Raw genomic sequence first — 57,671 nt, 5'->3', positions numbered from 1 at the left:
AATATGATAAACATTATGTTTTCTTAGGAATCAAGGTGTATTTTTCGATCAGAATAAAAGTTGCTATACCTATAAAATAAACTAGGATTGTGTAGAACAGATTCCACCCATCTTGAAAAACCAGGATGTTCAACTTCACAAGTATGCTTTGGCCAACAAAAGCAATAATGAATGGCACTAGCTTCCAAAACCATTTCTTCAGGTAGCATACGAAAAATACCAAAAACAAAGCTTCAACTAACTGATAAGCAAAAATAAACATGGTGCTAGATAAGTACATATCTTGAACCCAATTCACATTATAGTATTGTTTCCCTAAAAGAAGAATTATTGGAATGGGATAGTGAAGAATGACAAACCCAACGAAGTAGAATGTACTAATGCGCAGCCATGATCTAGGCTGTAATTCATTCATTTTCTTAAACCATATTTTGGAGAAAACTTGATAAATAAGAATACAAAGGCCTGTCATATAATATTTCCACCAATGATGTTCGTATATTCCTAATTTCATAAACAAATATTCAACTAGTAAATAGATTACGGTAATTAAGGAAATCCATCCATATCCTAATGAGTACGCTGCAACCAAGATCGCTGTGCCAGGATAAAAAGTCGAGTTAAGTATAAGATGACCTAATAGGTTTTGGGCCCAAGGGCTTGTAAATATACCAGTTTTATAAGCATAACTATTAAATAAACCAAGTACAGTAAATTCGCCTATCCATGTAACACATGTAGAAAATAGAAAAAATACAAAAAAAGTCGAGAGTTTAGCAATGTCTCTTTTCTTATATATAGTAAACGCCGCGATTCCCAATCCAATAATAGCTATAAGACAATACCAGTATATGTTTGCCATAAAACCTCCTAGATGCTTGTGTTATCCATGTTGTGGATTAAAGGCCAATTAAATATCAAAGGAACTATAAACAAATATATAGTTCCTTTAATATCAAAATAATATACAAAAGAAAAACTGTCTCAAATAGAAATGCAATTTCTATTTGAGACAGTTCCTTATGGAGAACATTGATTAATACTTATGCTTCGGGCACGGTGGGGAGCACGATAGAAATTCTTGTGCCGATATCCTGCCTGCTCAAAACCTCCATATGTCCGCCGTGTCGCTCCGTGATCCACTTGGCAATGGATAAGCCCAGCCCCGTTCCGCCCGTGGCTCGGGCGCGGGATTCGTCGGCGCGGAAAAACCGGTCAAAAATCCGAGGAACCGCATCGGGCGCGATACCAATGCCTTCATCTTGTACGATCAGCCGGGCATAGCCGTCTACACCGGAAACAGAAATGGTGATCCCTTTACCAGGGGGCGTGTATTTCATGGCATTGTCAATCAGTATCCGTGTCGCCTGTTTGATAAGGTTTTTATCCGCGTTAATGAAAACGGGCGTAACATTCGAATCGTATTCGTGCCCACCGTCTATCATCTGGGTTTCCCGGAGCACTTCTACGGCAAGGACGGACAGTTCAAAACGCTCTATCTGCAGAGCCATGGTGTTGTTGTCGCCCCGTGCCAGAAATAAAAGCTGTTCCACCAAGCCCTTCATATTCGCTGTCTCATCCTTGATGGCATCGATGGATTCCTGCAACGTCTTTTCATCCTTTTTCCCCCACCGATCCAGCAGATTGGCATACCCCTGAATGACGGAAATCGGCGTCCTTAGCTCATGGGACGCATCCGATACAAAGCGCGCCTGGGAACGATAAGATTCGTTGATTCGGTCCAACATCCCGTTAATAGCCGAGGCGAGGGTTTTCAATTCGCTCTGCGTATCGTCCACTGGAATTCTCGTATCCAGCCTTGTGGCGTTGATGTCGTCCAATTTACCTGCCAGAACTTCCAGCTGCTCCGGTGTAAAAACGCCGCCGATATTCAGGTTTTGCGCCGTTTTAGCCAATTCTTCAATGGGTCGGAGGGTTTTCCGTATCGTTCTCGCACCTGAGGGAATGCTCCCGAGCAGCATTGAAAATTCCAGAATCAAAACTATGGTAAACATCCCTACAAATATCCGTAGGGTCTCCTGAAGACGGATGGATATAAGATAAGAACGTCCGCTATCATCGAGCGTCACATTGTAGGTAACACCCTCTAATTGTCCCCATAAATTCAAGCCTTTGGAATTCGGCAGGTTGATACTCCTTACACCAGATGCAGTCTGTCTGGCAAGGTGGGTCTGTAGGACTTTGGGAATTTGAAACCCTTTTGGTTCTCCTGTTTGCAGCGAAACACGGCATCCAGTAAGCTCAAGCCAGTTTTCTACTTCAGAGGTAGGTAGTCCCGTTTGATTCAGCATGTGGGCCGTCGCCGCCACGGTCTGTTCAGCGCGTGCTATCAGTCCTGCCGCGGACACCAGACACAGAATCACATTAAGGGTCAAAAAAATCCCTAGCAAACGAAAAAACAGTTTGATGTTGAGCCTCAATACAAGAGAAAACCGTATTTTATGGCCGATACGGTTAGTTGAATTGTTTAACGGCTCACGTTTCATCCTTAATCACATACCCCACTCCTCTTACGGTATGAATCAGTTTAATATCGAACACCTCGTCGATTTTTCCACGCAGAAAACGCACATAGACATCGACGGCGTTGGATTCACCCGCAAAATCAAAGCCCCATACATTTTCGAGCAGTGATTCCCGGGAAACGACCAAACCTTTATTTTTGAGCAAATAGTGTAGAAGGTCAAATTCGCGTTTTGTCAGTTCTATAGGCTTACCCCTCACGGTAACCGTATGGCGGTTCGTGTCCAAAAGTAGACCGGAGGAGGACAACACCACATCTTCATGCGTGGTTTTTCTAAGGGCGGTGCGGATCCGGGCCAGAAGCTCATCAATGGCAAAGGGTTTGGTTATGTAGTCGCTCGCCCCGCTGTCAAGTCCCGAAACCTTATCCATGACGCTGTCCCTCGCCGTCAGCATAATAATGGGAACGGAGGAGGTTCGGCGAAGTCTGCGCAGCACTTCCATGCCGCTCAACTGAGGCAGCATAACATCCAGCAAAACGAGGTCGAACTCGCCGGTTTCGGCGAGTTCAAGCCCTGTTCTACCATCAAAGGCCTTTGTTGTAGTATAACCCTCATAGCCAAGCTCAAGCTCGACAAATCGGGCAATCTTTTCCTCATCCTCAATAATTAATATTTTCGAACTCATTGAAAACCCTGCCGTTTCAAATAGATTTTCTTAGATATTTATAGACTTCTTGAGATTTTCGGCGGCGTCCGCTGCGCTATTCATAGCGTCATTGACAGTTGTGCAGCTAACATCAGGTCCGTTGAAGCGATAGCGCAAACCAAAGAATACCCCGATTATGATCAGTGGAATGGTAACCCAGAATGCGAATATAAGCAGTAATGCAAGGACAGTGACAGGAAAAGAGGCTTTGCGCTCCTCGCCCTTCAGCACTTCAAAGGAATTTGTATTGCCCTTGCGAATCATTTTCAAGCAAAATTCTCCTATTTTCTTTAGGACAGAAATAAAGCTTTTCCCTTTGTGGTGGTTATAATGCTGCTTTTCCCAGCAAGTTTCTTTGTAGGCCCCTGCGCTTGAATCGATGGTTTTTTCGCTGCTGTAATAACCGCCTCCGGTCGGTGCTTTTACCTTTCCCTGTTTCTCCAGATAGATAATGGCTTCCAGCAAATCCCCGTTTGCCGCATCTAGGGCAGCCTTGGCCTCTTCGAAGCTTATATTTGCCATTACACATAGTTTTTCCACTTGTTCTAAGGTTGTCATTAAAAATTCCTCCTTGTTTTTGTGCCCGCAACTGAGTATGTTTGTATTCTAACTCAAAAAACTTCAAGGAGAATTTGACTAAAATTAAAATTCGATTAAAAAAAGTCTATCTCATAACCACTTATTTTTCAATACACAGAGCTTTTAGCGCTCTATCATCGTAGAAAAGCGAGGAGAGGGCAGTAGTTGGTGGATTTGTTTGCAAATGAAACTGATATGGAACAATTATACATGTTGTAATATAATCATCTTAAAACGTTCAGTATAAGGAGATCTATGGCACACAGTAGTATAAAATCTGGATTCCATCAATTGAGCGAACGACTTAATCAATTTCCTCAAGGGGCTCCGCCTTCTGAATATCTATTTAAGATACTTAGTGTCTTAATGAATGAAAAGGAAGCGAGGGTTATGTCGGCGTTACCAATAAAACCCTTCTCAATTCAGACAGCCAGTGCAGCTTTAAGAATGAGTGAAGAAGATACTGAAAAGATCCTTATCGAACTTGCTTCCCGAGCCTTATTGATGGATATTGAGAGTCCTGATGGTAGCAGAACCTTTGTTTTACCACCGCCTATGGCAGGTTTCTTTGAATTTTCCCTGATGCGTCTAAGAAGCGACATTGATCAGAAGTTACTTTCTGAACTTTTTTACCAATACTTAAATGTTGAAGAGGATTTCGTCCGAGATTTATTTGTGTCAGAAACAAAGCTTGGAAGAATTTTTGTGAATGAACAAACTTTAAGCACCGTGAATGATTTACATATCCTAGATTACGAACGAACGAGCGAAATCATCAAGAAAGCCTCTAACATTGGAATCGGTATGTGCTATTGTAGGCACAAAATGAACCATCTTGGTAAAGCTTGTGATGCCCCCTTAGAGATATGCATGACCTTTGGGACTACCGCTTCAAGCCTTATAAAATATGGCCATGCCAGGGAAGTTCGCGTTTCGGAGTGCATGAGCTTACTTGAAAAGGCTTACGACCATAACCTGGTTCAAATTGGGGAGAACGAACAAGAGGGGTTACCCTTTATTTGTAATTGTTGTGGCTGCTGCTGCGAAGCTCTTCAGGCCATCAAGAAATTTGGAACTTTAAATGCAATTAATACCACAAATTTTCTGCCTGAGATCAAGGAAGCTAATTGTAACGGCTGTGGAAGGTGTGTTTTGGCCTGTCCAGTAGGAGCTTTAAAGGTAGTATCAGAAAACGCCACGAATGCCAAAGTCCTAAAGAAAGCAAGGCTGGATGAGGAGGTTTGCTTAGGCTGCGGTGTTTGCGTCAGAGCCTGTAACTGTGGAACGATAAAACTTAAGCACAGGGAAAAACGGGTGATTACTCCGGTAAATTCCGTTCATCGAATCGTGTTATTGAGTATCGAAAGAGGGAAACTCCAAAATCTCATTTTTGATAACCAGGCTCTTTATAGTCACAGGGCTATGGCCGCGATACTGGGGGCTATATTGAAAATGCCTCCTATCAAACAAATCATGGCTAGTGAACAGATGAAGTCAAAGTATCTTGCGGCTTTAGTTAGAAATTATAAGTGATAAATAAAGCTTCGATTTCTTACAGCTATAAGAAATCACAATCAACGGGTTATCGATGAAAAGTAGTTAAGCCCTTATTTTCATACTCTTATACTTTGTTCTTATAGTGGTTATCATACGTGATGGTTGGAACTTCGAAGGAGGAAACTTTTATGAATAACCAACAATCCTTGGAGAATTTAATGGAAGTATTTGCCGAGAATCACAGGCTAATGGCAAATATATGGCTTATTCAAAAAAAGTCGAGGAATGCTTTGTATCAACTGAAATGGTTACAAATATCTTTGTAATGGCAGGATAATTGTGGATTGAAGAAGAAATATTATATTAGGACGTGTCAACTATGGGAGGTATTAAATGAAAAAAGTACTTTTAGTGTTAATTACGCTGCTAATGGTATCAATTGCGGGTTGTGCATCAAAGGCACCTATAGCATCCCAACCCTCTGAATCTAGCCAAACACAAGGCCAGCAGAACCAGTCGGTTCAACCAACCCAGCCAAATCAACCGGCACAACCAGCAGTTCAGCCCAAGACCTGGAGTTCGCCGCCACCTATGCAAATTGACCAGAAAAAACCTTATCATGCTGTGATCCACACCAACCTCGGCGATATTAGTATTAAATTATTTTCAGGGGATACACCTAATACAGTTAATAACTTTGTATTCTTGGCTCGCAATCACTTTTACGACGGATTAAAATTTCACCGAGTGATGAAAACCTTTATGATTCAAACGGGTGATCCAAACGGGAACGGCACGGGTGGCCCAGGTTATAAATTTGCTGATGAGTTATCGTCTAAACATACTTACGCGCCTGGAGTAGTAGCAATGGCTAATGCCGGCGCAAATACGAATGGCAGTCAATTCTTTATCGGTTCGGGATCAGACGTTGCAAGTTTAAACCAAAACCCTGACTATACTATTTTCGGTCAGGTAGACGGTGGTATGGATGTAGTTGAGAAGATTGCTAGCGTCAGAGTTGGCCCCAGCACCTCAGGCGAAGTAAGTACGCCTCTTGAACCAGTTACTATGAAGACAGTAGAGATATTAGAAAAGTAGTGTTAATTGTAAATCGATGATCGCTTTGTCCACCTTACTGACGCTAATAACGTATTACCGGCCAAGGAGGATAAATTAATGTTAACTACTTTCGGTTTTCTTGATGTTCCTGAACTGAGTATCATTTTGGTTATTGCTTTAATCATTTTTGGCCCAGGTAAGCTTCCAGACATCGGAAAGTCTTTAGGCAAAGGGATCGCAGAGTTCAAAAAGGCTACTGACGGAAAATCTTCTGAAACGAAAGACGAACGGATCGAAAAGTAATCGTGACAAACAATAACAAGGCCGCCTGTTCAAAGTCAGGCGGCTTTATTGAATAGCACTTAAAGAAAAAATGCTCAGGCATATATTAGATTCTACGATGATCTGATGAATAGGGTTTATTATAAAATTTGTCGGACGGTTTTTTAGCGTTTTACAGGAAATTGGATCAATAAAATTGCCAAATATATTGCTTATATTGAGAATAACGACGAGGAGGCCTTCTAATTGTGAACGTTACCCTGGAGTGTATTCCTTGCTATATAAAGCAAACGATCAATACTTTAGCACAAACTGAAATCCATGAGGAGAAAGCGAGAGAAATCATCCATCAAACGCTGCCCCTCCTTCCTCGATTAGACCCGCAAGGAACTCCCGCTGAGAACTCGACCATTATTCTCAGAAAGGTCAATGAGCTGTTGGGAATCGAGGATCCATTTCATAGGGCTAAGAAGGAGTCCAATGAATTGGCTCTTAAACTCCTGCCCCAGTTAAAAGAGAGGATTCACCAAAGTACGGATCCACTCTTTATGTCTTTGCAAATCGCCGTTGCCGGGAATATTATCGATATGGGCATTCTGAAAGAGTTTGATGTTGAGGGGAGTATTCAGGAGGCCATGGAGAAGAGTTTTGCCCGGGATGACTACGCATCTTTCCTGCAAAGACTAAAAGAAGCCCGGGAGATATTAATTCTCGGAGATAACAGCGGGGAAATTGCTTTCGATAGGCTATTAGCAGAGCAACTATCCGAATTCGGGATCGAGGTAACATATGCAGTTAAGGACCGACCGATTTTGAATGATGCCACGATGGAAGATGCGACGTATGTAGGTATGACAGAGCATATACGCGTAATTTCTAATGGCAGCGGCTTTTTAGGGACAATTCTCAAAGACTGTTCGGAAGAATTTAAACAGGCCTATAAAAAGGCTGACATAGTGATCAGTAAAGGACAGGCTAATTATGAATCTTTAGAAGCGCTTGGCAAGGAGGATAGAAGGCTGTATTTCTTGCTGCGAGCTAAGTGTGAGATTGTAGCGGGAAATTTAGGGGTTGAACTTGGCGAAATGGTGTTTTGCTGCAGTTAACAGGCTTCATTTTTCAGTTGACGAAAACAAACAGGAGAAGTGAACAAACAATTGGATCTTTTATCATTTTAATAAGGTCTAGCGGTTAGAACTTTTCTTAACCGCTAGACCTTATTAAAATGGATGGTAGTTGAAACCAATCTTAATGGCTTCGATCGGCTTTTTTATGGCCTGCTCTCCTTCATTTCTTGGATTAGTTTCTGGATCGCTTTTTTTTCTATCCTTGAAACATACGAACGTGATATTCTAAGTGTATCGGCTACTTCTTGTTGTGAACGCTCCGGGCTGTTCGTCAAACCATATCTCATTTGAAGGACTTGGCGGCAAAGGGGCGGGAGTTTATCAACGCTTTCTAGCAAAATTCGGTGATCTTCCTCATTTATGATCTGATCAGGAATTGGTTTGAGATCGGCTTCCAGGCTGTCAATAATAGTTAGTTCGTTCCCACTATCATCTTCCCCGAGGGGCTTATAAAGGGACGTTTCAGATTTCCCTCTATCTTTACGATAGTTCATAAAAATCTCGTTCGTGATGCAGCGTGTCGCATAAGAACTTAGTTTGACTCCTATAGCAGGTTTGAAGGTATCGATCGCTTTGATTAGGCCAATCATTCCTATCGAGAACAGATCCTCGTTTTTTTCTTCCGTATCTCCAAATTTTTTAACAATATAGGCCACTAGACGCATGTTGTGTTCGATCAGCATGGTTCGGGCCTGTTCGACGTTAATGATTTCGTCTATCACGTCTAGATTTGAGTCTGAATCTGAATCTGAGTCAGTATGACCGCGCTGTAAGATTTGAAAGTAGCGTGTTTCATCTTCTTTACTCAGAGGGTGTGGAAATGAGTTATTGTTAATATATGAAACGAGTAGGGTCATCCCTTTGAGGACTGAGAGGGCAAAACTAGTCAGGAAAACTTCCATTAACATCAGTTTCACTCCTTTCGCATTGTGGTATAGTATGCGAAAGGAAAGAGGTTGGTGTTTGTCCAATTGAACGGTTCTTAATCGAAATAATAGAAACGAATGAATAAAGGGGGGGACGTTCAATGAGGGCCGTGTGTATAGATTTCGAAACAGCGAACGGTTTTATTGGAAGTGCATGCTCAGTGGGAATTGCAGTGATCGATGAGGGAAAGATAATCGATACCAAGTATTGGCTTATAAAACCACATATCGAGTATAGTTATTTTGATCCTTTTAATGTTATGATCCATGGAATCAAAGAGAAGGACGTCAAAGATGCTCCAGAATTTGATGTGATTTACGCCGAACTTAAGCCGTTCTTTGAAAATGCTTATGTTATTGCTCACAATGCCTCCTTTGACATGTCGGTATTGCGTCACGTTTTGGATTTGTACGACATCCCTTATCCTGAAGTAGAATATTTATGTACCTATAAAACGGCGCTCAAGACGTGGAGCGGTTTAGACAACTATAAACTTGATACAGTTTGTAAATTTATTAAGCACGAGTTTGTGCATCATAACGCCTTAGAAGATGCTACTGCTTGTGGCAATGTTTTATTGTCAGCTTTATCTGAAGGGGGAGTGTCATCTATAAAGGAGCTCGCTTCGCTTGTAGGAATGCGGCTTGGGAAATTATACGCTGGGGGATATAAACCCTGTAGTATATCGAAGAAAAAAGTAAAAGGCCTTATATCAAAGGATACTACGATCGCTGGATGATTGGCGGGGCTCAATATGGAATACATAAGCGGGGTTGTCGAGAGAATTACCTACGAAAATGAAGAGAATGGCTTTAGTGTCATTAAAATAAAGGCCAAGGGTTTTACAGACCTCGTAACGGTCGTGGGAAGTCTGGCGGCAGTGAATGTTGGCTCCATCATTCGACTTAAAGGTGAATGGAAGATGGACAGCAAGTTCGGGAAGTAGTTTACGGCGCAGGATTATCGTGAAACCCTTCCAGCAACGGTTGCAGGTATTCAAAAATACTTGGGAAGCGGACTTGTCAAGGGTATCGGGCCGGCTTACGCCAAGAGAATTGTTCAACATTTCCAAGAAGACACCTTGAGGGTCTTGGAGGAGGAAGCGGACTATTTAGTTAAAGTTGAGGGCATCGGACAAAAGCGAGTGGAGATGATCAAAAAAGCCTGGCAAGAGCAAAAGGAAATCAAAAATGTCATGCTTTTTTTTCAAAGCAAGGGTGTCTCCACGGCCTTTGCCGTAAAAATATATAAGACCTACGGAAATGAGAGCATCGAAATTGTCAAAACCAACCCCTATAGACTGGCGGATGACATCTGGGGCATCGGCTTTAAAACGGCGGATAAAATTGCTTTGCAGATGGGATTTGAGAAAAACTCCTTCGAACGTTGCCGTTCAGGGATTGTGTATGTCCTGAACGAACTTTCCAATGACGGACACTGCTATGGTACAAGGGAACAGCTGCTGGAAGAGGCGGAGAAAATCCTCGAGATTGAGAAATCACGGGTTAATTTAATGCTTGATCGGATGATCGAGGAAAAGGCCGTCATGCTCGATGAAGGGGAGGCTATCTTTTTACTGCCCTTTTATCACAGCGAACTGGGAATCGCGAACAGAATGAAGGCTATACTTTCGGTTGACACTCTCTACCCCTCTGCAAATGTGGAGGATATAGTTGAGCGGATCCAAAAGCAGTATGACATTAGGTACGACGAGGTGCAAAAGGATGCGGTAAAGACTGCAGCGGCTTCAAAATTCATGGTGCTTACGGGTGGTCCAGGAACAGGTAAAACAACAACTACTCTTGCGATTATCAAGGTGTTTGAATTACTGGGTGCTCGAGTATTACTGGCTGCCCCCACGGGCAGAGCCGCAAAAAGAATGTCAGAGACTACGGGGCTAGAGGCAAAAACCATTCACCGTTTACTAGAGTACAAGCCACCAGAGGGTTACAAAAAGAATGCCGAATATCCCCTGGAATGTGATGTGCTGATTATCGATGAGACGTCGATGGTCGATACCATCCTGATGTACAACCTTTTAAAAGCAGTAGCCAATGAAACCGTGGTCATCCTAGTGGGTGATGTTGATCAGCTGCCCTCGGTAGGCGCTGGCAATGTGCTAAACGATATTATCGACTCAGGTGTCGTCAACGTCGTTAAGCTCACAAGAATCTTTCGGCAGGCCCAGGGCAGTGCCATTATCACCAACGCCCATAAAATTAATCACGGGGACTTTCCAGACTTGAAGGGTCCACGGACGAGTGATTTCTTTTTCATTGAAGAAGATGAGCCAACCAAAGTAGTCCAAACGATTAAGGAGCTTTGTACAAGGAGGCTTCCTTCCTTTTACAAAGTGGATCCAATCAACGACATCCATGTGCTTTGCCCAATGCAACGGGGAGAAACAGGAGCGGTGAACCTCAATGTGGTTTTACAGGCGGCCCTCAATTCCTCCAGCATTTCTATAAAATATGGTGGCATGGTCTACAGACTAGGCGACAAGATCATGCAGATTAAAAACAATTACGATAAGAACGTTTTTAACGGAGATATTGGCAGCATCACCAACATCGACACTGAAGAACGTACTCTTGTCTTGAATTTTGATGGAACTTTCGTCGATTACGATGCTACAGAGCTTGACGAAGTCGTTTTGGCTTATGCCACCACAATTCATAAGAGCCAGGGCAGTGAATATAAGATCGTCGTTGCACCTTTAACGATGCAGCACTATGTGATGCTACAGAGAAATCTTCTCTACACTTGTGTCACTAGGGCGAAGAAGGTTTTTGTTCTAGTAGGTACCAAGAAGGCAGTTAGTATGTCAGTCCGCAATAATAAGACGTCGAAGAGGAATACCCGTTTGAGTGAGAGATTAGCCAACGCCAATCCTTAACGGGGCGGTTACATTGGGTTCAAGGGGGGGGCACGGATCCCAATATTTTTACGAACCTCTTGACGAAACCCATCATTCGGCATACACTTAATTTTGTACTGACTGGTCAGATTAATCGTAAGAAGGGTCGAGAGATGTTGGCTGATAAAGAAAAGGCGATATTTCAGGCTGCCATGCAAATTTTTGCTGCGGAAGGCTTTGAACGTGCGACAATGGATCACATTGCCCAACAGGCTAAGGTTGCAAAGGGCACACTGTTTTACCGCTATAAAAGTAAAGAGGACCTGTTTGTAAGTATGATTCAAAGTGCCGTTAACCAATTTCTTGATACCGCACGAGCAGCGATCACAGAAATTAAGGAACCGATTGCCAGACTCAAGAAAACGATCGAAATTCAGACGCAACTGTCCTTCGAATATCCGGAATTTGCTAAGCTTTTACTGAGCGAAGTCTGGGGAAAACAGGATCGCCAGCGAGAATTTCGGGCTGTTTTGCAAACATACCTAACCTTTCTGGAGGAGATTATCCATACGGGAATCGACGCGGGTGAAATCAGGCCGACGGATCCGACGTTACTTGCCAGCTCAATTTTTGGAATGACGGCGGCAGCAAGTTTGCATATCTTGCTTTCTGAAAAACCCGTTGATCTCACACAGACGGTCGCTGAAATACAGGACTATTGGCTGAAGGGAATCTCCATGCCATAACCTGTGTTTTAATTGGGTTCTTATTTAAATGAATAGTCTCGTCGACTGCTTAAAGAGAAGCAGTTATTTTTTCAAAATCAATTTGACTGACCGGTCAAACTAAATGTAGTGACCTATTATAAAGTGTCAGATACTAAGTAAGAAATGGAGGATCACGAGATGTCGGTTACTTGTCAGAATGTCACGTTGAAGCACAAAAAACAGACCATGATTGAAAACTTTACGCTTGAGCTGAAGGGTGGAAAGCTTACCGCGTTCTATGGTCCGACTGGAAGCGGCAAAACCGCCTTATTGCTTATGCTAGCAGGGCTGATGAAACCAACTTCTGGAGAGATCATCGTCGATGGGATCCATGTGACTAAAAGTCCGCGCAAAGCACGTCAATCGGTGGGGCTCGGTGTCATTCCCCAGTTTAGCCCACTATTATCGAAACTGAATCTGGAAGAGAATCTTCTCTTGCAGGCCAAGACATTAAAGGTTAGTAAGCCGAAAGACCGGGTTAAGGATGTACTCCATGAGTTGGGACTGGAGCGTTATGCAAGGGTTCTGACAGACGACCTCCCAGCTTTGGTCAGTGCCCAAGCGAGCCTGGCACTGGCCCTACTGAATGAATCGCCGACTCTTCTACTCGATGAGCCGGAATACCGGTTGACAACCGAAGAGACAGAGACTCTCTGGAGCCATTTTCTGGACCTCAGAAACCAAGACAAAACCATCATAATATCAACCCGCTCTCAAGAGGTTGCAGCCAAATGTGATCAGGTCATTCTAATTCCTCAGGGAAAGGAGGTGGAGCAGCATGCGACCGAGCCAACTCGTTGGTCTGGAGCTGAAACGGCTCTCGCGTAATCGCTTTGCGGCCTTAGCTGCCGTTGTCATTATGCTGATTCCGCTGCTGTATAGTTCGCTCTATCTTTACGCTTTTTGGGATCCTTATGAACATCTAGAACGTATGCACGTGGCGATTGTCAATCAGGATGTTCCTGCTGCCCGCCAGGAGCAAACGGTGAAGGCTGGACAGGAACTCGTCGCTAAACTTAAGGACGATTCGTCAGTCGGCTGGAAATTTACGACTCAGGAGGATGCTTTTGCAGGGTTAAACACCTCCAAGTACGATCTAGCTGTCGTTATTCCCAAAGATTTTTCGCAATCGATTCTTAACACGACTAAAGATTCCGCAACGGGTCAAGCGGCACCGAAAGCTAAACTCTTATACTATTCTAATCCGAGTAAGAATTATTTGGCCGAACAGATTGGTAACAAAGTCATCGCTAAGTTACAAGAGGATCTTAATGGACAAATCGCTGGTAACTTTTTAGAGAATGTGTTCGGTAACCTCGATGACATGAAGATTAATTTGCAAGTAGCAACGGATGGGTCGAAGGAGTTATCTCAAGGGATTGACAAAGCCTATGGTGGGAGCGGCCAAATTACTCAGCATCTTCAGGAGGCGGCTTCTGGTAGTCAAACGCTCAATGATGGAGTGAAGGCCTTGAAAGATGGGAGCCAGAAAGTCGCTCAAGGCAACGCTGACCTCGAGGAAGGATCCGTTCAACTTCATGCTGGGTCCGTCACGGTCCAGGATGGGGTCAATCAGGCCTATAATGGCTCTGTGAAATTAGCTGACGGCTCAGATGAATTGGTCAAAGGCCTCAATCAAGCGAATACTTCCTTGCAGGATGCAGCCGTGGGATCTGCTAAACTCTACGATGGCCTAAAGTCAGGTTACGAGGGATCAATTGACCTTAAGGCAGGGCTTAGCAAGGCCTATAATGGATCATTGCAAGTAGAAGACGGAAGCACACAAATTAACGGTGGTTTAGTGCAAATGCAAAGTCAGCTCAATCATCCGACTCAAGGGGTTCCTGCCTTGATCGCTGGGACTGACCAAGCGGTGAAGGCAACGGGTGAACAGGGTTCCTTGCTCCTAGGCGTGCTCAAGCTTCACGCGACTTTGAGTCAGCAACTGACGCCGGGGGTGCAAAGTGCCCGTGGTGGATTAGCTCAAATTAATCCAGTGCTTCAAGCGACACAGGGTAATCTGTCCACGGCTTTAGCCAGTTTGGAAGCGTTGAACAGTACAGATCCAGCTGTTTTGGAGGCGATCGATCAGATCCAAAAGGCTCAAGCCAATGTCGCTCCGCAGAGTGGTATGATCGCGCAAATCACCAGTCAGGTTGATTCAGGTTTAGCCCTGGTATCCGGTGGCATCGCGGCCGTGGACGCTGGTCTCTATAATCCCCAGGATGATCTTCAAAAACCTCAAACGATCTGGGGTGGAGTTAAGGCCCTTAATGTTGGGTTAACGACTCTGGACCAAGGGTTACAGCAACTGCTAAAAGGCAGCAACGATGCGCTGGATCAGCTCGTCCCAGGATCGGCTCGCTTGAAATCGGGGTCAACGGATCTGACAAGTGGACTTGCAGCGGCATATTCAGGTTCCTCCACCTTAACGGAGGGACTTCATGATTTGACGACTGGAGGTTCGGAACTTTCCTCTGGACTTGTCAATGGAGCGTCCGCTTTCCCAGGCCTTGTAGAGGGTGGTCAATCCCTCCAAAAGGGGCTTAACCAGTTGAAGTCGGGGTTTAAGGACTTAAGCGATGGCATGAATACTTTTGTCGGTAAACTCGGTGACTTGGTGAGCGGTGCGAAAACCTTGGCTGATGGTTCGAAGTCCTTAGAAGATGGGATGAACCAGACAGCTGTTGGTTCCGAGTCCTTACTCCAGGGGATTGTCGCTTTGCATGACGGAAGTGCATCCCTAACAGACGGCCTTAGTCAAGCACGGACGGGAAGCCTCGACCTCCACAACGGGCTTCAGGATGGCGTCGCTCAACTTCAGAAGGACTTGCCAAACCACCCTGACACGGTATCAAAGGCCATGGGGCAACCGGTTCAGGTAGATGAGACGCAAATCCATCCTGTAAAAAATTATGGCACGGGTTTTGCCCCCTACTTTGTACCGCTATCCCTTTGGGTAGGCGCCTTGATGCTCTTTTTCCTCGTAGGTCTTAAGGAAAATAGCCTGCGAGCATCCGGTGTCTCGAAGATTAGAATTCTGTTTGGGAAGTATCTTACTGTAGCCCTGTTCGGCTCCGCCCAAGCGATCATTTCTTCCTTTGTTCTCATTACGATCTTAGGACTTCAGCCACAAAACATTCTCGCGTTTTACGGATTTAACATCTTGCAGTCGCTCGCATACTCAGCCATTATCTTCATGCTGGTCGAGCTGTTTGACATGGCCGGTCGGTTCGTAGCGATTGTACTATTGATGCTCCAATTGACCTCTGGTGGGGGAACGTATCCTGTCTTTTTAGTTCCGAAGTTCTTCCAAGCAATTCACCCCTATCTTCCGATGACCTATGGTATTGCAGCACTGCGTCAGATCATTTCTGGCAGCGCGGAGATCCCGCTTCATACATCGGTGCTGATGTTGATCGGCTTTGGTGTTGGAGCCTTGCTTATCGCGATTCTGTTAACTCCGAAATGGCTAGGGATTAAGGATTTGCATCCGCAACCGCAACTTGGAGCTTAAGGAATGCGTAGAGCACAGTAGGTGATATAAAAAGAAATAGCCAATGACTCCCGAAGCATCGGGAGTCATTGGCTATTTACCTTGTTAATGGCGTGGGTTATTATTGCTTTATTCCAAATTAAGCCGTTTACTCAAAATGAAATTCGTTATGGCGAAGTAAGCTGCACATAGAAGTCCGACAAAAAGGATTCCTAAACCAATCGCCAGCTGAATTACTGATTGACTACTAACGAAACCCATGGTAGAGAGATGGATATTGGCAAAATGAGCCGATCTAAAGCTTGAGCTTATCAGTCCAAAATAGATTTGGGAAAGAGCATTGAGGCCAACAAAGGCACCGAAAGATGCCAACATTTTATGCCGGTTGAAGAGATGTCCGAGGGCAACCGAAGCATAAATGATCAAAATGCCTGAAGCCAGAAATAAAAGAACTACCAGAATCATCTCAAACGTCAAAGGGTATGCCCAAGCGCCCAATTGTTCAATAACTTTATTATGAGCAGTTGCCAATCCTTTGACGATCTCAGTGACTGCCCCTTTTTTGTAAGCGATTATCAGAATGGAAATCATGGCGATGATGACACTGGTAACCATCCAGAGCATGGACACTAGAAGTTTACTAACAATGTGTTTCCAGGGCTTTACGGGTAGTGTATGCATTAAATAGCCCTCATCGGAAAGCAGATTCTTATGAAAGCGTTGAATCATCATAATAAAGGTCATAACGAACATTCCCACCATAATAACGGTATAGATGGCCTTGCTAATCATTGCGATAGTATCAAATTTCTCTGGACCTAAAGGAGAAATTAATCTTGTGATTCCTGCGAACAACAGCAAAGCGAGGAATAACGGTAGAAAGATTCGTCCGGTAGCTTTTAGTTCATACTTTAAAAGCTTGTTTAACATTTAAACACCTCCCTGAATAAAGCATCGACAGATTTTCCCTTTTCGCCTCGGATATCATCCACAGAAGAGGTCAAAACTACTTGGCCTTGATTGATAAAAATCACATAATCCAAAATATTTTCTATATCTGAAATGAGGTGGGTCGAGATAATCACAGTTGCATTTTCATTGTAATTATTAAGAATAGTTTTCAAAATATAATCTCTTGCTGCCGGATCTACTCCGCCTATAGGCTCATCCAAGAGATAAAGTTCTGCTTCACGGCTCATGACAAGAATTAACTGCACCTTTTCCTTCGTTCCCTTGGACATGGTTTTCAGTCGGTCATTAGCATTGATATTGAGGCTTTTAAGCATGTCGAAGGCCTTCTCTGGTTTAAAATCATCATAGAAATCGGAGAAGAAATCAATAATTTGGTGTACGCGCATCCAATCATTCAAATAAGTTCTTTCTGGGAGGTAGGATACAATACTCTTCGTCTCGATGCCGGGTTTCTTACCTCCAATGAGAATAGTTCCACAGGTGGGAGTCAAGAGTTTGTTCGCAAGCTTGATGAGGGTGCTTTTTCCGCTGCCATTAGGCCCCAGAAGCCCTACGATTTGCCCGCGCGCTATCTTTAGATCAACGGAAGATACGGCTACTTTGCTTCCAAACTTTTTTGTAAGGCCGTTGCATTCTAAAATAGTGCTCATTCCTTCATCTCCTTTACCATGTTATTAATAATGGTTAAGATATCCTTTTGCTCAAAGCCTAGCATTTGCATTTTTTCCAGGAATTCCGAGATTTGCTCCTGAGCCAATTTGGTTTTTGCCCCTTCAATCATACGTGTATCCTCCGTAATCGATCGACCGCTTGTGCGGTGTGTAATGATGAGACCATCTTCCTCCAATTTCACCAGAGCCTTCTGCATGGTATTGGGATTTACTGCGGCCTCTTGAGCCATATCCCGTACCGAAGGCAGTTTGGACCCCGGGGGATAGACACCGGAGACTATCATCAGCTCAATTTGTTCAATCAGCTGAGTGTAAATAGGTCTGTCAGATTTTAATTTCCATGGCATTTGATTCACCTCTTGTATTATTGTATTAACAACTTAACACAATAATACATCGTTCATAGTCATTGTCAAGTACATTAACAGTAATCTAACGCGAAATTATCGCACAAAGGTAGCTGGACGAGGTAAGGAAGCTAATGATCAAATTACAATGCCCAACCTTACTGAATAATGGCTTTGGTGACCTAGAATTGAAAGTATTGGAGATAAACATATACCTGGGTTCATAATGTTAAAAATACCCAAGCTGTCATTGCCATAGGATGACAATGACAGCTTGGGTATTTTACGACTTTGCAATGAACCGGACTCTGCAGAAATGTATCATTGATCATAACCTCATGTAACTACACTTGGATTGAACAAAGAGTATAAGCTGGATGATCCGAATGCCCAATGGTACGATTATGACGAATACTAGGGTAGGTTGCATCAGATGGGACCAGAACTAGATAAACTGATCGAGTAGTTTAATGAGAAACTGGTTTACCAAAATAAGTAATTGGCCGCTCAAAGAGGATAGCCTAAAGGGGAACGGGGTAAAATTTACCCGTTCCCCTTTTTAGACTATCCTTTAATTGAACAATCATAGTCTCCTTCATTAGACAAATTCCATAATTCTTTCATAAGAACTTTTAGTATCCTCATATCCTTGGTCAAGCAGTTTGCGAAGCTTTTGAGGATCTTTTTCCAATCGACCGACCTCCAATTCTTTTGTAGGTCTTATGACAATCGCCTTACCTTCGCTTTCAAGTTCTTCAATATAATCCAGGGTTTTATTATAATTCTTATAGCGGTTTAGCATGGTTTCAATTAATAGGGGGTAATTTCTATAGTTTAGTTTTAGTAAAACATTAAATTTCCCGGGACGCTTTCTATAGCCTTTGTTTCTCGTTAAAACAATTACATTCTTGGTATTTCCATCTTGAATGGATTTTCTAATGGGTATGGAATCGGAAAGTCCACCATCTAATAGTTCATAACCTCTATAATTCACAATTGGCGAGATCATTGGCAGAGAAGCGGACGCCCTTAAAGCTTGGAACTGCTCACCTAAATCGTCCTTATTCAGATAAATCGGCTTACCCGATCGACAATCAGTTGCTCCGACCAAAAAAACACCGGGAGACTTATAAAAGGTCTCAAAATCAAATGAAACATGCTTGTTGGGAATTTCATCAAAAATGAAATCCATACCAAAGTATGATTTGCCCAAGATTAAATTTCTTAAACTCATATACCGCCAGTCCTTAACGAACCCGATAATGACCTTTTCATTTCGCCTCTGTTGCCTCGAAATATACGAAGCAGCATTACATGCTCCGGCAGATACTCCTATTACATAATTGAAATATAAATCTTTTTCCATAAAGTACTCCAAGACACCGCAGGTATATAGCCCCCTCATACCTCCGCCTTCGAGTACAAGCCCTACATTTTCCACATGAACACCCCATTATTTTTATCCTCTCCTAAAAGAGAAGTAGGCAATAATATGAAGCCATCTTTCATTTAAAACTATATCATGGCAACTTTTAACATACAACCATAGGTAGGACTAGTATTCAGTGGAGATTCCAGCTGTCATTTCTGAAACATTGGACTGTTAAACTCGTTGAGTTCTGACAGTTTTTGATTTTTAAGCATTATGAAGGAATTCGAGGGCCCTAACACTTTGTCCTTGTAGTGTGGTTTCAATTCCCATTGACCCTATTACCTTGGGGGGGTATAATAGTGTGTGTTATGTAGAAAGGCTTGTGGCGACCGGAAATCACACTAGCTTAAAATTATACACTAATACTATTTTAGCATTTTTGGAGGAATATTTACGATGAAAAAGGTACTCATTGTTGGTGGAGTAGCAGGGGGCGCCTCCGCTGCTACACGACTCAGAAGACTTGATGAAAAAGCTCAGATAATAATGTTTGAAAGAGATGAATATATTTCTTTTGCCAACTGCGGCCTTCCGTATTACATTGGTGAAACCATAAAAGACAGAGACAAACTTCTCGTACAGACTCCTGAGGCAATGAAAGAAAGGTTTAACATCGATGTGAGGGTTAATAGTGAAGTTGTTGGTATCGACATAGAAAAGAAAAAGGTTACTGTCAGAAGTAGAGATAAAGGCGTTTATGATGAAACCTATGATTCATTAATTTTGGCACCAGGAGCCAAAGCACTTCGCCCAAATATCCCGGGGATAGGCAATTCTAAGATATTTACATTGAGAAGTATTCCGGACACAGATAGTGTAAAATCCTACATTGATCAAAAGGGCATCAATAGCGCCATAGTTATTGGTGGAGGTTTCGTAGGGGTCGAAATGGCAGAGAACCTTATAGAAAGAGGTCTGAAAGTAACTTTAGTCGAAGCTGCGCCTCATGTCCTAGCTCCTTTTGATTCAGACATGGTGGTTATAGCCGAAAAGGAATTAGTGGAAAATGGCGTAGATATCATATTAGGAGATGGTGTAAAAGCTTTTAATGAGGTCGGAAGCCAAATCGAAGTCGCGTTGAGTAGTGGAAAGACGGTTGCCGCCGATCTAGTCATCCTTGCAATCGGGGTAGCGCCTGAAACCTCCTTCCTAAAAGACTCGGGATTAGTGTTAGGGACTAAAGGTCATATAGTCGTTGACGAACGAATGCAGACCAATGCAAAAGGTATTTATGCTGTAGGAGATGCAATAGAAGTAGTCGACTTTATTACTCAACAAAAAACCGCTATCCCTCTGGCGGGACCAGCAAATAAGCAAGGAAGAATAGCTGCTGATAACATTGCAGGCTTGAATTCGATTTATAAGGGCACTCAAGGAACATCAATCATTAAAGTCTTCAGTTTAACGGCGGCAAGTACAGGGGCAAATGAAAGAACCCTGCAAAAAGCAAATATCCCTTATCAGATAGTATACGTTCACCCTGTGGCTCATGCGTCCTATTACCCTGCAGCCTTACAGATGTCATTAAAACTAATTTTTGATGATGGAGGCCGAGTGCTAGGAGCCCAGGGAATAGGTTACGATGGCGTCGACAAACGAATTGATGTTATTGCTACAGTGATTAGACTAAAAGGCACTGTGGACGACTTAGCTGAATTAGAACTAGCCTATGCTCCTCCTTTCTCATCAGCAAAAGACCCTGTTAATATGGCCGGTTTTTCGGCTCAAAACGTACTAGCAGGAAGAACTCATGTGGTGGCGTGGAAAGACATCGAGTGGACCAAAGTTGAGGATTCAATTCTTCTGGATGTACGAACTGAGGAGGAATTTAACAATGGACACTTACAGGGTTCAATCAACATTCCTTTGGATAGCTTAAGGGATAGAATGGGCGAGTTAGATAGGAATAAAAAAATAGTAGAGTACTGCCAAGTAGGCTTAAGGGGATATATAGCGGATAGGATACTGAGTCAAAATGGCTACAGCGTACTCAATGTTACTGGAGGCTATAAAACTGCCTCGATTCTAGGATTCGATCCTCGAAAGTCTAGCGACGTGAATCTGCAATTCAATTTAGGACCAGGTGGGGTGGGGGATTTTGATAAAAACATTGATGCCTGCGGGCTGTGCTGTCCGGGGCCATTAATGCAAGTTAAGGCTGCTATCGACGATTTGGAGCAGGGCCAAATACTCAAAATTTCGGCATCGGATCCGGGCTTTTATGAGGATATTAAAGCTTGGTGTAAAAGAACCAATAATCAACTCATAGACGTTTCGAAGGACGGAGGTATTATCACAGCTTTCATTAGAAAAGATGCTAAAAAGGATTCAGTGAAGCAAGAGTCGGGAGAAGCTACATTAAAAGATAATAAGACAATTGTTGTCTTTAGCGGAGATTTAGACAAAGCCATTGCCTCTTTCATAATCGCAAATGGAGCTGCGTCAATGGGCAGGAAAGTTACCATGTTTTTCACCTTCTGGGGATTAAATATTTTGCGTAAGCACGAAAAACTCAGCGTTAAAAAAGGTTTTATCGATAAAATGTTTGGCATGATGATGCCAAGGGGAAGCAGGCGGCTTAAAATGTCTAACATGAATATGTTGGGTATGGGAGGGAAACTGATTAGAAAAGTCATGAAGGACAAGAATGTTTCTTCTCTCGAAGAGCTAATTCATGCTGCCATGAGCAATGGAGTAGAGGTAGTGGCCTGCCAAATGTCAATGGATGTAATGGGTCTAAAACAGGAGGAGTTACTTGACGGCATTAAAATTGGAGGAGTTGGCTATTACTTGGGAGAAGCCGAGGATTCCAATGTTAATTTGTTCATTTAGATTTCTCGGGGAAAATGGTTTGCCGTTAAAACAGCATTTTTTTAGCACTTCCTTAGCAAAATAAATAATTGTATATTATCTCTGATAATGTGCTAAAATTTTGCTATTTCCTATGCTGAAAAAATGCTAAAATTTTGCTGAACAGTGGAACATTTTTATGGACTAGGGCCAAGAAGCAGGATGTATATGAACCAATTTTTGTAATTTAATGATATAATAAGATAACGTCTATGGGCGATTTCATTGTAGGATACGAACTATTACTGGATAGGTTTTCAAGGCCGCCCTAACGTAAATGCTCTCAATGTATTTTATAACTGCCTTTTGATATTCCCTCCATTGTGGTTGGTACAATTATTCCATTATTAGTAATTGTAATTTCTGCTTTGAGACAAAATCAAAATGAATATCTTTGACAAACAACAGTGGCGAAAATAATGAGGGTAAAGCCCCCCTCAATCAGAGGTTGGACGGCATTTGTAGGATTGCCCATATTTTTCAAGAGGTTATTAAACAATGCAGATTTCGTTTATACATGTTGCCATTGTGACGCATTGGTAGAAAAATGTGGCTTATGAATCATTTATAAAATACCCGATAAATCGGGGGTTTTTAGGAGGATATATATGAGAACAGATGAATTTTTCATGAAGAAAGCAATAGAATTGGCTGTATCAGCGGTAGAACATGGCAATGAACCTTTTGGGGCGGTTCTTGTAAAAGATAACGAAATAGTTTATACAAATGAAAATCAGATATATACTGCAACTGACCCGACATTTCACGCTGAAGCTGGATTAATTCGGAATTTTTGCAATGAAACACATATTGTGGATTTGCATGAATATACGTTGTATTCAAGCTGTGAGCCATGTTTCATGTGCTGTGGTGCAATGGTTTGGACAAAGCTTGGCAGACTTGTTTATGGGGTCAGTGATATTGACTTATGTAATTTATTAGGAGAAAATGGCAGTCATTGCTGCCAAATTGTATTTGAAAACTCGTCATTTAAGCCAGAGGTGACAGCGGGAATATTGCGGGATGAAAGTCTTCAAGTATTGGCTAGCTATTTTTCTCATAATATAAAAGGTTAACTCCATCCCCTTGGACAATAGAGCAAAAGCGAGATTTTAAAAATCGTGCGAATGTAGCATATCTAAAATTGTCATCAGAATTAGGTAGTGATTCGCCATTGATAATACAGTTCGCAAAATGGTTCAACAGAAAGAAAATCCTTTAGGGGTAGGATTTTTCTTCTCGCTTGGACACTCGACAGTCGTTTTCGTGATGGCGTTACTAACTGCTTTATCAATGGGATGGGCTGAAAAAAATATACCGCAGTTGAAAGAAATCGGGAGTGTAATTGGAACAAGTGTATCAGGTGGCTTTCTTGTTCTTATAGGATTATTTAATCTTTATATTTGGTTTGAGATTTACCAGGTGTTTTCTAAGTTAAGGCGAGGTGAATGTGGGGCTGAAGACTTAGATAAATACCTGATAAACGGTGGTTTTTTATCTCGCTTTTTTGGTCCGATCTATCGCCTTATTAATAAGAGTTGGCATGTATATCCTCTCGGTTTTCTATTTGGTTTAGGGTTTGATACCGCTTCGGAGGTGGCTTTATTAGCAATCGCGGCTAACGCCGTAACGCAATCAATACCTTTTACTGTAATCCTTTGTTTACCTATTCTGTTTGCGGCTGGTATGAGCCTAATGGATACCGCCGATAGAATATTTATGACCACAGCGTATAATTGGGCATTTACCACGCCTTTAAGAAAGATTTATTATAATTTATCGGTTACAGGTTTATCGGTGGTAGCTGCACTATTTATCGGATTTATTGAATTGGCCCAAATACTCAGTGCTAAATTAGGTCTGAACAGTGAATTTTGGCACTGGGTTCAAAGCCTAAACTTTGGAAATATGGGTTATATTCTAGTGATGCTTTTCGTTTTGACTTGGGGGTTATCTCTGGCATTCTGGAAAGTGTTACGTCTTGACAATGTTTAACAAAATACTGTACAACTTAAAATTAATTAATTGCCCAAAACCAAAAAGGTAGGACGTTTATTTCTCGTTTGAATTTCATTCTTCCAACTTATAAGGAAGCGTATTTTCATACTCTAAAGTCCATTGATGATAGCGAGAGATGAAGGAAAAATATAATACTGATGCGAACTATAACCCCAAATACTTCCAGAATAGAACAACTATTCTCAGAACGTTTTATAAGTTATGCTGGGCTAGCACGGTTAATAGAAAACGCTTAACGCCTGCCAACGTTTTGAGTTACCGAGAAACAATTTAATATTTAAAGATATTAATCTATTTTTGTTGATTGAAAAACGCTAGTGTTCAAGGGTGCATTCCCAATTTCAGGGTAATCGTTACACAAAGTGGTTATAATTACCTAGATGTAAAGCCGTGGAAGGTGGATAAATGCGAAAGAAATGGTTGGTCCTAATATTGCTTGTAATAGGGTTAGGGATTACAAGTGCTTTTATCTTACATAGCTACAAGAATTTCAAAGTACAACAGGGTTTCGTACCCTTACCGTTGTCCTTCGATCCCTACACGTCTGTTTCCACATATGACTGGGATGGTAATATGGTTAGCATCGAGGGCGGGTTTGTAAAAGGGAAAATCGTCGATAACTCTAACCAAGAAAGTTTACTGCTTCGGTCTCTTTCGCCAAGCCCTATCGTTTCATTTAAGAGTGGAATGAAAAAGTCATATGGCATCAGATTAGAAAACGTGAACCCTGCTATGATAAAGACCAGTGATCAAATCGGAAATCTTAAGACTATTGACCCGCACACTATTTCATTTACGGTAGACCTTCAGGCGAACCAGTCAAAAACCATCACATTTGAACTTAGTGCTCAAGAGAATCCTGAAGTGATCATGCTAGGGGATAATAGAAACGGCTATGGTACGTTCTCTAACATCATCGACCAAGTAAACGCAATTAAACCTGCCTTTGTTGTAGACAACGGCGATCTCGTCTACGGAGGAGAACCGAATAGGTATAGGCTTTTTTACGAAACTGTTTCCAAGCTTCAAGTTCCACTCTATACAACTTTAGGAAATCACGATATCCGTGAGAACGGTCTGCCAATATATACAGAGCTTTTTGGCCCTACTTACTATTCCTTTGACTATTTGAAGAATCACTTTATCTTTTTGGACAGTTCAAGAGGGTGGGCAGAAAAAACGGCCATCTCTCCAGAACAATATCGTTGGCTTGAAGCAGACCTTCAAAAAGCGCAGGGTAAACGCATTTTCGTAGTTTCCCATATTCCTCCCACTGACCCCCGAGCCAATGTTACGCCGAATACATATCCCGGATCACAAAAAACTGGCGTATTGCAAAAATTGATGAACAAGTTAAGTGGTACAAGTGATATAGACCATGCATTCAACGACAAAGCCGAAGCCAAAAAGTTTGAAGACTTAATGACTAGGTATAAGGTTGATACTGTTTTCTTGTCGCACATTCATAGCTTTTTCAGTTTTGTAAGAGGAAACGTTAGGTACATCATTACTGGAGGTGCTGGGGCTGAACTCCTAAGTCAAGGCAGTGAATACCATTATATCCGTGTTCATATAACAGATGATGAGAATTATTTAGAGATAGTTGAATTGCCGTCTCCGCCTAATCAAATAATCGATAGATATTGGGCTGCGGCACAGTTATTCCTTAGTTCAACCTATAAGGAATATTCTTCGCTTGTATTAGCTATTGGCCTATTTCTAGTCTTGATTATAGGCTGGATACTTTGGGTATTGCGCAATAAATGGTGGCCGTTCCTTAAAAAGTTAGGTCGCTGGATTTATGAGGTAGCAAAACTTTCTATTCTAAAGTACAAAGAAATTGTTCGGAATAAATAAGTAATAGTTCGACTTAATGAGAGAAAGACCCCTGATAATTCGGTGAATTGGTCAGGGGTCTTTCCGGATGCCGTGTTAGCGTGTTATTCTGCCTCTTTAGCATATTTTGCATAATGGAAAATCCTTAGTCCAAGGTTTGTTACTGGTCTTAAATAATGATTCATAAGCCACATGATCTTAGCGCTCACAATACCAATCACAACACTCGCAAGGACATCGGTAGGCCAATGCACTCCTGTATATACTCGTGCAATAGGAACAATAATTGCTAAGATCGTAAAAGTCCATCTTATCCATATGGTTGCTTCTCTCCACGATCCAGCAGCAAAGCCAAAACTCCCTGAAGTATGATCACTAGGAAATGAAGTATCTAGGGAGTGGGGAATTAGTTGGGCAAAAGTTCCTTTTTGTAGTGTTACAAAGGGGCGAGGTCTAAAGAAAAACTGACCGATAATCGCATTAAAAGCCAAAGCCAATACGCCGGAAAAACCTGCGACAACTAGGGCGTGCCGCTTATTTGAATCTGACTTAGGCAAAGTAAACCATGAAAGCAAAAATAACACTGCATAAAGCTCTAAAGCATATTGGGCAAAGAAAGCCATCAGTTTATCCAACACTGGATGATGGCCTGCCCACTGATTGATTAAATGGTAGCCAAAAAGATCGAATGAATTCATTGAGTTGTTTTCCTCCTGTCATTGTCATAATAAAAACTGTCTACATTGATAGGACGAGGGAATGCCGAAAAAAGTGCACGCCATAAAAAATTTCGTTGTTAATTCCATGAACTTTTCCCTTAGAAGTCGTCTTTATAATTAGAGAGTTTATTCATAAGGGTTTACGGAGAAAATATCATGGATTTCATAAGTGTTGGTCGATCTCTTTTTACACTTAGACAAGAATTTAGGCGTGGTCATTCAAAGTATGGCCTGTGGACGTATTTGATACTCTTCGCCCTAGTTTTTGTTAAAACGGGGTTGGTTGTTACACCATTTCTCCCTGGAGATTCGTTGCTTTTTGTTGTAGGTGCCTTTGCTGCTAGTGGTTCTTTTAACATTGTCTTACTTTTATAATTCTTGGCTCCGCAGCAATCTTGGGAGATACCGTCAATTATCAAATTGGTCATTGGGTTCTCTAAATAATCATAGCCTGAGTGAGCGGGGCATTTCTATTAAGCCTTATAACTGTGGTTATGAAAAGTAGTAGCTCTACGGGAGAGTTACTACTACAACGTGTATACTATTTAGAATTACTGGCGTGGGGCCCATAACATTATGGAGACACCAACCAAACAAATGGATGCTCCTATCCAATCGTATGTATCGGGAATTTTCTTATCAACTCCCCACCCCCACAAAACGGCTAATATTATGAAAACTTCTCCATAAGCCGCATAAGTCCTACCAAAACTTGGAAAATTTTGCAAGGTTGGTATTATACCGTAAAGAACCAGGATTAGTCCCCCTATAAATCCATACCAAAGGGGTCGCGCTTCCCTAAGCCAAAGCCATACTAAATAACCTCCTCCTATTTCGGCTAAACCAGCGAGGATAAATAGGAAAATTGCATTAACCAGTAAAACTCCCCTCCTCTTGACGAACTCTAAATGCGATTGATATTGATATCCATATTCATAATACATTAAAAAGAACCCTATAACTAATTTAGAGTCTTTCAGGACAATAGAACTACTACCTTTTTGTAACTTTTAACGTTGCATTATAGACATTCTTGTCTGTTCCTTAAACTCCCATTATTCTTAATTAGTCCTTCCTTAGAAGAGGGCTAATTGTAAGAATTAGCAATTTCGTCAATATAACTAGAATGAAGTTACGTAGATTAATTTATACTATCTTCAAATGTAGCCATTTATCATAAGGAGGTTTAATGTTAATGCAGGTTTTAACAGAGCTAATAATCAGAGGTGTATTAGTTATTGCTATAAATGATGGCATTATACTTTACGTGCTTAAAAAGCGTTCTACTCCAATAACTATCCCATTAATTTTAGGAATAATTTTAGTAACAAGTGTCGCATTTGTGATTAACACTTGGTATTGTCTTAAGAAGAATGGAATAATTTAATAGATAAAGCATTTAGAAATCATGGTAAGACTCTCTCATTCTGATATAGCGTCTCAACTCAGGTTCCACTAATTCTTGTTCGTGACCTCATGGAAGTTTAACAATTAAAATTGTAAAACTACTTATCCAAACTAATCAATGTTACAATCCGGATAGGTCTGTAGGAGGCTGTTTTTGCCTTTAGGAGCTTACGTTTTCATCATAGCTGACAAAAAGATAGCAGGTCTCGCATTTTTACGAGACCTGATCTTGATGAATTGATTTAATTACACCGCTGGGGTAACGTCCGCTCCAGAGCCATTAGCTCCATGAGATTAAATCATCCCACCCTCACTTTAATTGTTGAAGTAGTGACCCTGTTCGAGATCAGCGATTAGCCCGGGGTGTATAGGCCGCCACCCCAATAGTTCCTGAGTCAGTACACTTGACCTTGGGATGTCGAGCGCCGCAATAGCGCCAAGAAAGCCGAAGTGGGCCTCTGCCTCTTCGTGTGAAATACTGACCACCGGCAGATTCAGGTGGCGGCCGATGACACCAGCGATGTCACGGAATGGTATTCCTTCGTCACCGACTCCGTCTAGTCGTGACCCCGCCGGGGCGGCTTCCAGCGCCAAGCGGAACAAACGAGCCGCATCGAGGCGTTGTACAGCTGGCCAGCGATTGGACCCGTCGCCGATGTAAGCAGAGACGCCCTTGTCGCGGGCGATGTTAATCAATTTTGGCACAAAGCCTTTGTCGTTCTCGCCGTGCACGGACGGCGCAAGCGACACAATCGATGTCCGCACTCCACGCTTTGCCAGCCCGATCGCCGCGTTATCCGATGCCGACCCGTTTGCGTGAGCAGTGGTCACGAACGGCTTGCCGGAGCCTTCAAGCGCCGAACCTATCGTCTCTACGGCGAGTAGATCGGTTGCGAGCGAGCCAGCGAAGTCCGAGAAGTCGTGCTTAAACGCTAGGTGGATAACGCCGTCCGCAGTGGCGGCACCGCTACGAAGGCTGTTGAGGTCGTCAAGATCACCACGATGCACCTCGACCCCAGCTTCCTTAAGTATTGTCGCGCCATTGTCTGAGCGGGTAAGTCCGACGACTTTATGATCGGCATCGATGAGTTCGCGGACGATGGCAGAACCGACGTAGCCTGTTGCTCCTGTTACGAAAATACGCATCATGATATCCTCCTTAACTCGTTGAGTTGTATTATTCCTTGAACAATTTCATTTTAAACTATAGAGTTAACTCTAAGGCAAGTCATACCGAGGAGAAATATACATGAAAATTAAAGAATTAGCTGAAAAGACAGGTTTAACAGCTTACACGATTCGTTTTTATGAAAAGGAAGGCTTGTTGGACAGTCGGCATGTCCGAAGAGAGGAAAATGACTATCGTAACTATTCAGACGAGGCTCTTGAACGTCTGAAACTGGTAAAGAAGTTTCAAGGGGTGGGTTGTTCGCTAGCCGAACTGAAAGAAATCTTGCGGGATCATGATACAAATACGCGTACCCATCTACAAGTCATTGAATGGATTCGACAAAAGATCAGTGAGATCGAACATAAGAAGGACGAATTGGATCAGATTCTTGGAACTCTTAACCGGATGTTGGAATACAGAGTTGCAATGATGAATGCCCCAGAAGAGGCCAATGCTTTGTTAAAGCAACGACATTCTGATTGAGTCGAACATTGGTTTCGTACTATTACATTTCGTCTGAAAGGTACTATTGAACTCTCCTGCCCATATTTGAAAAGAAGTAAATTAATCCTTCAAGCATATATTGAGGGTCCAGGAGTTGAATAGAGAATTTATGTTCTATTAGTTTAGTTATTATTGACCGTGTTATAATTTTTTTAAAATGAAATGGATAAATCAATGGAGGGGTGAGCTTTAATGGACCTTAACATTTTTGACGAGTTAAAGAAGTTGCAAACAATTGCCGGAGCTTACAGAAAATGGAGTAGTTATAGATATAAATTGACAGAATATATTATCAATAATACTACAGACTTTGAAAGTATAGCAATATTTGGTGCAGGTAAATGTAATGATATTGATTTGAATATTCTTGAATCTAAATTTAAAAAAGTAATTTTAATTGATATAGATATGTCTTCTATGAAAGAGGGCATAAACCAGTATTCATTAGTAAATAGCAACAAAATCGAATTGATAGCTTGTGACTTTTTGGGTATCGAGGATCGCGAATATAGAGATTATGAATATTTAGTAAAGAAATATTTTTTTACTAACACGAATAATTTGTCTAGTCGACATAAAATATTAAGTCTTCTCGATGATCTAACTGTCAAAATTGACAAATATCCATTAGTTTTCGGAAAAGATGCATATAAAAATAGTATATTAATAGGAGTCCATAGTCAGATAAATGTTTATTTACACCAGATTTGGTCAATATGTCTTCAAATAACTGGGAAGGGAGATAATCTGGTTATCGACAAGATAAAAAAGATGAATGATATTGTGGCAAAAAAGCTTAATGCTGCAGTCATAGAGAGCACCGAAGATAAATTATTTCTTGGATATGAGATGGGGATAGAAGGACAGTACGGTCAAATTGAAGGGGCTATTCAAGCTGAACATGACGTAGAATTAAGATTAGAAAGTGGTTTGATAAATTTTAGTTCGGAGTTCAAGTTATTATGGCCTTTTAAGTCTGACTGTAAATATGATATGAGATTTATATGTATTAGTAAAATATAAAGTATTGGAAAATGAGGGATTTCCAAATGTCCACTAAACCGGACCCGGCGATGCTGATGATCACCACTTGTAGTTGGTACTAATAATGCCTTCTTCATCCCGTTAACTGCTAATTCTTAAACCCTTCAGTATAAATGATGCCGCCCAACCTCGGTGTTGGGCGGCATTCGTAGATAACTGAGTGTTCGCCAAATAAGAAAATTCCAAGGTTAACAAGAATGATGCGTAATATTTATCTCTAAATAAAGGTTTTTAATAGTTGCTTTTCAGTTAACTCTGATAGGTTCATATTGGTAGCAATTTCCCTTGTGTAGCGTTAAATTTCTCCAATTAATTCCATGTGCATTTTTTGTGCTACTCTCTTAATCCAAAGAGAAACGACTTGAAATTCATCTCTATCAGGAAAGCCTGTACGTTTAATTTAGAAATGGGCATTTTATGCTACATTCCGATGTATTTCACATATTCAGGTATAGACATAAGCTCTTTTTGGAGCCCCGCTTCTGTTTCTTTTGAAATGCTATTTTGTGTTGCCATTTCATAACCTGCTTGCTCAACTGCTCTCAAATAATCATCAACAACACTTTTAATTTTTTCGTCCTTGCTTTTCAGTAACTTGCCACAGTTTCTATAAATCTCCAAAACAGGATTACAAGACGCAACAACAACTTTCATCGTTTCAAAGTTGTTGTTCCCCGGAAAACCACAATTTGAAATAACCATAAACTGCTGTGTTTTGGAAACAGAATCAGCGAGGTCAAAATTGTCATTTCTATTTACTATCAAGGGGCTTTTCAGAGGGGCAAGACGGTCAACAAAATTCTTTAAAGCCGCAGTGATGTTCCAAGTGTAGACCGGAGAAGCAAAGCACACAACGTCGGCAGAGTTATACTTTTCAAGTAATTCCTGCATATCATCTTCCAAAACGCATTTTCCCGGTGTTTTGAACCAGCATGAAAAACAGCCTTTACAGTGCCCAATATTTTTCTCTATTATAAATATATTTTCGGTTTCAGCACCTGCTCGCTTTGCTCCGTTTAAAAAAGCCCGTGCAATTACATTGGTATTACTACCTGCCGCAGCAGGACTTCCATTAAAAACAATAAATTTCATACCTAACTCCTTTATATTAACTGATAAAATAAACCATGCCTTGTACAGTACCAAATAAGCATTCCATGACCTCTTTTGGGTATCCTAAGCTGCATATCCCATTCGGGATACTGCTTGATAATCTGTACACGGTCACCGGTTGCAAATGCGACAAAGGATATATAGTGTTCTTTGTTCATTGGATGAACCACTGTGATATACCAGTCGTCTTCGATTACTTCAACAGAAAGCATCTCATTTTCTTCGGCTTTCTGCATTTTCTGCTGATCAATTTTCCTGCCACAGCATGATACTTCAGCTTCACCTGTGCAAAGTGAAATGTTATGACACATAGGGCAGACATAATATTTTGTCTTTTTCATATTTCCTCCCACAAAGTCATTGGGTGCCAAATCACCGCTTAATAGTTTACCTATATCAACTTCAAGTAGGTCGGACAGTTCCGAGAGCAGAGAAACATCGGGACAGCCTAAACCCCGTTCCCATTTAGAAACGGTTTTATCGCTGATATTCATTTTATCCGCAAGCTGTTTTTGCGTCATTCCTCTTTCTGTACGCAATTCACGAATGATGTTGCCGACATTTATAGTTTGCATTGTCGCTGCCTCCCTGTATGAATAGTACTGAATGAACTGGAATTTTTCAATAAACGCTCCGTAGAGTTATGCGTTTTAGAGATTAATATTAATAATGGATTGTCTATTACCAGATAAGGAAAAATAGAGCCGCCAAACTTTACAAAAGTGAGGCATTTCTTTACGAAAACAATTAATATAAATACTATAACATTTAAGGAGAGATACTATGAATGGCAAACAATTTAATACATATGTGGGGTGTAAAGAAGTTCAAATTAGAGATGAAAGCAAAGATGTTCTTTTTAATGTTCTTATGCAATATCCAACAAACGAGTCTTCAACCCCAACAGCATTTGGGCCATATACCATGGATGTTTGTATCAATGCCAATTTTTTAGAGGGTAGATTTCCACTTGTCATGATTTCTCATGGCAACGGAGGTTCGCATCTTCTTTATCGAACACTTAGTACACATCTTGCAAAAAATGGCTTTATTGTGGCGATGGTAGAGCATTATGGAAACAACAGGAATAATAATGAATTGGAAAACACCGAAGAAAATCTTATCCTGCGACCAAAGCATCTCAGCCTAACAATTGACAGACTTCTTTCAGATAGTTTTTATAGCAAACATATTATGGATGACAAGGTAGCAGTCATAGGGCATTCAATGGGTGGGTACACAGCTCTCGCATTGGCAGGTGGCATTCCGAGAACAAGAGAAGGTAAAAAAATAGAAACTGCTCCTGACCCAAGAATTAAAGCAATAGTTTTGCTTGCTCCTGGAGCTGGCTGGTTCATGAATAGTTTGGATAATGTAACAATCCCTATCCTTATGTTAACAGCGGAACATGACCCAATCACCCCTGCTTGGAATGCCGAAACCGTACTAAAGAGCATTCCGGATGAATCACTGGTTACTTTCAGGCAGATTGCAAATGCCGGTCATTTTTCTTTTCTTAGTCCCTTTCCCGAGTCAATGAGAAATCCGAAGTTCTTACCATCAACTGACCCGGAAGGATTTGAGAGAGAAAAATTCCACGTCCAATTACCAAAAGAGATACTTGCTTATCTTAATGAAAAATTGTACTTAAACACGAGCAAGAAAAATTGTATCGATCCGTCAACTCTGGAAATACCTCAAAACCAAGGCCCATCTTATTGATAATAACATTGCCGAAGAATTAGAAACCCCAAAACTCCCTAAGAGGTACCAGCGGAAGCATGTAGTTCATTTTGGCAATATGTAATGAAGGAATACATATCGTTTAGCGATATTGACCTAACAAAGTCAATGTTAACTATTGAAAAATTAGCATGTAAAATAGGTGTATTACGCGTCTCATAACAAAATTTAAGAACATCAATAAATCCGTCCGATACTCCTTAATAGTATTTTCTGAGCGTTCCTTTATAACGTTTAGATACCCAAGATACTGTTCGACCAATTGACAAGTCTTGTTTGATTGCATAATAAATCACTCTCCTTGCTAAATATTGTTGACAAATTAGAGAGGAGAGTGATTTCATTATTTAAAAGTTATACTAACAGGGGCTGAGACTTAGGGCTGAAGCATTAGTGGGATAATTGGGAATTATTACAAGTCGATTTAAACAGGTGGTTGGTCTAATATTGTATGATACACTAAACCTAAACTTTATAATGGTATATGGGGGCATTTCAGATGGAATCAATACGGGGTATTGCAGAAAAACTGGAACACAGGAGATGTGGGATATGAAGATCAATAGAATAGATCATGTGAGTGTAAACGTAAATGATCTTTCAGCAGCTAAAGCGTTTTTTCTCGATTTGGGACTTGAAGTGCATGGGGAATGGGAAATGGAAGGAGAGTGGTTGGGTCAGGTAGTTGGGCTTACTGACGTTAAAACAGCATGTGTAGGATTGCGAACGCCAGACGGTCAGGCATGGATAGAGCTAGTCAAATTTTATACGCCGTCAGATGAACAAGATATTCAGAAACCCTTTGCAAATACTCTGGGTATCCGCCATATTGCATTTGCTGTTGAAGATATTGAAGCTGTTGTTGCCAAATTGAAAAAGAAGGGCACAGAAATCTTTAGTGAGATACAGCAATATGAAGAAAGCTATAAGTTGTGTTATGTTCGTGGTCCAGAGGGAATTATTTTGGAGTTGGCTGAGGAAATCAAATAAATATTATTGATATGCTCGGTAAGTATCGAAATTTCCCATTATTCTTATACTATTCTGGTATGAGGAGGCTATCATTTCCCACATAGCAGCTCTTTTCGTAATCAAACCCGTCCCCCTCTCAATACAGTGCTTTCATCCGATCGCATCGACGGCCACAAAAGAGAAACAGGCTGTTTTGGAATGGATTTCAACTGAAAGTTTTGGTGGACAATAGCGGCAAGTCCATCAATGGACTTTCGCCAGATTTTTGTGTAAAATCTTTATTTGGAAAACTAAAATGGATTGAGTGATTTGAGATGGAAAATAAAATGAAAATGGGTGGACATCCGCACGGTAAAGGTGGTCATCCAGGTGGGCACCCAGGAATGAATGTTGACTACGATAAGAACCCGTTCATCGTAATCTGGGAAACTACTCGTGCATGTGGGCTTAAGTGCCAACACTGTCGTGCAGATGCACAACCTGATCCGCATCCAGAGGAGTTAACGCACGAGCAAGGTATCGCGCTAATCGATGAAATCTACGAAATGGACAACCCGATGCTAGTTTTCACTGGTGGGGACTGCATGCTTCGAAAAGACCTTTTTGAATTAGCAGACTATGCTATTAAAAAAGGAATGCGCGTTTCGATGAGCCCAAGTGCTACTGTTGAAGTAACAAAAGAGCGCATGGACATGGCGAAAGAAGTTGGGATTTCTCGTTGGAGTTTCTCAATTGACGGTGCAGATGCTAAGACGCACGATGCTTTCCGTGGAATCGATGGAACTTTTGATTTAACAATCGAGAAACTTAAGTATTTAAATGAAATTGGTATTTCTCACCAAATCAATACTTGCATTAACAAAGCAAACTTACACCAACTTGAGCAAATGGCGGAATTGATGAAAGAGTTGAAGACTTCGGTTTGGTACATTTTAATGATGATTCCAACTGGACGTGCTTCAATGGATGATTGCATAACAGCTGCTGAGCACGAAGAAGTATTCAAGTGGCTTTACGAGTTAAGTAAAGATGCGCCTTATGATATAAAAACAACTGCTGGTCAGCACTATCGTCGTGTTGTATTCCAACAACGTGCTAAGGAAAACGGTACTACAGGTGAGGAAATCACTTTCGAAGGTACTAAGACACGTGACATGGCTCAGTTCATTGACGGTCTAGCAAGAGCACCAAAAGCAGTTAACGATGGAAATGGTTTCATCTTCGTATCACACACTGGTGACATTACACCAAGTGGATTTTTACCATTAGTAGTTGGTAACGTTAAGGAAAATAGACTGCGCGACATCTACCGCGAAAGCCCTATTTTAAAAGACTTGCGTTCACCAGATAAGTACGAAGGTAAATGTGGTATTTGTGAGTACAACAAAGTTTGTGGTGGATCAAGAGCACGTGCATACGGCGCAACTGGAAACTATATGGCATCAGAGCCATTCTGCGTGTATACTCCAGAGAAGATGAGAAAGAAATAAAATTATATTGTGAACGCCTGCGATTTTCGTGGGCGTTTTTTTTTGTGCCATCCCTACTAGCGCCCAGTGGTCAGAATTTAACCACGGTGGAATGTAAATTACCTAAACCTTTAACGATTACGTGGTTTTCCCAACACGGGAAATAGCATGTAATCTCCGAATTGTTAGGTGGGACACACTGTATGGCAGTCACGCTTATGAAGACCCAGAAGAAGTTCGTGATGATAAGGAAATAGAGTGCGTTTACATTGAATTTGAATCTACAATAGAAAAAGGTAGATACGACAGTAGTCGTGGAGAATTTTTGTCTTTTTTAGATGCAATAAGCGAAGCCAAAAAAATGAGTAATCAAAAGATAGATTGGAAAAAGAAAAAATAGTAACTTCGCATTGTTCTTATACTGGTTACCATCAGTAGGATTTTGTGAAGTTCATTTAGCAAGTGAAGAGGGGTTAATAAGTCCGATATTAGTTCAAAAAACTGAAAGCATCACCTATTCATTCCGCTGATGAAACATCATGTTTTTATAATTCAAGATTAATTTTTAAAGCGGGACGCATACCATAAACTGCTATACTCTCTCCTTTGTTTTGTTCTATGGCCTTATGATACAGAATGGCTATTATCTTTTTTTATTTCCACAATATTAGATAAGCTAATTACGGAAAGTAGTATTATGTATCTCTTTTTGAATTAGATATATAATTGTACTGAAAAACAATCAATTCAATAGCAGATTATACCTTATGGATTAAAGAATCTTTTAAAATTTACACAGGGGCAAAAATCACCATAATAAAAAACTATTTGACAAATATATAATTTAAATATGACATAAGCCTGGGTATTGTGATATTCTATACCTGAAGAACAATCAATAAAATTAAGGGGGGATTTCAAATGCTATCAGGGATTTTGAGTGTTATTGTAATGATTGCTATTTATGGAGTTGTTTTTATAGATTATAGGCAACAGTTCGCATTGAATACTAGAGATGTAAAATATATGTTAAATAGAAAAAGAGTATTTAAGTTGAATAAGCACACTGTCTAAGAGGTGAAGACTGTGAATATGGCTAAAATTTTTAGATGTACTTAAGCTAATGTGTTTAAATAAACACCATTAGCTTTTTATTTTTATGTATATCACTTAATTAAGGAGCATTTTCTGAAGAGAAGCTCCGAGAATAATGAAACTAATGATTTTACGATGTTCGATTGATGTCATAGCATCGGCTAATTATTGTAATAATAAGTTCCCCGCTCCCTGGTTTTAGGGTTACGCATTTGTAGGATAGCACTAAACCGCTGGCGCGGTGGACCCTATCATTGCTATTGTGGATGCAGTTAAAACTTATCACACGCAGGTATTCACCCTTGATAAGATAAATGTTGAGTATCAATTAATGACTGCCACGGAGGGTGGTCATAGTCTTTCTAAGGAAAAGTGTGTATGGTTTCTTTTAAAAGCAATAAGGGATGGTCAGCTCCATCTGGTGGGCCAGCAAGAAGTCGTATTGTTTTGCCTTTGAAGCATGAATTTAATACGGTCGTTGATGCTAACACGGGTGAGACACTCTCTGGTTTTGAGTATCGATAAGACTTAATATTTAAGGAATAAGTTTGTTCTAATTATTCTTATACTGTATATTGCATTTGTGCAAACCCGTTAACTATAACAACCTTCATTTGATTCAAATGGAGGTTGTTATAGTTAATAGCTAATATTGTATTTATTTTTGCGGTTATCAAAGAGTGCTATAATTTTTTTCAAACTTATCAATCAAGGGATAAAATATGGCAGTAGTCATCATGCTCAGATAAGCCGTGACAAAACCAAAACTAAGCATGGGTAGTAAAAAACTTAAATTATAAGCGATTAAGTGAGTAGCCAGAAATACTCCCAAACCGCTCCAAAATCCTTGACAGAAAGGACAACTAAGGAGCTTTCTAAAGAAATACCCTTTTGTTTTAAGGTGATTTCTTAAACTTTTAAACAGTACAAAATCAAATAGAAAGAATCGAATGCTTAATGTTAATAGTATTTGAAATAGCATTACGCTTCACCTTCATTATTCACGCATCGATCTAAAAGGATTTTAAACTGAGCAGCAGTCAGTGATACTTTTCCGCCAAAATCATCCTTGATGATTACACTGTCAGTATCAAATTCTACAGTTGGACAACAGCTATTTTGACAAAGTGTCAGCTTTATTAAACCATTCATGGAGTTCAACCCCTTTCCTTTTTTTTGCATATCCCTATTTATTCTATAAACAGAGACGATAACTTGTTACAATTGTCCATCAGCTAATTTAAGTGCCGTTACTTTTCAGAGCATTGTCAAACCTTCTAAAGATCATACAATTCAGACGAGTCGATGCTACATTAGCTTTAGACTTATATATTTTCAGGATTGACTGGTTCGCTAAACTCCCATTTATAGAATGTAAAAAACTCAAGTCCGATAGGGCTTGAGTTTATTGTATTATTCCAAAACACCTGTAACAATTGACCATAAGAAGAATTCCTTTGAAAAAGATTAATGATTTCTTTGGATAACCAATCCGGCAATAACCAGAATCATCCCTACTTGAGAAAGAAAAGATAATTTTTCTTTCAGCAGAAACAATCGAGATACTGTTCGACCAATTGACAAGTCTTGTTTGATTGCATAATAAATCACACTCCTTGCTAAATATTGTTGACAAATTAGCGAGGAGAGTGATTTCATTATTTAAAAGTATACTAACGGGGGTGAGACTTAGGCTGACGCATCAGTAGGATAATTGGAATTTAATGGAACGGTTATAGTGAGAGGAAACTTGGTATTGTAATAATAAAATTAAAGAGAAACCCCTTCGGAGCAGACCAGTGATACTAACGCGAATGTTCATGAGTTATATTCATATAAATGTGATTATTGTTGCCTTTTGTCAGATGATTCTTAAGGAGAGTGTGTAATGAGTATTATAGATATTCAGCTTGCTGAAAAGAAACATGAACAGGCCATTTTTGAATGTATAAGTATGGCTTATAGCATGTACATTGAAAGAATGGGTAAAAAGCCTGCTCCTATGCTTTCGGATTATTCTAAACTTATCGAGAAGAATGTTGTTTATATAGCAACAAATTCGGAAGAATTTATGGGCCTTATTGTTTTTTTTCCAAAACGAAATTGCCTACTAATCGAAAATGTAGCAGTTCACCCAGATTTCCAGGGAAGAGGAATTGGACGTAAATTAATTGAGTTTGCTTTAAATTTCGCAAAAAAAGCGAGTTTACAAGAAGTCCATCTTTATACTAACGAGTTGATGACTGAAAATATTAGGTACTATCTTGGGTTCGGGTTTGTCGAAGTGGAACGCCAATTAGAAGACGGTTACAGACGAGTGTATTTTGTAAAACCTTTATAACTCAAGTATTCTTCAGGGCATGGAGGTAAAGTAGGGGATAATTAGTAGAAACTTATCGACGATATTGGTAGACTGTTCATGTGGTCAGAGCTAATTCGCATTCTTCTTATATTGTGACGTATTCGATATTATGTATCTATTTTTGGGGAGGTAATTTGATGATAGTTGTTACTACTGAAAACATTATTGGTTACAAAGTAAACGAAGTAAAGGGTCAAGCTTTTGGATTAATCGTAAGAAGTAGGGGCCTTGGCGGAAATATTATGGCAGGCCTAAGAAGTCTCGTTGGCGGAGAAATCCACGAATATACATCTATGCTTGAAGATGCTCGTAAACAAGCAATCGACCGTCTCGTTATGAATGCAACAGCTATGGGTGCTAATGCGATAGTTATGATGAGATTCGATTCCAGTGAAATCGGTCAGAACATGAGCGAGGTCTTGGCATACGGTACTGCTGTAGTAATTGAGGAAGATTAAAGTTATGGTAAAAATCGCTAGTTTCTATATTCTTGTTCAGATATGTATAGTTGCTTTCGCTGTACTAACTTTTGTAATTTGGGACAAGCGGTATCAACAAAACCATGGAATAGATGTTCCAGCAGAGTTCGAAAAAACTGAGGAGATAACGATAGACCCTAGTGATGGAAGAAGATTAAGGGTTTATTACAATAGCAAAACTGGTGAAAGGTTTTATTGCGAAGAAAAAAAGTAACTAAGTTGCTTCGCTATCTTCTTATTTTTTCGCATTCGTAACGAACTCCGTGTTTCTAAAAGCAACTTCAGGCTGCTTTTAGAAACACGGAGTTCGTTTGTCTCTTTAATGCAACATGCTACAATTAAAGCATAAATTCGAAAAGGAGAGACAAAAATGAAAACAGGCGAAAAGATAAGCCAAAGAGTCTCTATTTTTCAAGTTTATGAAATCCTTCAGGGAAAGTAATTGGCATAATTTTGTTACTTAAAGTACCGAAAGAATAGCCCTTATCTTTTAAGTGTGAAATTATTATAGGTAAGGCATTAGCCGAAGAAGATTTATCGGGTAAATCATGTATAAGAAGTATTATTTTATTCTTAGTTCCAATTTGTTTATCAACATTGCTCACTAATTGTTTAATAGAAAATTTCCCGTCAGTATCTTTAGAGTCTAAATTCCAATCAAACGCCATATAGTCGTTAGCATCTAAAAGATTATAATAAGCAATATCGAAACACGAAGTTCCACCAGGTGCTCGGATTATTCTAGGATGTATTCCAATCACTTTAAAGATTAAATCATCGTTTTTTTGAATATCTGCTAGGAAAGTGTCTGGACTTTTATAGATAGAGTTATAATCGTGAGAATAAGTATGATTGCCAATGGAATGACCCTGTTCATATTCGGCTTTTAATAACGAAGGGTATTTCTCAATTTGTTTCCCTACATCAAAAAATGTAGCCTTAAGATTTTCCTTTTTCAGTATTTCTAAAAGATGAGGGGTATTTTGAGGGTAAGGTCCATCATCAATTGTAATATAAACTATTTTAGTTGGTTCAGAATCAAAGACTCTAGCTTTCATTGCAAGACCAGGGGCTGTTGGCGGATTACCCTTTTCATCATAAGTTGGTCGGATGACTGTTTTTGAAGAATCAACGGTTGGTTTAGATGGTTGACTTTGAGCTAAAGGAGAAGAAGGCAATGAAACAGCAGCTGAAGTTAGTTTACGCTGTGCTATGATTAAGGTTATGCCTATTGTTAAAATCATTATAAGCAAAATTATTCCTATTGAATAAGTTGGTATATCTTCACGACCTTTTGCCCTATGTACAACCATTTCTCTTTTATCCCCCAATAATCATGCTCATTCTCTTTTATCCTACTCTATTTTCGAAGAAAAACAATAGCATATTAATATTAATGTTGAGGGAACTGAGTAGAAAGCAGTAATCTATGAACTTCCTAAATCTCAATGTTTTTAAGTTCTGATAATTATTTTCTGAAGCTTATATTTATGAAAGGAATCATAAGGAAATTATCGAATTCTTGAAGAGTATAAACAACAGAAAGATCAAGGGATTGCTTGCGGATCTCAAATAGGATCGAAGCACGAAGGAGTTTACAAAATGATTAAGGTATATAGTGATTATGTTGCGTGTGACACTCACGAGGAAGCCATCGAAGCTCAGGCGATTATAATCAATGCAATGCGTCATATCCCTAAGATTTGCAATGATCGGGATATGTTTCTGCTCGAACACGAACTTGGCGAGCACAAAATGCTGGAATTGCTAAATCAAAGAGGTTTAACATGCAAGTAGTACTAAACACTCGCATTGAGCATATCTTCGGGTCAAGCACGATGCATAATCGGAAAAGGAGAAATGGCACAGGTTAATATTAGGAGAAGAAAAATGGGGAGGCTTGTAATTTGAGTCAGCCAAATAAATTGGTAGTGGTTTGGACTAACGCAGACAGGGAAGTTGCTATTCGTATGGCATTCATGTATACGCTAAATTCAAAACTTAAGGAATGGTGGAATGAAGTATCTCTGATCGTTTGGGGGCCTTCGGCTAAACTTCTAGCGGAAGATATGACGTTGCAGGAATATATCGAAACAATGAAAGGTGCAGGAGTGGAACTATTAGCCTGCAAAGCCTGTGCAGATAGTTACGGAGTTTCTGAAGTGTTGGCGAATATGGGAATCTCCGTAATATATACGGGTAAAGTACTTACCGATTTTTTGAAAGACGAAAACGTAAGAGTAATAACTGTCTGACAACCTTTAAATTTCAGGGCGGAAGAGTCAAATCGCCAGAATGTAGAGAGGATATATCAGATGGAGCACATTCAAACAAGGGTATCGGTAATGCTGGATTTGATACATAGTTAAGGGAATTTAGAAAAGATTAAAGGCCGGTCGGGCGTTTGGAGCGCCTGGACCGGCCTTTATACAATTAATTACCATATTATGACAAACCTTTTGCTTTATCTGTAACCCTATCTTCGGTTACAATAATGTAGATCATAATATGAAGTGGATATAACCCTCAAAAAGAGGTAGAAAGGATAAGTATGACTGCACAAGAAAAATATATTATTGACGCGATTCTGGTTGAAGTAGGGCTAGAACCTTTATACTCCGCAGCCGATGATTAAGCGCGAAAACTAAACCATCATCAGTGCGCTAGAAGCGAATTCTCATGTAGAGGGTATTCGCTTCTTTTATTTTCTCGCATAGTCCAATTTGCTGACAAACTAGGAATAATTGGGGCCATTTACTGTCGGGACAGGAATGCCAAACTTCATAAGTGAGTAGTATTATTTAGACCTTATATTCTAGGTAGGTGATCTTGTCATGAACGAAAAAGTTTATAAATTCTTATTGCTTAGCATTTTTTTATTGAGCTTAGGTATAGGGTTACACTTTTTCTTCCGAACTCCTTTAATAGAACCTTCTCCAGGAAAAATAATGGATAGCTATAGAAGTGTTCCTGTTTATTATAACAACCTAGATCATACCAACGAAAAAAGGGAAACCTTCAGCTACGATGGATACTATTACGGACTCAAATGGCAGTGCGTAGAATATGTAAAGCGATTTTATTATGTCGCAAAACAGCATAGAATGCCTAACGGATTTGGTGATGCTAAAGATTTTTTTGACCCATCCGTGCCTCAAGGGGGCTTAAATCAGCAAAGAGGCTTAGTACAGTATAAAAACGAAGGAACAGAAAAACCGAAGCCAGATGATATCTTAGTATTCACAAATCCACCGTATGGACACGTGGCAATCGTGACCAAAGTAACACCAGACACAGTTGAAGTAATCCAACAGAATAGAAAGAATTCTCGACAAGTATTTGCGCTTATTGTAAAAAACCATCATTACTTTATCGGCACAAGTTCGAAGCCTGTTGGTTGGCTCAGGAAACAATGATGACCTGAGGATTTAAATAAATGGGTGGGCGAAAGAAAGACATGATAATGAGGATACTATGCCTGTGAGGATAATGGAACCCTAGTGAAGGGGATAGATTCATTGACAAAGGATACTGCTTACTTTAGAGGCTTGCCAGTCTTACACCCATATCAAAGGCTTTCTGACGATCGATTGGGAATTGTTCAGCTTTTACTTGGGACTTGTGTTTTTCGTCGAACATAGATGCTTCATACTTAGAGTAATCTTCAAACTGGTAGGTATCAGTGGAAATCATAAATTCAGAGGTTCCCTTTAGTCTTTGCAGCAAATTTTTGTTTTGCTCAAATAAGGCTTCGTAGTTGACTTTTTGGATAAACTCCTCAGGAACGTTCATCGTGTAGATGAAACCTGAGGATAGCTTACCTTGGAAAATGGAGGGATGACCTTCATTATAGGAAAGATTTGAGAATAGCAAACGTTCTAAAAAGGAACGCATTAAACCGGTAATATTGCCAAAATAGATGGGCGAACCCAGCAGGAGAACATCAGATTCCAAAATTTTATCAAGGACACTTGTCAGGTCATCCTTCATAGCACAGTGTCCAGCATGCTTAGAATTCTTCCTCTTGCAGGCAAAGCAGCTGATACAACCTTTGAAATTCAAGTCATATAAATGTATAACTTCCGTTTGCGCTCCCACAGATTTAGCTCCATCAAGCGCTTCTTGCAATAGGGTATCGGTATTCCAATTTTTTCTCGGGCTCCCATTGATAGCAATTACTTTCATAGAAATATCATTCTCCTAATAATTATTTTTAAATTTAATTTAAAGGACAATAACATTATACTAGTAAGGAACAAATATACAAATACGTACATATAGGTGGCAAAAGGTCTTTTATCCGCCAGGCAGATGGAACTCGCCATTTCATCTTGACAAACGAGCACTCTTCAGAGTGCTCGTTTATGCTATAATTATGACGAAGTTAATCGAAAGAGGGAGACAAGCAACGTCATCGCTTCTGCTCGTAATCAGAAGGCCAAGTGTGCGTTGTAAAATTAGGGAGAGAGATGTGTTATGGCAAAAAGAGAAGAGACGAAGGTAATTCTGGCATACATAGCGGTTTGTATCCTATGGGGGTCAACATATCTGGCGATTCGAATTGGAGTAAGTGACTTCCCGCCAATATTATTTGCCGGGATAAGGTTCCTGATTGCAGGGTCTTTGGTGTTGTCATACGCTTATTATAAAGGGTACAAGTTCCCCGGAAATTTCACAGATGTACGGAGACAGGCAATCGTTGGTTTGTTTTTACTGTTGGGTGGCAACGGGCTTGTAGTTTGGGCGGAACAATGGGTTTTTTCTGGTGTCACGGCACTTCTTTTTGCGATTGTCCCACTGTTCAATGCGATTCTAGAACGATTCCTGCCTAATGGTCCAAGGATTGGCTTGAAGGGGTGGCTTGGTTTACTTTTGGGGTTCTTCGGGGTTGCTCTTTTGTTATTGACGGGTTCTGAAACTAAAGCAATGGATGTTTCAGGCGGACTATTACTATTGCTGGCGGCGTTTTCGTGGTCACTGGGCTCCGTCTATTCGAAGACATTTAAGCCATCCGGAACAATGGTGGCCAATATTGGTGTACAAATGTTTGCTGGAGGAATTGGATTGACACTAGTTGGGGTCTTGATGGGGGAGGCTGGTCATATTCATCTGACCAGTAAAGGTCTTGGTGCACTGGTTTATTTAATCCTTTTTGGATCGATCCTTGGTTACAGTTCCTATATCTATATCTTACAAAAATGGTCGGCATCAAAAGCCGGTACCTATGCTTACGTGAATCCTGTTGTCGGAGTGATCTTAGGCGCCGTGATTCTAGGCGAGCCAGTCTCGCCGAAAGTGTTCATTTCTGCGATCGTTATTTTAGGCGGGGTTTTATTAGTCCAGTTGTCGAAACCTTCAATCAAGATGATTGCCTAGGTTTATTACCCAAGCGTTTGCGATATAATTCTCAACAAGTTCCCGGGAAGTGTACTTTATTCTTTATTATCACAACGGACGGTTTGGAAATTGTGGAGCCATAGGGCTATTCACTCGAGGAAACGTCAACAACTACATTACTTATCTTCGTTTACTAGATGAAAGAAACAGCATGTCATTCGGAAAAATGACATGCTGTTTCTTTTCAACGATCATGAGTAGTTTTGAAGGGCTCGCAAAAGTTGTAAAAATCAACTTTGGAGGTCGCAGGTTCTAGGGGTAAGGGTTTAAGGTTTTAGCATAATATTCGTCCATCAAGTCCCATATAGAAGTTCTTTACTCGCAATATATTGTCTAACAACTCAATAGTGTTACAAATCAGTGAGCAGTTCCTTGGCGTAGGCGAGGTAGTAGTGACGGCCGTTAGCACTTGTTTCCAGGTGGCCGAGGCTTATGAGGCCTTGCGCTTTGTATTGTTTTGCCTCTTTATTGGTACTATCTGCGGCGATAAGGATATCTGCAAGCTCAATAGCCCATTGAGCGTCTTTGTTGTCTAGGGCTTGGCTGATGGCAGAAAGGACAGACTCTGTGCCACCCATAAGAGCGATGGTTTTTTCAGCACGGTTTCGAATTGGCAGTGGATTGAGGTTGGTTGGATTACCATCAAACCAACCTACATAGCCGGCATATATGCCACGAACAGACCAGGCAACAGTGCCATAAAATTCGCCCAGATAGGGAAGGCTGGCCCACTTTTCAGGCAGCTTGACGGCTTCTGTCACCTCATCCATGGTCAGGCCCTGATTCAAGCCTTTAAGGGTTTCTGTGAAAACATAATCAATAGCATCACGAAAATTGGTTAAGGTTTCTGCAACAGCGGTTTCACCGATGATGGGGTGGGTATGACCTGGGAGGAGATAATTAGCCTGATAAGCAATCAGTTTGTCCAAGGTGTCTACCCAGGTGCTGATATCTCGATACTGACCGCCTCGGATGGCATATAGATTGGGCCAGCAACCATAGTAATTATCACCACAGCAAAGTGCCTTTTGCGCTGGCAGCCAGATGAGTAGCTGATCTTCAGCTTCGCCTGGAGCAGCAGCAATCTCTAGAGTGATGCCATCAATATCGCGTGCGATTTTTGCCTCACTATAAACAGTGGTTGGTGGCACAAAAGTCCTTTGACCCTCGCCTTGAACTATGCCTTCACGAATGCCGATGCCTTGGGAAATGGCTTCTTCGTTGCTGAGCTCGTAGCCAAATTGTCTGACGCCACGCTGATTGAGCACGTCCTCCAGGGCATTCATTCGCCCGAGGACTGGCTTGCAAGGAGCAAAGGCAATGATTTCCGGCTCACTGTCCATAAAAACACCAGCGCCACCACGGTGATCTGGGTGGCCATGGGTGTAGATGATGGTCTTGACTGGCTTGTCGGTATGCCTGGCGATAATGGCCTTGAGGGCTTCGCCGCGATAGTCGGTATCAAGGGTATCGATCAGTATGACCGAAGTTTCCCCAATGATAAAGCTCGCATTGCTGTGGCCATAGCCCATAACATGATATATGACGCCGGGAATGATTTCTGTCACTTGACGTGGATATGCCGTTGCTGAAAATTCTTTTAGTAATTGTTCTGCATCTGGTCGTATCATTGATAGCACCTCTCATTTGATCTAAATAGGATTTTTTAAGTGTAGCATATAATTCGAGTCGCTGTAATGCTTTTGTGGAATTGAAATCTTCTGGTGCGAGTCATTTTTTCACTGGTGTGATTTCATGACTGATCTTTCCCGGATCCATTGACAGATTTATTACGGGTCAAGTATACTAAATACAGAACAAGCGTTCTCGTGCAGGGGGTGGTCCGTGGGATCTCTACCTGCCCAGAGATCCATGAATTCCTTCTCTACCAAAGCAGTCGGCAGGAGCCGGCTGCTTTTTGTTCTGCGAACGTTGGTTCATAAGTATCGAACATAGGGAAAGGAGGTGAACGAGATGGCTGTCATTTCTAGTGCCAAAGACACCGTGATGGTGGTAACCTTCCAAACGGGTTTAACTCCGGAAGGCTCTCCAAAGCTTAGTCAGCGCAGCTTTGCAAATGTAAAGTCTGACGCCCTCGACCAAGATTTGTATGATGTGGCCAATGCCCTATATAGACTTCAAGATTATCCACTCATCGGAGTACGTCGCGACAACCGTTTTGACCTCGCAGAGTAATCAAGAGAAAGAGAAAAGTTGTGGGTTAGTCAAACCTTTCTGAAGGCTAGTCGACCTTCACTCGAAAACAAAAAACTAAAGGGTCAAGAAGCAAGGAGAGGTAATCGAACATCGAACGGATGAACGTCTCCATTTGTGGAGGGCCGTAGGGAAAGGAGGAAAAACCATGCCTACTATTAGTAAAAAAGTCTTACGCATGACGTTTAACAATGCCCTTGGAAATGCAGTAAGCTTCACACTGCCAGAACCTAAAGTGGATCTGACAACGGTTCAGATCGAAGCCGTGATGGATCAGATGATCGCCAAGAATATCTTCTTGACATCCGGTGGTGCACTCATCGCGGAAGGATTTGAGGCAGGGTTTTACAGAAAGGACGGATGAGATGAAGTTCACGATTGCGATGGGTAAGAGCAGAAAAGAGAAACAGTGGAAGAATATTGAGCTGAGTTGGACCAAGTTTATGGATAAGGTGAAAACAACCCACCGGACGAGCGAAACGGTGGCTGAGTATAGAACGTTCATGAAAGGAAAGCAAGACGAGATTAAGGATGTTGGGGGATTTGTTGGAGGAAAGTTAAGGAAGGGCAAACGCCGACGCGGGTCAGTGGAGTATCGCAGTATGCTCACGCTAGATATGGACTACGCGCAGGTGGATGCTTGGGATTTTATCACCCTATTTTGCGATTACACCTGTTGTCTCTATTCCACGCATAAACACCTACCTGAGGCACCCAGACTTAGACTCATCATTCCGTTAGTCAGAGGCGTGTCCGAGGACGAATATCAAGCGATCGCTCGCAAAGTGGCTGAGGATATTGGAATTGAGCAGTTTGATGACACCACCTATGAAGCCTCTCGGCTGATGTACTGGCCGAGTACCTCGTCGGATGGTGAGTATATCTTCCAAAGCCAAGCAGGACCCTTGCTGAATCCGGATGAGGTCCTGGCCAGCTACCAATCTTGGCAGGACACCTCGGAATGGCCGATTTCCTCAAGGCAGCAGAGGATCATTCAAACAACTCGGGATAAGCAAGTCGATCCCACCCGTAAAGAAGGTCTCGTCGGCAGTTTTTGCAGAGCCTACAACATCCGTGATGCGATCGAGACGTTTCTAGCGGATGTTTACACCCCTTGTTCACTGTCCAATCGCTACAGCTATAGCCCGGCGGACAGTACAGCAGGAGTGGTAATTTATGACGATCTCTATGCCTATTCCCATCATGCCACGGATCCAGCCTGTGGCAGGTTGTTTAACGCCTTTGATATCGTGCGCCTGCAAAAGTTTGGTGAGCTCGACCAAGATGTCGAGGAACGTAAAGCAATGAGTCAACGTCCATCCTATCTGGCCATGCAAGAATTAGTCGTACAGGATGTCCGAGTCAAACGCCAACTTGCTGAAGAACGCTTGGCAGCATCGGCGCGGAAATTTCCATTGGGAGCACCGGGAGCATCGGAAGCAACGGCGGCCATAGATTCTCCGACGTCGCCCACCTCCTGGACCAGCTCTGCAGCGACTGCTTCATCATCGTCTGATCGTCGTTGGGCTGAAGGACTCACCTATAGAAAAGACGGCACCCTGGCCGCCACGATTGATAACATTCGGCTGATTTTGGAAAACGACCCCCTGCTCCGGAAGGCTGTGGGGTATAACGAGTTTGCCCATCACAATGAACTCTTAAGGGATTTAGCGTGGCGTGGTCTAGATCGAGGCGTGTGCTGGACGGATACAGATGACGCCTCGATCCGACATTATTTAGAGCATATCTATGGCCTAAGCCATGTCGGCAAAACAATGGACGCTTTAGCTGTGGTGATGGAGCAGAACCGTTATCATCCAGTTAAAGACTATTTAAGAAATCTCCAGTGGGACGGTGTTGAGCGCCTGGATCGGTTGCTTATCGACTATTTTGGCGCAGAGGATACCCCCTATACCAGAGCGGTGATCAGGAAAACTCTTGCGGCAGCAGTGGCAAGAGTCTATGACCCGGGCTGTAAATTTGACTATATGCTCCTCTTAGTGGGAGATCAGGGACTAGGCAAGAGCTATCTCTTGAACAGACTCGGCAGTAAATGGTACTCAGATAGTTTAACGACCGTCGTGGGGAAGGAGGCCTTTGAGCAACTGCAGGGAGCATGGATCGTGGAAATGGCCGAGCTTTCAGCGGCTAAGAAGGCGGACATTGAGGCGTTAAAGCACTTTATCTCTAAGCAAGAGGACATTTTCCGGGAGGCCTACGGGCGGCGGACAGTGGCCTTTCCTCGCCAGTGTGTTTTCGTTGGTACTACGAACGACAAGGAGTGTTTGCGCGATCGAACCGGGAACCGACGGTTTTGGCCCGTGAACGTGGGCCGGGGCCAACAAAGTCTATGGCAGGATTTGAACGTGGATCAGATCTGGGCTGAAGCTGTGCAGGCGTATAAATCTGGAGAGGAACTATACCTCAAGGACACGCTGGCGGAGTTAGCTAAGACCGTCCAGGCGGAGCATACCGAGGAAAGCGACAAAGCGGGTATCGTGTATGAGTATCTGGGAACCCTGCTGCCGAAGAATTGGGAGAGCTTGGACCTCAGTGGCAGGCGGATGTTTTTGGCGAGTGATTTTAATGGGGATAAGGGTACGCGTAAGCGCAGCAGGGTCTGTGCCATGGAGGTTTGGTGTGAGTGCTTTGGCGGAGATCCTAAACAGCTATCCAACACTCAGTCACGTGAAATTCGGGGCATTCTAGATAAGGCCGAGGGTTGGGAGCGAAATGAGGTGGCGATTCGCTTCGAAATTTATGGACGGCAACGTTCCTATAGGAGAGTAGTGGATTCCTAGGCGATGCCCTCCTCTCAGACTAGGCAGAAGGAAAAACTTATCTTGACGATCCACGGAACATGTAGCAGCACTCTGTTCCCGTCTGTTCCTTCCTGTTCCTACTTGTTCCACTTTGTTCCCAGGTGTGTTACCAAAGAAAACCCAGATATACCAAGGGTTCCAGGGAATGAGGAACAGAAGGAACAGAGTTTATCCTATTAAAGTTAACAAACTGAAGAGAAAGGTATAGCGCGAGCATATACGTGTATACGCGTAAGGAATATAGAGAAAGTCTGTTCATCTGTTTTCTGTTACCGATGTGAAATAAAGGAACGTTGGGGGATGAGGGTATGAGTGAGAAGGAAGTAACCTATGCTGGGCAAAAAACGAGAGAAGCTCGTCTGAAAGCCACCATTGGGAGCCAAAAGGAATTGGCAGAAAAGGCGGGGATTGCAGCTAGCATTATCAGTGACTTGGAGCGGGGAAAACGCCCGATGAGCCCGACTTGGGCTAGACGGATTGTGGGGGTTGTTGGGGTAGGCTGGGCGGATTTAATGGATTGATTAAAAGACTAGCAGACTAGGCAATGACCTTCTTATAACTGAGTCCTATTATGAGTAGAAGAGGAGGACGGAAATGGATAAACCTACGATTGTATGGAAGGGGTCGCCGAACTTTAGTAGCTCAAAAGGCTACAGAACCCTTGCTATTGTTAACCATATCATGAGCGGAACCTTAACAGGGACCGATGCTTGGTTTACCAATCCAGAAAGTAAGGTTAGTTCCCATTTTGGAGTCGGAGAAAATGGGGCTATTCATCAATATGTTGAACTCGAAAATGTAGCATGGGCCAATTTTTTTGGACAGTACCCGTGAACGCAGCACGTCAAGACAGTAGTTCTCCTGTAAAGAAAACACAGTTAGAGCATTGAGAAATGCGGGATTTATTCTTTGTAATATGTTTTCCAACCAATTGAGGTTACGTGCGTCGTATGCCTAGCCCGAGGGCATTATTTTGTATGTGGGTCGCAGAATTTTGATTTAAACAAAGTATTTACAATTTCGTATTAATACGAAGCGATGTATAGTATAATACGATTTGCTATATTTGTATTTTTTTTTATTAAATTTATTAAATTCTAGTATATTATGGGGGTCATTATGTTAGGAAACATTTATAAGAAAGAATATAATCCCGATTCTATCGCAATAAAATTCAAAGGAAATAGTATCACCTATGAACAGCTTGATAAAACAGTTAGTCAGTATTCAAGTCTATTATTGAAACTGGGAGTGAAGGGTGAAGAAAGAGTACTACTGAGTTGCCCGAACTCACCTGAATTTATCTTTTCCTATTTGGGCGTGGTAAAAAATGGAGCAATTATTGTTCCGGTGAATCTACAGCTTACCATGGATGAAATTACATATTTGGTTAACGATTCCGGAGCTAGCTTTATGATTATGCACCCTACAATTCTTCAAACAATAAAGCATAGCAAAGAATCGCTCCAAGAGCTTTTGAATATTAAGATTATTGTTCTGAATCAGGAGTTTCAGAGAACTATTTCTGAAATCTCGGTTGAAGTAGTTGAGGATTTTACAGATGAGAATGCCGTATCCACGTTTTTATATACCTCCGGTACTACAGGAAAACCAAAGGCCGCAATGCTTACCCATAAAAATCTAGTTACAAATGCTGAACAGTCACGGATTGCGTTTGGTGGAACAGTAAATGATAACTATTTTTGCGTGCTTCCGATGTTCCATGTTTTTGGATTTACTGTCTGTGTTCTTAACCCTTTATGGAGCGGTGCAACAGTTACGATATTAGAGAAGTTTCATCCAAAAGAAGTCATAGAATCTTTATTAAATGATGAAGTTACTGTTTTTGCGGGAGTTCCAACTATGTATGTATTATTGTTAGAGGCCTGCAAGAATACCGTTACTTTCCCTAAACTTCGCTTAGCAATTTCCGGGGGAGCAGCACTGCCTGTAGAAGTACTAAGACAGGCCAAAGATATTCTGAAGCTCCCAGTTGTTGAGGGATACGGTTTGACAGAAGCGTCCCCTGTAGTAAGCTTTAATCCTTTGGATGGAATACAGAAGGCAGGCTCTATAGGTCTGCCTCTTAGTGGTGTTGAATGCAAGATTGTTGATGATAGCGATATGGAACTACCGGCTGGTGATGTCGGTGAACTGATAACCCTCGGTGACAATGTAATGTTAGGATACTTCAAAAAGGAGAAAGAAACAGAAGAGGCATTGAAGAATGGTTGGCTGTATACCGGGGATCTTGCGAAGAAAGATGAAGATGGATATATTTATATTGTAGACAGGAAAAAAGATTTGATCATTGCTGGTGGCTTGAATGTATATCCTAGGGAAGTTGAGGAAGTTATATATCAATATTCGAAGGTGAAAGAGGCCGCGGTCGTCGGAATTACGGACAAATTGCGTGGCGAGTCTGTGAAAGCATTTATTGTTCTTAAAGATAATGAAGAATGCACTTCGAAGGAAGTACTTGGGTATTTGAAAGAACATCTTGCCGGTTATAAAATACCTCGAAAAATTGAATTTGTATCTGAGCTTCCCAAAAACAGCTCGGGTAAAATCTTGAAAAGAATGCTGAAAATGTAGTGATTAGTAAAGATAAAATATGTTCCCTCAAACTGATAGTTCGGGGGAATTTTTTCTTATAGGGCCGTACTTTTACTCAGGACTAAACGAATACACAAAAAGTTAGAGGATTTGCATCCGTTTATTAAAAATGTTCTTGAATCTAATGGTTTCTTAGGCGATAACGACCCCCTTGTTTTTTGGGGGTCTAACCTTTGCGCAAAATCCTCGTTTACGCGTTTCAGTATCACCACCTTGCCCAAACACACGTTGAGACGGTAGTTCTCCTGCAAAGAAAACACACCACTAAATAGTGGATGATAATAAAGTTCTTAAAATTTGGATGTTTGGTCAGGTTAACTCTAAAGAATTCTCGAAGTGAGTTTGTCCAGGTTCTAAGCTTGTGCTATTGAAGGCAAAATCAGATGGAATGACGGTTTTGCATAACAAGTGATCGTGCGTAAATTTTCTCGTTTTACAGGCCTGCGGATTGCATTACGCATTTCGAGTACCTTTCCTTTGGGCTCTGACCATACTTCTAAACAATTGTTGTAGCCCAGAGCCGCTGATTAAATAGCTGCATTCGGTCATCTTACTAACACTCCACGAATGAAATTTACTCACCGAAGTATACTTGCTTCAATTGTTCTTACTCTACAAAATAAATTTCACCAACATTACATTCTTCAGTGGTTCAAGGCCACTTTGGTCTTGAGATTGTTATCAATAAACCAAGTATGATCGAGGTTAACGTGGTTTCCCTGATAAAACCGCTTATTGACGGAATTGTAAGCGCACTTCAGATAAAAATATGATTAACACCATGAATTCCCATTCGGGATTCACTTCGCTTACGTATAAGAAGGAACAAAATGTACTTGAAGGTACTTATTACAATGATAGAAATAGACATACATTTTGGACTTTAAGGTTCATTAAAGGGTAAATTAATTTAACGGAAATGAAGAAATGAAACGGAGAAAATAATCGTAGAGTCTTCGATTTCCTTTACATTAGTACCTTTGCGTTTATACAAAACACATGAAAATACGCAACCATTTATATCCGTAAAGGTACATAAGTAATTATACACATATTCGTAAATTAAGTTGATGTTTGCGAATACTCTTACTATAATTGTGGTATTAAGAAATTATAGGGAGTGTTCGTTATAACAAATAGAATTTATGGCTATTGCAGGGTGAGCGATAAAGACCAAAATGAATCAAGACAGATTAAAGCAGTCACTGAAGCTGGTGTTGACGAAAGGTTTATATTGTTAGATAAGCAAAGTGGTAAAGATTTTAACAGACCTCAGTATCAGATTCTAAAAAATGCATTACGGGAAGGCGATTTGCTTATTATTAAGTCGATCGATCGTTTAGGTAGGAATTATAGAGAAATAATTAAGGAATGGCAGTATATAACCCAAGATATTAAAGCGGATATCAAAGTGCTAGATATGTCCATGCTTGATACAACTTTACACAAGGATTTACTCGGTACATTTATTTCTGATCTCATATTACAGGTGCTGGCTTATGTTGCAGAGCAGGAACGGGCGAACATTAGGACCAGACAGGCAGAGGGTATTTTAGTTGCCAAATTACAAGGTAAGCATTTAGGTAGACCAAAAGCTACATTTCCAGAAGGATTTAATGAGGTATATGTAAGATGGAAAAAAGAACAGATCACGGCGAAAAAAGCAATGCAGGAACTGAATCTGAAAACAACTACATTTTATAAGTTGGTTAACCAACACGAAGCTCAGAAGGGTAATTAAACCCTTCTCTTTCTTTATAAGGGGTTCAGTTTTGAAGTGGAAAATCAGAAATCGCACCAAAATTCGCAGGTCTTTAGCAGATTTCTGACATGGCAATTCGCAGGATTTTAGCAAGCAATGTATCGCTAAAATCCTGGCTATTTTCATATAAAAAAGTAGAGCCGACCATTATAAGAATTTTGTTGAGTTGAACCATCAAGAGTTTATTATTTAAGCAAAAATAAATAATGCGCAGAGTTCCTCCAAAATTATCTCTGACGAATATCCACGTACATCTCTTTGAAATGAATAGGAATCTCTGCTTAAAGCCATTATCAACATATCTGCCCTAAAAACGCTATTGAAATGAATATGCTCAGTCTCATTTATCTCGTCAAACAGTTCCACTAAAAGTTGATGCAATTCGTTGAACAGTGGACTCTGCATTCTTGACCTGAGTGGATTGGTTGACGATGAATCCTCCACTCCTGTAAGCAATTGAGCTTTTCTTTCTCTAAAACGGATAAATAGGCTGAGAAGTCCTTTTAATCGTTGGTTTGGCAAATCAGAATGGTGTTGCTCCAAGAAAGTTTCAATATCATTAAACAGTTGATCAACATTTTCTTTTATTAAATCAAGACATAATTCCCCTTTATTTCTGAACCGGCGATAAAGAGTCCCCGGACCGACATGTGCTTCGCTAGCAATTTGATTCATACTAACTTGTTCAACACCATTTTGCTCAAATAACTTAACAGCCGCGCTCAATATTCGCTGGCGATTCTCAGCAGCATCACGGCGTTCAGAACGATTTTGGGTTGTTTCAGAACCACTCATGATATCATCACATCCTAAATTTTTTATAAACCCAGTTGACAAGTGGAGAGCTCTCCTGATATTCTATGTGGAGAACACTCCACTTATGTTATCATAAAGTAAAGGAGTTGTAAAACACATGCAAAATCTGCAAAATGGTAATATCGAATCTATATTGAGAACTATAAAAAGGGGTGTCGTAAATTGAAAATCAAATGGTTAGGCCAATCATGTTTTCTGATAACTACCAAAAATGGCACAAAAATACTCACTGACCCGTTCAAAAATATGTTGGGTTATAAGTTACCTGAAATTGAAGCGAATATCGTATCCACCAGTCACAATCACAGCGATCATAATAATATTAATGCAGTCAAAGGCAGCTTCACCCATTTCAACGAACTGGGGACTTTTGAGGTAAATGGTATTGCTATAAAAGGGGTAGCCACATTTCATGATAAGGAATTGGGGAGCAAGAGAGGAAAAAACACGGTATATAACTTTAATATTGATGGAATTAATGTTTGCCACTGCGGCGATCTGGGACATGTGCTAACAGATACTCATATTAACGAAATAGGAACTGTAGACATACTCCTGCTTCCCGTTGGTGGACGCGCCACCATTGATGCATTGGATGCTGTTCAAGTCATGAAGCAGCTGAATCCGGCAATTGTGATCCCGATGCATTACCGTACAAAGGCGTTCGGGCTGCTTGGCTTTTTATTTGAAAAGGTTGATAAATTCATCGCCGCTTCGGGGTTAAAGTCCAAAAAGTGTAAGGAGCTGGACATTGATAAAGCTAATATAAAAGAATACAAAGAAGATAAAGAGATTATTGTCCTTCAATATGATTGAGATCAGACAGCTTTGAACATGAGGAGAGTTATATCCATGCCAATTTGGAAAAGAAATCTATTCGTTTGTTGGTTCGGAATGTTTGTAGCAGCTATCGGAATGAGTCAGATAGCCCCTGTATTGCCGCTTTATATTCAGCATTTGGGGGTTCATAGTCCATCTTCCATTGCCCAACTTTCCGGCATTGCTTTTGGTGTTACCTATTTAATTTCAGCTATTTTCTCACCAATTTGGGGTCATTTTGCCGACAAAGTTGGGCGAAAGCCAATGATTTTGCGGGCAAGCCTTGGTATGGCATTGGTTATAGGTTGCATGGGGTTTGCGCCGAATGTATATGTACTGATCGGGTTAAGATTATTGGAGGGTGTTATCACAGGTTTTAGCACTGCTTGTACTGCATTGATTGCAACTCAGACTGGCAAGGAACACGCCGGGTATGCTTTAGGCACACTTTCAACAGGAAGTATTGCTGGTTCTTTGCTAGGTCCTATTATTGGCGGTTTTATCGAAGAGAACCTTGGTTTTCAACCTGTATTTTTCATAACAGGGGCATTGCTGCTGATTGCATTTATTTTGACCGCTTTATTTGTAAAAGAATCTTTTGTCCGTCAGGATAAAAAGGTAAATAGTATCAAGAAGATATGGGAAGATGTTCCTGAAAAGAGTTTGACTATTATTCTGCTTGCAACCTTTTTTATTTTAACTCTAGGGTTGTATTCTATAGAACCCATTGTAACTGTTTACGTCACCCAATTAACCAAAGGTACTGCTCATGTCGCACTGTTGGCCGGATTAGCGTTCTCAGCTTCTGGGCTGGCAAGCATAATTTCAGCTCCAAGGCTTGGCAGACTTTCTGATAAAATAGGTGCGCATAAAGTTATTTTAATTGCACTCATTGTTGCCGGAATCATTTATATACCACAAGCCTTTGTGAAGAATCCATGGCAATTGATAGGGCTGCGCTTTTTATTGGGATTAGCGATAGCTGGGTTGAACCCTTCTGTTAATACCCTTGTTAAGAAAATTACACCGGATGCTCTAACCGGCAGAGTTTTTGGCTTTATCATGTCGGCAGGGTATCTGGGTGTATTTGGAGGTTCTGTATTAGGTGGGCAAGTGGCAGCCTATCTAGGCATTAAATTTGTCTTTTTTATTACGTAATTGTCAAAAATTCTGCACATACCAATAGACATTAGGAATTGAGATAATCACCTCAAGACTATTTGAGGGAGGAATTATC

At 41.1% G+C, this 57,671-nt stretch carries 57 protein-coding genes and 4 pseudogenes (1 of these 61 running past the window's edge); 40 read left to right on the top strand and 21 right to left on the bottom strand.

Features of this window, described 5'->3' with window-relative positions:
* Window positions 1–27, top strand: partial view of an ABC transporter permease gene (locus E4K68_RS17630; protein WP_135380230.1) — the 3' end only. It extends 1,236 nt beyond the left edge of the window; the window shows 27 of its 1,263 coding nt (coding positions 1,237–1,263); its start codon lies off the left edge, out of view; it ends in the stop codon at window positions 25–27.
* Here the strand turns inward: E4K68_RS17630 and E4K68_RS17625 are convergent.
* The 4 genes from E4K68_RS17625 to E4K68_RS17610 form a co-directional block, all read right to left on the bottom strand.
* On the bottom strand, window positions 14–862 hold the full coding sequence (locus tag E4K68_RS17625) for a hypothetical protein (RefSeq protein ID WP_135380229.1): 849 nt from the start codon (window positions 860–862) through the stop codon (window positions 14–16). The genes E4K68_RS17630 and E4K68_RS17625 overlap by 14 nt on opposite strands.
* A gap of 181 nt (window positions 863–1,043) precedes the next feature.
* Window positions 1,044–2,507 carry a HAMP domain-containing sensor histidine kinase gene (locus tag E4K68_RS17620; protein WP_135380228.1) on the bottom strand — a complete coding sequence of 488 codons (1,464 nt, stop codon included), beginning with the start codon at window positions 2,505–2,507 and terminating at the stop codon, window positions 1,044–1,046.
* Entirely contained in the window at window positions 2,497–3,171 is a 675-nt protein-coding gene (locus tag E4K68_RS17615) for a response regulator transcription factor (RefSeq protein WP_135380227.1), read from the bottom strand. Before E4K68_RS17615 ends, E4K68_RS17620 begins: the two co-directional genes overlap by 11 nt.
* A gap of 30 nt (window positions 3,172–3,201) precedes the next feature.
* Complete coding sequence (locus E4K68_RS17610; protein ID WP_135380226.1) at window positions 3,202–3,750, bottom strand: ubiquitin; 549 nt, start codon at window positions 3,748–3,750, stop codon at window positions 3,202–3,204.
* Between the two features lie 276 nt (window positions 3,751–4,026).
* Here E4K68_RS17610 and E4K68_RS17605 point away from each other — a divergent pair, with 276 nt between their 5' ends.
* From E4K68_RS17605 to E4K68_RS17590, 4 genes are all read left to right on the top strand, one after another.
* Window positions 4,027–5,304: a 4Fe-4S dicluster domain-containing protein gene (locus tag E4K68_RS17605; protein ID WP_135380225.1), complete on the top strand. Its 1,278-nt coding sequence runs from the start codon at window positions 4,027–4,029 to the stop codon at window positions 5,302–5,304.
* Window positions 5,305–5,661: 357 nt separating this feature from the next.
* Complete coding sequence (locus tag E4K68_RS17600) at window positions 5,662–6,366, top strand: peptidylprolyl isomerase (protein WP_135380224.1); 705 nt, start codon at window positions 5,662–5,664, stop codon at window positions 6,364–6,366.
* 78 nt (window positions 6,367–6,444) lie between these two features.
* Window positions 6,445–6,630, top strand: a complete 186-nt coding sequence (tatA, locus tag E4K68_RS17595) for a twin-arginine translocase TatA/TatE family subunit (protein ID WP_135380223.1) — start codon at window positions 6,445–6,447, stop codon at window positions 6,628–6,630.
* Between the two features lie 227 nt (window positions 6,631–6,857).
* Window positions 6,858–7,715 (top strand): ARMT1-like domain-containing protein, encoded by an 858-nt coding sequence (locus E4K68_RS17590; protein WP_135380222.1) that lies wholly within the window; start codon window positions 6,858–6,860, stop codon window positions 7,713–7,715.
* 164 nt (window positions 7,716–7,879) lie between these two features.
* On the opposite strand, the gene sigK is transcribed toward E4K68_RS17590, so the two are convergent.
* A complete protein-coding gene (sigK, locus tag E4K68_RS17585) occupies window positions 7,880–8,644 on the bottom strand; it encodes an RNA polymerase sporulation sigma factor SigK (RefSeq protein ID WP_135380221.1) in 765 nt (254 codons plus the stop codon).
* A gap of 119 nt (window positions 8,645–8,763) precedes the next feature.
* Here sigK and E4K68_RS17580 point away from each other — a divergent pair, with 119 nt between their 5' ends.
* From E4K68_RS17580 to E4K68_RS17560, 5 genes and pseudogenes are all read left to right on the top strand, one after another.
* A complete protein-coding gene (locus E4K68_RS17580; protein WP_135380220.1) occupies window positions 8,764–9,402 on the top strand; it encodes a 3'-5' exonuclease in 639 nt (212 codons plus the stop codon).
* A gap of 15 nt (window positions 9,403–9,417) precedes the next feature.
* A pseudogene (locus E4K68_RS17575) lies at window positions 9,418–11,559 on the top strand (ATP-dependent RecD-like DNA helicase).
* 134 nt (window positions 11,560–11,693) lie between these two features.
* A complete protein-coding gene (locus E4K68_RS17570; RefSeq protein WP_135380219.1) occupies window positions 11,694–12,266 on the top strand; it encodes a TetR/AcrR family transcriptional regulator in 573 nt (190 codons plus the stop codon).
* 159 nt (window positions 12,267–12,425) lie between these two features.
* The gene (locus tag E4K68_RS17565) at window positions 12,426–13,115 is read left to right on the top strand and encodes an ATP-binding cassette domain-containing protein (protein WP_158291459.1); all 690 of its coding nucleotides are present in this window, start codon (window positions 12,426–12,428) and stop codon (window positions 13,113–13,115) included.
* On the top strand, window positions 13,066–15,804 hold the full coding sequence (locus E4K68_RS17560) for a YhgE/Pip domain-containing protein (RefSeq protein WP_135380217.1): 2,739 nt from the start codon (window positions 13,066–13,068) through the stop codon (window positions 15,802–15,804). Before E4K68_RS17565 ends, E4K68_RS17560 begins: the two co-directional genes overlap by 50 nt.
* 108 nt (window positions 15,805–15,912) lie before the next feature.
* Here E4K68_RS17560 and E4K68_RS17555 read toward each other — a convergent pair whose 3' ends face one another.
* From E4K68_RS17555 to E4K68_RS17535, 4 genes are all read right to left on the bottom strand, one after another.
* Window positions 15,913–16,713 carry a hypothetical protein gene (locus E4K68_RS17555; protein WP_135380216.1) on the bottom strand — a complete coding sequence of 267 codons (801 nt, stop codon included), beginning with the start codon at window positions 16,711–16,713 and terminating at the stop codon, window positions 15,913–15,915.
* On the bottom strand, window positions 16,707–17,405 hold the full coding sequence (locus tag E4K68_RS17550) for an ABC transporter ATP-binding protein (RefSeq protein ID WP_135380215.1): 699 nt from the start codon (window positions 17,403–17,405) through the stop codon (window positions 16,707–16,709). Before E4K68_RS17550 ends, E4K68_RS17555 begins: the two co-directional genes overlap by 7 nt.
* On the bottom strand, window positions 17,402–17,773 hold the full coding sequence (locus tag E4K68_RS17545) for a GntR family transcriptional regulator (RefSeq protein ID WP_135380214.1): 372 nt from the start codon (window positions 17,771–17,773) through the stop codon (window positions 17,402–17,404). Before E4K68_RS17545 ends, E4K68_RS17550 begins: the two co-directional genes overlap by 4 nt.
* A gap of 598 nt (window positions 17,774–18,371) precedes the next feature.
* Complete coding sequence (locus E4K68_RS17535) at window positions 18,372–19,214, bottom strand: patatin family protein (RefSeq protein ID WP_135380213.1); 843 nt, start codon at window positions 19,212–19,214, stop codon at window positions 18,372–18,374.
* A 387-nt stretch (window positions 19,215–19,601) separates the two neighbouring features.
* Between E4K68_RS17535 and E4K68_RS17530 the strand changes: the two genes are divergently transcribed.
* The 4 genes and pseudogenes from E4K68_RS17530 to E4K68_RS17515 all read left to right on the top strand — a co-directional run bounded on the left by E4K68_RS17530 (window position 19,602) and on the right by E4K68_RS17515 (window position 25,931).
* Complete coding sequence (locus E4K68_RS17530) at window positions 19,602–22,037, top strand: DsrE/DsrF/DrsH-like family protein (RefSeq protein WP_135380212.1); 2,436 nt, start codon at window positions 19,602–19,604, stop codon at window positions 22,035–22,037.
* 626 nt (window positions 22,038–22,663) lie between these two features.
* Window positions 22,664–23,131: a nucleoside deaminase gene (locus tag E4K68_RS17525; protein WP_135380211.1), complete on the top strand. Its 468-nt coding sequence runs from the start codon at window positions 22,664–22,666 to the stop codon at window positions 23,129–23,131.
* A gap of 94 nt (window positions 23,132–23,225) precedes the next feature.
* Window positions 23,226–24,050: pseudogene (locus tag E4K68_RS17520) on the top strand (HoxN/HupN/NixA family nickel/cobalt transporter); the annotation flags it as partial.
* 429 nt (window positions 24,051–24,479) lie between these two features.
* Entirely contained in the window at window positions 24,480–25,931 is a 1,452-nt protein-coding gene (locus E4K68_RS17515; protein ID WP_135380209.1) for a metallophosphoesterase, read from the top strand.
* 83 nt (window positions 25,932–26,014) lie between these two features.
* Here E4K68_RS17515 and E4K68_RS17510 read toward each other — a convergent pair whose 3' ends face one another.
* Window positions 26,015–26,608 (bottom strand): phosphatase PAP2 family protein, encoded by a 594-nt coding sequence (locus E4K68_RS17510; protein ID WP_135380208.1) that lies wholly within the window; start codon window positions 26,606–26,608, stop codon window positions 26,015–26,017.
* Window positions 26,609–26,785: 177 nt separating this feature from the next.
* On the opposite strand from E4K68_RS17510, the gene E4K68_RS17505 reads away from it, so the two are divergent.
* Complete coding sequence (locus E4K68_RS17505) at window positions 26,786–27,004, top strand: hypothetical protein (RefSeq protein ID WP_199241818.1); 219 nt, start codon at window positions 26,786–26,788, stop codon at window positions 27,002–27,004.
* A gap of 176 nt (window positions 27,005–27,180) precedes the next feature.
* Here E4K68_RS17505 and E4K68_RS17500 read toward each other — a convergent pair whose 3' ends face one another.
* Entirely contained in the window at window positions 27,181–27,507 is a 327-nt protein-coding gene (locus E4K68_RS17500) for a YnfA family protein (RefSeq protein ID WP_199241820.1), read from the bottom strand.
* Between the two features lie 317 nt (window positions 27,508–27,824).
* Between E4K68_RS17500 and E4K68_RS17495 the strand changes: the two genes are divergently transcribed.
* Window positions 27,825–28,016 carry a hypothetical protein gene (locus tag E4K68_RS17495; RefSeq protein WP_135380206.1) on the top strand — a complete coding sequence of 64 codons (192 nt, stop codon included), beginning with the start codon at window positions 27,825–27,827 and terminating at the stop codon, window positions 28,014–28,016.
* A gap of 335 nt (window positions 28,017–28,351) precedes the next feature.
* Here E4K68_RS17495 and E4K68_RS17490 read toward each other — a convergent pair whose 3' ends face one another.
* Window positions 28,352–29,185 carry an SDR family oxidoreductase gene (locus tag E4K68_RS17490; protein ID WP_348982873.1) on the bottom strand — a complete coding sequence of 278 codons (834 nt, stop codon included), beginning with the start codon at window positions 29,183–29,185 and terminating at the stop codon, window positions 28,352–28,354.
* Between the two features lie 100 nt (window positions 29,186–29,285).
* Between E4K68_RS17490 and E4K68_RS17485 the strand changes: the two genes are divergently transcribed.
* Window positions 29,286–29,690 carry a MerR family transcriptional regulator gene (locus E4K68_RS17485; protein WP_135380205.1) on the top strand — a complete coding sequence of 135 codons (405 nt, stop codon included), beginning with the start codon at window positions 29,286–29,288 and terminating at the stop codon, window positions 29,688–29,690.
* A gap of 213 nt (window positions 29,691–29,903) precedes the next feature.
* Window positions 29,904–30,734 (top strand): hypothetical protein, encoded by an 831-nt coding sequence (locus tag E4K68_RS17480; protein ID WP_135380204.1) that lies wholly within the window; start codon window positions 29,904–29,906, stop codon window positions 30,732–30,734.
* A gap of 441 nt (window positions 30,735–31,175) precedes the next feature.
* On the opposite strand, the gene E4K68_RS17470 is transcribed toward E4K68_RS17480, so the two are convergent.
* On the bottom strand, window positions 31,176–31,847 hold the full coding sequence (locus E4K68_RS17470; protein WP_135380203.1) for a flavodoxin family protein: 672 nt from the start codon (window positions 31,845–31,847) through the stop codon (window positions 31,176–31,178).
* An 11-nt stretch (window positions 31,848–31,858) separates the two neighbouring features.
* Window positions 31,859–32,443, bottom strand: a complete 585-nt coding sequence (locus tag E4K68_RS17465; protein WP_135380202.1) for a helix-turn-helix domain-containing protein — start codon at window positions 32,441–32,443, stop codon at window positions 31,859–31,861.
* Window positions 32,444–32,651: 208 nt separating this feature from the next.
* On the opposite strand from E4K68_RS17465, the pseudogene E4K68_RS21695 reads away from it, so the two are divergent.
* Window positions 32,652–33,206, top strand: a pseudogene (locus E4K68_RS21695) (alpha/beta fold hydrolase); the annotation flags it as partial.
* A 313-nt stretch (window positions 33,207–33,519) separates the two neighbouring features.
* Window positions 33,520–33,636: pseudogene (locus E4K68_RS21690) on the top strand (recombinase XerC); the annotation flags it as partial.
* Between the two features lie 90 nt (window positions 33,637–33,726).
* On the opposite strand, the gene E4K68_RS21205 reads toward E4K68_RS21690, so the two are convergent.
* Complete coding sequence (locus E4K68_RS21205; RefSeq protein WP_243450428.1) at window positions 33,727–33,897, bottom strand: site-specific integrase; 171 nt, start codon at window positions 33,895–33,897, stop codon at window positions 33,727–33,729.
* Window positions 33,898–34,163: 266 nt separating this feature from the next.
* On the opposite strand from E4K68_RS21205, the gene E4K68_RS17450 reads away from it, so the two are divergent.
* The 4 genes from E4K68_RS17450 (at window position 34,164) to E4K68_RS20475 (ending at window position 37,672) form a co-directional block, all read left to right on the top strand.
* Window positions 34,164–34,601, top strand: a complete 438-nt coding sequence (locus E4K68_RS17450; protein ID WP_135380200.1) for a VOC family protein — start codon at window positions 34,164–34,166, stop codon at window positions 34,599–34,601.
* Window positions 34,602–34,897: 296 nt separating this feature from the next.
* Window positions 34,898–36,073, top strand: a complete 1,176-nt coding sequence (locus tag E4K68_RS17445; protein ID WP_199241817.1) for a TIGR04053 family radical SAM/SPASM domain-containing protein — start codon at window positions 34,898–34,900, stop codon at window positions 36,071–36,073.
* 121 nt (window positions 36,074–36,194) lie between these two features.
* Window positions 36,195–36,452: a hypothetical protein gene (locus tag E4K68_RS17440; RefSeq protein WP_135380199.1), complete on the top strand. Its 258-nt coding sequence runs from the start codon at window positions 36,195–36,197 to the stop codon at window positions 36,450–36,452.
* A gap of 1,073 nt (window positions 36,453–37,525) precedes the next feature.
* Window positions 37,526–37,672, top strand: a complete 147-nt coding sequence (locus E4K68_RS20475) for a hypothetical protein (protein WP_158291458.1) — start codon at window positions 37,526–37,528, stop codon at window positions 37,670–37,672.
* 148 nt (window positions 37,673–37,820) lie between these two features.
* On the opposite strand, the gene E4K68_RS21200 is transcribed toward E4K68_RS20475, so the two are convergent.
* Window positions 37,821–38,129, bottom strand: coding sequence for a DUF1360 domain-containing protein (locus E4K68_RS21200; protein ID WP_135380198.1), 309 nt, complete (start codon window positions 38,127–38,129; stop codon window positions 37,821–37,823).
* On the bottom strand, window positions 38,129–38,299 hold the full coding sequence (locus tag E4K68_RS20470; RefSeq protein ID WP_158291457.1) for a hypothetical protein: 171 nt from the start codon (window positions 38,297–38,299) through the stop codon (window positions 38,129–38,131). The genes E4K68_RS21200 and E4K68_RS20470 overlap by 1 nt, the downstream gene beginning before the upstream one ends.
* 736 nt (window positions 38,300–39,035) lie before the next feature.
* On the opposite strand from E4K68_RS20470, the gene E4K68_RS17430 reads away from it, so the two are divergent.
* The 3 genes from E4K68_RS17430 to E4K68_RS17420 all read left to right on the top strand — a co-directional run bounded on the left by E4K68_RS17430 (window position 39,036) and on the right by E4K68_RS17420 (window position 40,202).
* Window positions 39,036–39,488, top strand: a complete 453-nt coding sequence (locus E4K68_RS17430) for a GNAT family N-acetyltransferase (RefSeq protein WP_135380197.1) — start codon at window positions 39,036–39,038, stop codon at window positions 39,486–39,488.
* Window positions 39,489–39,646: 158 nt separating this feature from the next.
* Window positions 39,647–39,967 carry a YbjQ family protein gene (locus tag E4K68_RS17425; protein ID WP_135380196.1) on the top strand — a complete coding sequence of 107 codons (321 nt, stop codon included), beginning with the start codon at window positions 39,647–39,649 and terminating at the stop codon, window positions 39,965–39,967.
* 4 nt (window positions 39,968–39,971) lie between these two features.
* Window positions 39,972–40,202, top strand: a complete 231-nt coding sequence (locus tag E4K68_RS17420; RefSeq protein WP_135380195.1) for a hypothetical protein — start codon at window positions 39,972–39,974, stop codon at window positions 40,200–40,202.
* A gap of 190 nt (window positions 40,203–40,392) precedes the next feature.
* Here the strand turns inward: E4K68_RS17420 and E4K68_RS17415 are convergent, their stop codons facing one another.
* Entirely contained in the window at window positions 40,393–41,319 is a 927-nt protein-coding gene (locus E4K68_RS17415) for a polysaccharide deacetylase family protein (RefSeq protein ID WP_135380194.1), read from the bottom strand.
* Window positions 41,320–41,590: 271 nt separating this feature from the next.
* On the opposite strand from E4K68_RS17415, the gene E4K68_RS17410 reads away from it, so the two are divergent.
* From E4K68_RS17410 to E4K68_RS17400, 3 genes are all read left to right on the top strand, one after another.
* A complete protein-coding gene (locus tag E4K68_RS17410; protein WP_135380193.1) occupies window positions 41,591–41,785 on the top strand; it encodes a hypothetical protein in 195 nt (64 codons plus the stop codon).
* A 110-nt stretch (window positions 41,786–41,895) separates the two neighbouring features.
* The gene (locus E4K68_RS17405; protein WP_135380192.1) at window positions 41,896–42,243 is read left to right on the top strand and encodes a DsrE family protein; all 348 of its coding nucleotides are present in this window, start codon (window positions 41,896–41,898) and stop codon (window positions 42,241–42,243) included.
* Window positions 42,244–42,822: 579 nt separating this feature from the next.
* On the top strand, window positions 42,823–43,404 hold the full coding sequence (locus tag E4K68_RS17400) for a CHAP domain-containing protein (protein WP_135380191.1): 582 nt from the start codon (window positions 42,823–42,825) through the stop codon (window positions 43,402–43,404).
* Between the two features lie 124 nt (window positions 43,405–43,528).
* Here E4K68_RS17400 and E4K68_RS17395 read toward each other — a convergent pair whose 3' ends face one another.
* Window positions 43,529–44,173, bottom strand: a complete 645-nt coding sequence (locus tag E4K68_RS17395; protein ID WP_135380190.1) for a flavodoxin family protein — start codon at window positions 44,171–44,173, stop codon at window positions 43,529–43,531.
* Window positions 44,174–44,464: 291 nt separating this feature from the next.
* On the opposite strand from E4K68_RS17395, the gene E4K68_RS17390 reads away from it, so the two are divergent.
* Window positions 44,465–45,364: an EamA family transporter gene (locus E4K68_RS17390; RefSeq protein ID WP_135380189.1), complete on the top strand. Its 900-nt coding sequence runs from the start codon at window positions 44,465–44,467 to the stop codon at window positions 45,362–45,364.
* A gap of 371 nt (window positions 45,365–45,735) precedes the next feature.
* Here E4K68_RS17390 and E4K68_RS17385 read toward each other — a convergent pair whose 3' ends face one another.
* Entirely contained in the window at window positions 45,736–47,016 is a 1,281-nt protein-coding gene (locus E4K68_RS17385) for an alkyl/aryl-sulfatase (RefSeq protein ID WP_135380188.1), read from the bottom strand.
* 343 nt (window positions 47,017–47,359) lie between these two features.
* On the opposite strand from E4K68_RS17385, the gene E4K68_RS17380 reads away from it, so the two are divergent.
* The 7 genes from E4K68_RS17380 to E4K68_RS17350 all read left to right on the top strand — a co-directional run bounded on the left by E4K68_RS17380 (window position 47,360) and on the right by E4K68_RS17350 (window position 54,778).
* Window positions 47,360–47,581, top strand: a complete 222-nt coding sequence (locus E4K68_RS17380) for a DUF1659 domain-containing protein (protein WP_135380187.1) — start codon at window positions 47,360–47,362, stop codon at window positions 47,579–47,581.
* Between the two features lie 166 nt (window positions 47,582–47,747).
* Entirely contained in the window at window positions 47,748–47,963 is a 216-nt protein-coding gene (locus E4K68_RS17375; protein ID WP_135380186.1) for a DUF2922 domain-containing protein, read from the top strand.
* 1 nt (window position 47,964) lies between these two features.
* Complete coding sequence (locus tag E4K68_RS17370) at window positions 47,965–50,400, top strand: virulence-associated E family protein (protein ID WP_135380185.1); 2,436 nt, start codon at window positions 47,965–47,967, stop codon at window positions 50,398–50,400.
* 329 nt (window positions 50,401–50,729) lie between these two features.
* Window positions 50,730–50,942, top strand: a complete 213-nt coding sequence (locus E4K68_RS17365) for a helix-turn-helix transcriptional regulator (protein WP_135380184.1) — start codon at window positions 50,730–50,732, stop codon at window positions 50,940–50,942.
* A gap of 73 nt (window positions 50,943–51,015) precedes the next feature.
* Window positions 51,016–51,255 (top strand): N-acetylmuramoyl-L-alanine amidase, encoded by a 240-nt coding sequence (locus E4K68_RS17360; protein WP_135380183.1) that lies wholly within the window; start codon window positions 51,016–51,018, stop codon window positions 51,253–51,255.
* Window positions 51,256–51,540: 285 nt separating this feature from the next.
* A complete protein-coding gene (locus E4K68_RS17355; RefSeq protein WP_135380182.1) occupies window positions 51,541–53,016 on the top strand; it encodes a long-chain fatty acid--CoA ligase in 1,476 nt (491 codons plus the stop codon).
* 1,150 nt (window positions 53,017–54,166) lie between these two features.
* Window positions 54,167–54,778, top strand: a complete 612-nt coding sequence (locus E4K68_RS17350; RefSeq protein ID WP_135380247.1) for a recombinase family protein — start codon at window positions 54,167–54,169, stop codon at window positions 54,776–54,778.
* Window positions 54,779–54,988: 210 nt separating this feature from the next.
* On the opposite strand, the gene E4K68_RS17345 is transcribed toward E4K68_RS17350, so the two are convergent.
* Complete coding sequence (locus E4K68_RS17345) at window positions 54,989–55,636, bottom strand: TetR/AcrR family transcriptional regulator (protein WP_243450426.1); 648 nt, start codon at window positions 55,634–55,636, stop codon at window positions 54,989–54,991.
* 141 nt (window positions 55,637–55,777) lie between these two features.
* Between E4K68_RS17345 and E4K68_RS17340 the strand changes: the two genes are divergently transcribed.
* Window positions 55,778–56,431: an MBL fold metallo-hydrolase gene (locus E4K68_RS17340; RefSeq protein ID WP_135380181.1), complete on the top strand. Its 654-nt coding sequence runs from the start codon at window positions 55,778–55,780 to the stop codon at window positions 56,429–56,431.
* Window positions 56,432–56,467: 36 nt separating this feature from the next.
* Window positions 56,468–57,592 carry a multidrug efflux MFS transporter gene (locus E4K68_RS17335; protein WP_243450425.1) on the top strand — a complete coding sequence of 375 codons (1,125 nt, stop codon included), beginning with the start codon at window positions 56,468–56,470 and terminating at the stop codon, window positions 57,590–57,592.
* Window positions 57,593–57,671 lie beyond the last annotated feature (79 nt).

The sequence above is a fragment of the Desulfosporosinus sp. Sb-LF genome (genome assembly GCF_004766055.1).
In the GTDB taxonomy this organism is placed as follows: domain Bacteria; phylum Bacillota; class Desulfitobacteriia; order Desulfitobacteriales; family Desulfitobacteriaceae; genus Desulfosporosinus.
The sequence above is the reverse complement of the archived record's forward strand: the minus strand, read 5'-3'. Positions and strand labels throughout refer to the sequence as shown.

Bases quoted from the DNA above. Each gene is read 5' to 3' on its own strand.
- E4K68_RS17625 (WP_135380229.1), bottom strand. From the start codon at position 862: ATGGCAAACATATACTGGTATTGTCTTATAGCTATTATTGGATTGGGA.
- E4K68_RS17620 (WP_135380228.1), bottom strand. From the start codon at position 2,507: ATGAAACGTGAGCCGTTAAACAATTCAACTAACCGTATCGGCCATAAA.
- E4K68_RS17615 (WP_135380227.1), bottom strand. From the start codon at position 3,171: ATGAGTTCGAAAATATTAATTATTGAGGATGAGGAAAAGATTGCCCGA.
- E4K68_RS17610 (WP_135380226.1), bottom strand. From the start codon at position 3,750: ATGACAACCTTAGAACAAGTGGAAAAACTATGTGTAATGGCAAATATA.
- E4K68_RS17605 (WP_135380225.1), top strand. From the start codon at position 4,027: ATGGCACACAGTAGTATAAAATCTGGATTCCATCAATTGAGCGAACGA.
- E4K68_RS17600 (WP_135380224.1), top strand. From the start codon at position 5,662: ATGAAAAAAGTACTTTTAGTGTTAATTACGCTGCTAATGGTATCAATT.
- tatA (WP_135380223.1), top strand. From the start codon at position 6,445: ATGTTAACTACTTTCGGTTTTCTTGATGTTCCTGAACTGAGTATCATT.
- sigK (WP_135380221.1), bottom strand. From the start codon at position 8,644: ATGTTAATGGAAGTTTTCCTGACTAGTTTTGCCCTCTCAGTCCTCAAA.
- E4K68_RS17580 (WP_135380220.1), top strand. From the start codon at position 8,764: ATGAGGGCCGTGTGTATAGATTTCGAAACAGCGAACGGTTTTATTGGA.
- E4K68_RS17570 (WP_135380219.1), top strand. From the start codon at position 11,694: ATGTTGGCTGATAAAGAAAAGGCGATATTTCAGGCTGCCATGCAAATT.
- E4K68_RS17565 (WP_158291459.1), top strand. From the start codon at position 12,426: ATGTCGGTTACTTGTCAGAATGTCACGTTGAAGCACAAAAAACAGACC.
- E4K68_RS17560 (WP_135380217.1), top strand. From the start codon at position 13,066: ATGCGACCGAGCCAACTCGTTGGTCTGGAGCTGAAACGGCTCTCGCGT.
- E4K68_RS17555 (WP_135380216.1), bottom strand. From the start codon at position 16,713: ATGTTAAACAAGCTTTTAAAGTATGAACTAAAAGCTACCGGACGAATC.
- E4K68_RS17550 (WP_135380215.1), bottom strand. From the start codon at position 17,405: ATGAGCACTATTTTAGAATGCAACGGCCTTACAAAAAAGTTTGGAAGC.
- E4K68_RS17545 (WP_135380214.1), bottom strand. From the start codon at position 17,773: ATGCCATGGAAATTAAAATCTGACAGACCTATTTACACTCAGCTGATT.
- E4K68_RS17530 (WP_135380212.1), top strand. From the start codon at position 19,602: ATGAAAAAGGTACTCATTGTTGGTGGAGTAGCAGGGGGCGCCTCCGCT.
- E4K68_RS17525 (WP_135380211.1), top strand. From the start codon at position 22,664: ATGAGAACAGATGAATTTTTCATGAAGAAAGCAATAGAATTGGCTGTA.
- E4K68_RS17515 (WP_135380209.1), top strand. From the start codon at position 24,480: ATGCGAAAGAAATGGTTGGTCCTAATATTGCTTGTAATAGGGTTAGGG.
- E4K68_RS17510 (WP_135380208.1), bottom strand. From the start codon at position 26,608: ATGAATTCATTCGATCTTTTTGGCTACCATTTAATCAATCAGTGGGCA.
- E4K68_RS17505 (WP_199241818.1), top strand. From the start codon at position 26,786: ATGGATTTCATAAGTGTTGGTCGATCTCTTTTTACACTTAGACAAGAA.
- E4K68_RS17495 (WP_135380206.1), top strand. From the start codon at position 27,825: ATGCAGGTTTTAACAGAGCTAATAATCAGAGGTGTATTAGTTATTGCT.
- E4K68_RS17490 (WP_348982873.1), bottom strand. From the start codon at position 29,185: ATGATGCGTATTTTCGTAACAGGAGCAACAGGCTACGTCGGTTCTGCC.
- E4K68_RS17485 (WP_135380205.1), top strand. From the start codon at position 29,286: ATGAAAATTAAAGAATTAGCTGAAAAGACAGGTTTAACAGCTTACACG.
- E4K68_RS17480 (WP_135380204.1), top strand. From the start codon at position 29,904: ATGGACCTTAACATTTTTGACGAGTTAAAGAAGTTGCAAACAATTGCC.
- E4K68_RS17470 (WP_135380203.1), bottom strand. From the start codon at position 31,847: ATGAAATTTATTGTTTTTAATGGAAGTCCTGCTGCGGCAGGTAGTAAT.
- E4K68_RS17465 (WP_135380202.1), bottom strand. From the start codon at position 32,443: ATGCAAACTATAAATGTCGGCAACATCATTCGTGAATTGCGTACAGAA.
- E4K68_RS21205 (WP_243450428.1), bottom strand. From the start codon at position 33,897: ATGCAATCAAACAAGACTTGTCAATTGGTCGAACAGTATCTTGGGTAT.
- E4K68_RS17450 (WP_135380200.1), top strand. From the start codon at position 34,164: ATGAAGATCAATAGAATAGATCATGTGAGTGTAAACGTAAATGATCTT.
- E4K68_RS17445 (WP_199241817.1), top strand. From the start codon at position 34,898: ATGGAAAATAAAATGAAAATGGGTGGACATCCGCACGGTAAAGGTGGT.
- E4K68_RS20475 (WP_158291458.1), top strand. From the start codon at position 37,526: ATGGTTTCTTTTAAAAGCAATAAGGGATGGTCAGCTCCATCTGGTGGG.
- E4K68_RS21200 (WP_135380198.1), bottom strand. From the start codon at position 38,129: ATGCTATTTCAAATACTATTAACATTAAGCATTCGATTCTTTCTATTT.
- E4K68_RS20470 (WP_158291457.1), bottom strand. From the start codon at position 38,299: ATGAATGGTTTAATAAAGCTGACACTTTGTCAAAATAGCTGTTGTCCA.
- E4K68_RS17430 (WP_135380197.1), top strand. From the start codon at position 39,036: ATGAGTATTATAGATATTCAGCTTGCTGAAAAGAAACATGAACAGGCC.
- E4K68_RS17425 (WP_135380196.1), top strand. From the start codon at position 39,647: ATGATAGTTGTTACTACTGAAAACATTATTGGTTACAAAGTAAACGAA.
- E4K68_RS17420 (WP_135380195.1), top strand. From the start codon at position 39,972: ATGGTAAAAATCGCTAGTTTCTATATTCTTGTTCAGATATGTATAGTT.
- E4K68_RS17410 (WP_135380193.1), top strand. From the start codon at position 41,591: ATGATTAAGGTATATAGTGATTATGTTGCGTGTGACACTCACGAGGAA.
- E4K68_RS17400 (WP_135380191.1), top strand. From the start codon at position 42,823: ATGAACGAAAAAGTTTATAAATTCTTATTGCTTAGCATTTTTTTATTG.
- E4K68_RS17395 (WP_135380190.1), bottom strand. From the start codon at position 44,173: ATGAAAGTAATTGCTATCAATGGGAGCCCGAGAAAAAATTGGAATACC.
- E4K68_RS17390 (WP_135380189.1), top strand. From the start codon at position 44,465: ATGGCAAAAAGAGAAGAGACGAAGGTAATTCTGGCATACATAGCGGTT.
- E4K68_RS17385 (WP_135380188.1), bottom strand. From the start codon at position 47,016: ATGATACGACCAGATGCAGAACAATTACTAAAAGAATTTTCAGCAACG.
- E4K68_RS17380 (WP_135380187.1), top strand. From the start codon at position 47,360: ATGGCTGTCATTTCTAGTGCCAAAGACACCGTGATGGTGGTAACCTTC.
- E4K68_RS17375 (WP_135380186.1), top strand. From the start codon at position 47,748: ATGCCTACTATTAGTAAAAAAGTCTTACGCATGACGTTTAACAATGCC.
- E4K68_RS17370 (WP_135380185.1), top strand. From the start codon at position 47,965: ATGAAGTTCACGATTGCGATGGGTAAGAGCAGAAAAGAGAAACAGTGG.
- E4K68_RS17365 (WP_135380184.1), top strand. From the start codon at position 50,730: ATGAGTGAGAAGGAAGTAACCTATGCTGGGCAAAAAACGAGAGAAGCT.
- E4K68_RS17360 (WP_135380183.1), top strand. From the start codon at position 51,016: ATGGATAAACCTACGATTGTATGGAAGGGGTCGCCGAACTTTAGTAGC.
- E4K68_RS17355 (WP_135380182.1), top strand. From the start codon at position 51,541: ATGTTAGGAAACATTTATAAGAAAGAATATAATCCCGATTCTATCGCA.
- E4K68_RS17335 (WP_243450425.1), top strand. From the start codon at position 56,468: ATGCCAATTTGGAAAAGAAATCTATTCGTTTGTTGGTTCGGAATGTTT.